The 55,272-nt window shown below is 60.5% G+C and carries 56 protein-coding genes and 5 tRNA genes (2 of these 61 only partly in view); 38 read left to right on the top strand and 23 right to left on the bottom strand.

Annotation, left to right across the window (positions count from 1 at the left end; all coding sequences use genetic code 11):
* Positions 1–5 carry the end of a GTPase gene (yjiA, locus tag K1X80_RS24780; RefSeq protein WP_169990509.1) on the top strand. The gene continues 955 nt to the left of window position 1, outside the view, so the window shows 5 of its 960 coding nt (coding positions 956–960); its start codon lies off the left edge, out of view; the stop codon is at positions 3–5.
* Positions 6–75: 70 nt separating this feature from the next.
* Here yjiA and glyA read toward each other — a convergent pair whose 3' ends face one another.
* From glyA to K1X80_RS24765, 3 genes are all read right to left on the bottom strand, one after another.
* Complete coding sequence (gene glyA, locus K1X80_RS24775) at positions 76–1,329, bottom strand: serine hydroxymethyltransferase (RefSeq protein WP_057441128.1); 1,254 nt, start codon at positions 1,327–1,329, stop codon at positions 76–78.
* A gap of 212 nt (positions 1,330–1,541) precedes the next feature.
* Positions 1,542–5,393, bottom strand: a complete 3,852-nt coding sequence (locus K1X80_RS24770) for a bifunctional diguanylate cyclase/phosphodiesterase (protein WP_057958381.1) — start codon at positions 5,391–5,393, stop codon at positions 1,542–1,544.
* Between the two features lie 115 nt (positions 5,394–5,508).
* Complete coding sequence (locus tag K1X80_RS24765) at positions 5,509–6,120, bottom strand: LysE family translocator (protein ID WP_057958382.1); 612 nt, start codon at positions 6,118–6,120, stop codon at positions 5,509–5,511.
* Positions 6,121–6,373: 253 nt separating this feature from the next.
* Between K1X80_RS24765 and ettA the strand changes: the two genes are divergently transcribed.
* Positions 6,374–8,038, top strand: a complete 1,665-nt coding sequence (gene ettA, locus K1X80_RS24760) for an energy-dependent translational throttle protein EttA (protein WP_029292090.1) — start codon at positions 6,374–6,376, stop codon at positions 8,036–8,038.
* 268 nt (positions 8,039–8,306) lie between these two features.
* Positions 8,307–9,644, top strand: a complete 1,338-nt coding sequence (gene gdhA, locus K1X80_RS24755; protein WP_057441126.1) for an NADP-specific glutamate dehydrogenase — start codon at positions 8,307–8,309, stop codon at positions 9,642–9,644.
* Positions 9,645–9,713: 69 nt separating this feature from the next.
* On the opposite strand, the gene K1X80_RS24750 is transcribed toward gdhA, so the two are convergent.
* The 4 genes from K1X80_RS24750 to K1X80_RS24735 form a co-directional block, all read right to left on the bottom strand.
* Positions 9,714–10,070 carry a hypothetical protein gene (locus K1X80_RS24750; protein ID WP_057441124.1) on the bottom strand — a complete coding sequence of 119 codons (357 nt, stop codon included), beginning with the start codon at positions 10,068–10,070 and terminating at the stop codon, positions 9,714–9,716.
* A gap of 114 nt (positions 10,071–10,184) precedes the next feature.
* Positions 10,185–10,487 (bottom strand): chorismate mutase, encoded by a 303-nt coding sequence (locus tag K1X80_RS24745; RefSeq protein WP_169990507.1) that lies wholly within the window; start codon positions 10,485–10,487, stop codon positions 10,185–10,187.
* 159 nt (positions 10,488–10,646) lie between these two features.
* Entirely contained in the window at positions 10,647–12,500 is a 1,854-nt protein-coding gene (locus K1X80_RS24740) for a DUF4105 domain-containing protein (RefSeq protein ID WP_220172540.1), read from the bottom strand.
* A gap of 94 nt (positions 12,501–12,594) precedes the next feature.
* The gene (locus tag K1X80_RS24735; RefSeq protein WP_057441118.1) at positions 12,595–13,083 is read right to left on the bottom strand and encodes a DUF3015 domain-containing protein; all 489 of its coding nucleotides are present in this window, start codon (positions 13,081–13,083) and stop codon (positions 12,595–12,597) included.
* Between the two features lie 265 nt (positions 13,084–13,348).
* On the opposite strand from K1X80_RS24735, the gene K1X80_RS24730 reads away from it, so the two are divergent.
* Together K1X80_RS24730 and K1X80_RS24725 are read left to right on the top strand one after the other, a co-directional pair.
* Positions 13,349–15,787, top strand: a complete 2,439-nt coding sequence (locus K1X80_RS24730; RefSeq protein ID WP_115129040.1) for a Lon protease family protein — start codon at positions 13,349–13,351, stop codon at positions 15,785–15,787.
* A gap of 215 nt (positions 15,788–16,002) precedes the next feature.
* Complete coding sequence (locus tag K1X80_RS24725) at positions 16,003–16,323, top strand: hypothetical protein (protein ID WP_057441113.1); 321 nt, start codon at positions 16,003–16,005, stop codon at positions 16,321–16,323.
* Between the two features lie 8 nt (positions 16,324–16,331).
* Here K1X80_RS24725 and K1X80_RS24720 read toward each other — a convergent pair whose 3' ends face one another.
* Positions 16,332–18,152 (bottom strand): hypothetical protein, encoded by a 1,821-nt coding sequence (locus tag K1X80_RS24720; RefSeq protein ID WP_120734173.1) that lies wholly within the window; start codon positions 18,150–18,152, stop codon positions 16,332–16,334.
* A gap of 164 nt (positions 18,153–18,316) precedes the next feature.
* Between K1X80_RS24720 and K1X80_RS24715 the strand changes: the two genes are divergently transcribed.
* Together K1X80_RS24715 and K1X80_RS24710 are read left to right on the top strand one after the other, a co-directional pair.
* On the top strand, positions 18,317–18,805 hold the full coding sequence (locus tag K1X80_RS24715; RefSeq protein ID WP_057441112.1) for a TIGR00645 family protein: 489 nt from the start codon (positions 18,317–18,319) through the stop codon (positions 18,803–18,805).
* Between the two features lie 147 nt (positions 18,806–18,952).
* Positions 18,953–19,570 (top strand): FKBP-type peptidyl-prolyl cis-trans isomerase, encoded by a 618-nt coding sequence (locus K1X80_RS24710; RefSeq protein ID WP_038443496.1) that lies wholly within the window; start codon positions 18,953–18,955, stop codon positions 19,568–19,570.
* A gap of 105 nt (positions 19,571–19,675) precedes the next feature.
* Here the strand turns inward: K1X80_RS24710 and K1X80_RS24705 are convergent, their stop codons facing one another.
* The 3 genes from K1X80_RS24705 to K1X80_RS24695 form a co-directional block, all read right to left on the bottom strand.
* Positions 19,676–19,933, bottom strand: coding sequence for a hypothetical protein (locus K1X80_RS24705; protein WP_038443494.1), 258 nt, complete (start codon positions 19,931–19,933; stop codon positions 19,676–19,678).
* A gap of 195 nt (positions 19,934–20,128) precedes the next feature.
* The gene (locus tag K1X80_RS24700; protein WP_115129038.1) at positions 20,129–20,470 is read right to left on the bottom strand and encodes a zinc ribbon domain-containing protein YjdM; all 342 of its coding nucleotides are present in this window, start codon (positions 20,468–20,470) and stop codon (positions 20,129–20,131) included.
* 173 nt (positions 20,471–20,643) lie between these two features.
* The gene (locus K1X80_RS24695; RefSeq protein ID WP_032861875.1) at positions 20,644–21,612 is read right to left on the bottom strand and encodes a polyprenyl synthetase family protein; all 969 of its coding nucleotides are present in this window, start codon (positions 21,610–21,612) and stop codon (positions 20,644–20,646) included.
* Between the two features lie 239 nt (positions 21,613–21,851).
* On the opposite strand from K1X80_RS24695, the gene rplU reads away from it, so the two are divergent.
* The 5 genes from rplU to K1X80_RS24670 all read left to right on the top strand — a co-directional run bounded on the left by rplU (position 21,852) and on the right by K1X80_RS24670 (position 25,596).
* Positions 21,852–22,166, top strand: coding sequence for a 50S ribosomal protein L21 (rplU, locus tag K1X80_RS24690; protein WP_003176051.1), 315 nt, complete (start codon positions 21,852–21,854; stop codon positions 22,164–22,166).
* Positions 22,167–22,200: 34 nt separating this feature from the next.
* The gene (gene rpmA, locus K1X80_RS24685) at positions 22,201–22,458 is read left to right on the top strand and encodes a 50S ribosomal protein L27 (protein WP_029292052.1); all 258 of its coding nucleotides are present in this window, start codon (positions 22,201–22,203) and stop codon (positions 22,456–22,458) included.
* Positions 22,459–22,652: 194 nt separating this feature from the next.
* Positions 22,653–23,876, top strand: coding sequence for an Obg family GTPase CgtA (cgtA, locus tag K1X80_RS24680; protein ID WP_057441108.1), 1,224 nt, complete (start codon positions 22,653–22,655; stop codon positions 23,874–23,876).
* A 123-nt stretch (positions 23,877–23,999) separates the two neighbouring features.
* Positions 24,000–25,118, top strand: coding sequence for a glutamate 5-kinase (proB, locus tag K1X80_RS24675; protein WP_057441105.1), 1,119 nt, complete (start codon positions 24,000–24,002; stop codon positions 25,116–25,118).
* Positions 25,119–25,131: 13 nt separating this feature from the next.
* Entirely contained in the window at positions 25,132–25,596 is a 465-nt protein-coding gene (locus K1X80_RS24670) for a CreA family protein (protein ID WP_057441103.1), read from the top strand.
* Positions 25,597–25,787: 191 nt separating this feature from the next.
* On the opposite strand, the gene rpsT is transcribed toward K1X80_RS24670, so the two are convergent.
* Positions 25,788–26,066 (bottom strand): 30S ribosomal protein S20, encoded by a 279-nt coding sequence (rpsT, locus tag K1X80_RS24665; RefSeq protein ID WP_003215870.1) that lies wholly within the window; start codon positions 26,064–26,066, stop codon positions 25,788–25,790.
* A gap of 253 nt (positions 26,067–26,319) precedes the next feature.
* On the opposite strand from rpsT, the gene murJ reads away from it, so the two are divergent.
* The 6 genes from murJ (at position 26,320) to ispH (ending at position 33,766) form a co-directional block, all read left to right on the top strand.
* Complete coding sequence (murJ, locus tag K1X80_RS24660) at positions 26,320–27,858, top strand: murein biosynthesis integral membrane protein MurJ (RefSeq protein ID WP_115129037.1); 1,539 nt, start codon at positions 26,320–26,322, stop codon at positions 27,856–27,858.
* 118 nt (positions 27,859–27,976) lie between these two features.
* Entirely contained in the window at positions 27,977–28,915 is a 939-nt protein-coding gene (ribF, locus tag K1X80_RS24655; RefSeq protein ID WP_220172539.1) for a bifunctional riboflavin kinase/FAD synthetase, read from the top strand.
* Positions 28,916–28,928: 13 nt separating this feature from the next.
* Positions 28,929–31,760 (top strand): isoleucine--tRNA ligase, encoded by a 2,832-nt coding sequence (gene ileS / locus K1X80_RS24650; RefSeq protein ID WP_057441098.1) that lies wholly within the window; start codon positions 28,929–28,931, stop codon positions 31,758–31,760.
* Positions 31,753–32,262: a signal peptidase II gene (gene lspA, locus K1X80_RS24645; RefSeq protein ID WP_057958393.1), complete on the top strand. Its 510-nt coding sequence runs from the start codon at positions 31,753–31,755 to the stop codon at positions 32,260–32,262. The genes ileS and lspA overlap by 8 nt, the downstream gene beginning before the upstream one ends.
* A 7-nt stretch (positions 32,263–32,269) precedes the next feature.
* A complete protein-coding gene (gene fkpB / locus K1X80_RS24640; protein WP_169959852.1) occupies positions 32,270–32,707 on the top strand; it encodes an FKBP-type peptidyl-prolyl cis-trans isomerase in 438 nt (145 codons plus the stop codon).
* A 111-nt stretch (positions 32,708–32,818) separates the two neighbouring features.
* A complete protein-coding gene (gene ispH, locus K1X80_RS24635; RefSeq protein ID WP_057441092.1) occupies positions 32,819–33,766 on the top strand; it encodes a 4-hydroxy-3-methylbut-2-enyl diphosphate reductase in 948 nt (315 codons plus the stop codon).
* On the opposite strand, the gene K1X80_RS24630 is transcribed toward ispH, so the two are convergent.
* A complete protein-coding gene (locus tag K1X80_RS24630) occupies positions 33,720–34,298 on the bottom strand; it encodes a GspH/FimT family pseudopilin (protein WP_057444403.1) in 579 nt (192 codons plus the stop codon). The genes ispH and K1X80_RS24630 overlap by 47 nt on opposite strands.
* Before the next feature lie 193 nt (positions 34,299–34,491).
* Between K1X80_RS24630 and pilV the strand changes: the two genes are divergently transcribed.
* The 5 genes from pilV to thiO are packed head-to-tail and all read left to right on the top strand — an operon-like array spanning position 34,492 to position 37,784.
* Positions 34,492–34,977 carry a type IV pilus modification protein PilV gene (gene pilV, locus K1X80_RS24625; RefSeq protein ID WP_350338785.1) on the top strand — a complete coding sequence of 162 codons (486 nt, stop codon included), beginning with the start codon at positions 34,492–34,494 and terminating at the stop codon, positions 34,975–34,977.
* Complete coding sequence (locus K1X80_RS24620; protein WP_198817577.1) at positions 34,974–35,681, top strand: PilW family protein; 708 nt, start codon at positions 34,974–34,976, stop codon at positions 35,679–35,681. Before pilV ends, K1X80_RS24620 begins: the two co-directional genes overlap by 4 nt.
* Before the next feature lie 34 nt (positions 35,682–35,715).
* Positions 35,716–36,213 (top strand): PilX N-terminal domain-containing pilus assembly protein, encoded by a 498-nt coding sequence (locus K1X80_RS24615; protein ID WP_169989543.1) that lies wholly within the window; start codon positions 35,716–35,718, stop codon positions 36,211–36,213.
* Positions 36,214–36,225: 12 nt separating this feature from the next.
* A complete protein-coding gene (locus tag K1X80_RS24610) occupies positions 36,226–36,624 on the top strand; it encodes a type IV pilin protein (RefSeq protein ID WP_169989534.1) in 399 nt (132 codons plus the stop codon).
* A 59-nt stretch (positions 36,625–36,683) separates the two neighbouring features.
* A complete protein-coding gene (gene thiO, locus K1X80_RS24605; protein ID WP_169989533.1) occupies positions 36,684–37,784 on the top strand; it encodes a glycine oxidase ThiO in 1,101 nt (366 codons plus the stop codon).
* A 27-nt stretch (positions 37,785–37,811) separates the two neighbouring features.
* Here the strand turns inward: thiO and K1X80_RS24600 are convergent, their stop codons facing one another.
* Both K1X80_RS24600 and K1X80_RS24595 read right to left on the bottom strand, forming a co-directional pair.
* The gene (locus tag K1X80_RS24600) at positions 37,812–38,045 is read right to left on the bottom strand and encodes a PP0621 family protein (RefSeq protein WP_057441079.1); all 234 of its coding nucleotides are present in this window, start codon (positions 38,043–38,045) and stop codon (positions 37,812–37,814) included.
* A gap of 127 nt (positions 38,046–38,172) precedes the next feature.
* Entirely contained in the window at positions 38,173–39,198 is a 1,026-nt protein-coding gene (locus tag K1X80_RS24595) for an outer membrane protein assembly factor BamD (protein ID WP_057441077.1), read from the bottom strand.
* A gap of 149 nt (positions 39,199–39,347) precedes the next feature.
* Here K1X80_RS24595 and rluD point away from each other — a divergent pair, with 149 nt between their 5' ends.
* The 7 genes from rluD to K1X80_RS24560 all read left to right on the top strand — a co-directional run bounded on the left by rluD (position 39,348) and on the right by K1X80_RS24560 (position 44,467).
* Positions 39,348–40,310: a 23S rRNA pseudouridine(1911/1915/1917) synthase RluD gene (rluD, locus tag K1X80_RS24590; RefSeq protein ID WP_029292014.1), complete on the top strand. Its 963-nt coding sequence runs from the start codon at positions 39,348–39,350 to the stop codon at positions 40,308–40,310.
* Complete coding sequence (pgeF, locus tag K1X80_RS24585; RefSeq protein ID WP_128592789.1) at positions 40,307–41,032, top strand: peptidoglycan editing factor PgeF; 726 nt, start codon at positions 40,307–40,309, stop codon at positions 41,030–41,032. Before rluD ends, pgeF begins: the two co-directional genes overlap by 4 nt.
* Positions 41,033–41,186: 154 nt before the next feature.
* The gene (gene clpB, locus K1X80_RS24580) at positions 41,187–43,751 is read left to right on the top strand and encodes an ATP-dependent chaperone ClpB (protein ID WP_057441075.1); all 2,565 of its coding nucleotides are present in this window, start codon (positions 41,187–41,189) and stop codon (positions 43,749–43,751) included.
* A gap of 300 nt (positions 43,752–44,051) precedes the next feature.
* Positions 44,052–44,127: transfer RNA gene (locus K1X80_RS24575), tRNA-Asn, on the top strand.
* A gap of 9 nt (positions 44,128–44,136) precedes the next feature.
* Positions 44,137–44,213 (top strand) — tRNA-Pro (locus tag K1X80_RS24570).
* A 5-nt stretch (positions 44,214–44,218) separates the two neighbouring features.
* A tRNA-Lys gene (locus K1X80_RS24565) sits at positions 44,219–44,294 on the top strand.
* A gap of 96 nt (positions 44,295–44,390) precedes the next feature.
* Positions 44,391–44,467 (top strand) — tRNA-Pro (locus K1X80_RS24560).
* Between the two features lie 241 nt (positions 44,468–44,708).
* Here K1X80_RS24560 and K1X80_RS24555 read toward each other — a convergent pair.
* From K1X80_RS24555 to K1X80_RS24545, 3 genes are read right to left on the bottom strand one after another with little or no spacing between them, the layout of a single operon-like run.
* On the bottom strand, positions 44,709–46,007 hold the full coding sequence (locus K1X80_RS24555; RefSeq protein ID WP_057441073.1) for an NAD(P)/FAD-dependent oxidoreductase: 1,299 nt from the start codon (positions 46,005–46,007) through the stop codon (positions 44,709–44,711).
* Between the two features lie 60 nt (positions 46,008–46,067).
* The gene (locus K1X80_RS24550; protein WP_057441071.1) at positions 46,068–46,241 is read right to left on the bottom strand and encodes a DUF3094 family protein; all 174 of its coding nucleotides are present in this window, start codon (positions 46,239–46,241) and stop codon (positions 46,068–46,070) included.
* A gap of 39 nt (positions 46,242–46,280) precedes the next feature.
* Complete coding sequence (locus K1X80_RS24545) at positions 46,281–46,910, bottom strand: DUF1780 domain-containing protein (RefSeq protein ID WP_057441069.1); 630 nt, start codon at positions 46,908–46,910, stop codon at positions 46,281–46,283.
* A gap of 102 nt (positions 46,911–47,012) precedes the next feature.
* Here K1X80_RS24545 and K1X80_RS24540 point away from each other — a divergent pair, with 102 nt between their 5' ends.
* The 3 genes from K1X80_RS24540 (at position 47,013) to K1X80_RS24530 (ending at position 48,445) form a co-directional block, all read left to right on the top strand.
* Positions 47,013–47,480, top strand: coding sequence for an FAD/FMN-containing dehydrogenase (locus K1X80_RS24540; protein ID WP_120734168.1), 468 nt, complete (start codon positions 47,013–47,015; stop codon positions 47,478–47,480).
* A complete protein-coding gene (locus tag K1X80_RS24535; RefSeq protein ID WP_057441064.1) occupies positions 47,477–48,166 on the top strand; it encodes an energy-coupling factor ABC transporter permease in 690 nt (229 codons plus the stop codon). The genes K1X80_RS24540 and K1X80_RS24535 overlap by 4 nt, the downstream gene beginning before the upstream one ends.
* A 63-nt stretch (positions 48,167–48,229) precedes the next feature.
* Positions 48,230–48,445, top strand: coding sequence for a hypothetical protein (locus K1X80_RS24530; RefSeq protein ID WP_057441062.1), 216 nt, complete (start codon positions 48,230–48,232; stop codon positions 48,443–48,445).
* Here K1X80_RS24530 and yacG read toward each other — a convergent pair.
* The 4 genes from yacG to K1X80_RS24510 are packed head-to-tail and all read right to left on the bottom strand — an operon-like array spanning position 48,442 to position 51,363.
* The gene (gene yacG / locus K1X80_RS24525) at positions 48,442–48,645 is read right to left on the bottom strand and encodes a DNA gyrase inhibitor YacG (RefSeq protein WP_032861907.1); all 204 of its coding nucleotides are present in this window, start codon (positions 48,643–48,645) and stop codon (positions 48,442–48,444) included. The genes K1X80_RS24530 and yacG overlap by 4 nt on opposite strands.
* Positions 48,642–49,265: a dephospho-CoA kinase gene (gene coaE / locus K1X80_RS24520; RefSeq protein ID WP_198830288.1), complete on the bottom strand. Its 624-nt coding sequence runs from the start codon at positions 49,263–49,265 to the stop codon at positions 48,642–48,644. Before coaE ends, yacG begins: the two co-directional genes overlap by 4 nt.
* On the bottom strand, positions 49,262–50,134 hold the full coding sequence (locus K1X80_RS24515; RefSeq protein ID WP_120734166.1) for an A24 family peptidase: 873 nt from the start codon (positions 50,132–50,134) through the stop codon (positions 49,262–49,264). Before K1X80_RS24515 ends, coaE begins: the two co-directional genes overlap by 4 nt.
* A 2-nt stretch (positions 50,135–50,136) precedes the next feature.
* On the bottom strand, positions 50,137–51,363 hold the full coding sequence (locus K1X80_RS24510) for a type II secretion system F family protein (RefSeq protein ID WP_198817571.1): 1,227 nt from the start codon (positions 51,361–51,363) through the stop codon (positions 50,137–50,139).
* A gap of 202 nt (positions 51,364–51,565) precedes the next feature.
* Here K1X80_RS24510 and K1X80_RS24505 point away from each other — a divergent pair, with 202 nt between their 5' ends.
* From K1X80_RS24505 to K1X80_RS24490, 4 genes are all read left to right on the top strand, one after another.
* Complete coding sequence (locus K1X80_RS24505) at positions 51,566–51,976, top strand: pilin (protein ID WP_057958404.1); 411 nt, start codon at positions 51,566–51,568, stop codon at positions 51,974–51,976.
* A gap of 78 nt (positions 51,977–52,054) precedes the next feature.
* Positions 52,055–53,461: an O-antigen ligase gene (locus K1X80_RS24500; RefSeq protein WP_198817570.1), complete on the top strand. Its 1,407-nt coding sequence runs from the start codon at positions 52,055–52,057 to the stop codon at positions 53,459–53,461.
* A 39-nt stretch (positions 53,462–53,500) separates the two neighbouring features.
* Positions 53,501–53,573, top strand: a tRNA-Thr gene (locus tag K1X80_RS24495).
* A gap of 138 nt (positions 53,574–53,711) precedes the next feature.
* Complete coding sequence (locus K1X80_RS24490) at positions 53,712–54,017, top strand: DUF6388 family protein (protein WP_057444407.1); 306 nt, start codon at positions 53,712–53,714, stop codon at positions 54,015–54,017.
* A gap of 66 nt (positions 54,018–54,083) precedes the next feature.
* Here the strand turns inward: K1X80_RS24490 and nadC are convergent, their stop codons facing one another.
* A complete protein-coding gene (nadC, locus tag K1X80_RS24485) occupies positions 54,084–54,932 on the bottom strand; it encodes a carboxylating nicotinate-nucleotide diphosphorylase (RefSeq protein WP_057958406.1) in 849 nt (282 codons plus the stop codon).
* A 268-nt stretch (positions 54,933–55,200) separates the two neighbouring features.
* Here nadC and K1X80_RS24480 point away from each other — a divergent pair, with 268 nt between their 5' ends.
* Positions 55,201–55,272, top strand: partial view of a DUF1631 domain-containing protein gene (locus K1X80_RS24480; protein WP_186625301.1) — the 5' end (the start) only. The gene runs 2,088 nt beyond the window's last position; the window shows 72 of its 2,160 coding nt (coding positions 1–72); it begins with the start codon at positions 55,201–55,203; the stop codon falls past the right edge of the window.

Genomic DNA, 55,272 nt, shown 5'->3' with positions numbered 1-55,272 from the left:
CCTGACTTGAAACGCGGTCAACAGGCATAAAAAAGCCCGGCTCAAGAGCCGGGCTTCTTATTCAAGCAACTGCAATCAAGCGCCGTATACCGGCAGCTTCTTGCAGATGGCCTTGACCTTCTCACGTACCGCGTCAATCACGGCTTCGTTGGAAAGGTCAGCCAGGATGTCGCAGATCCAGCCAGCCAGTTCCTTGCACTCTGCTTCCTTGAAGCCACGAGTGGTCACGGCCGGGGTGCCGAAGCGCAGGCCCGAGGTGACGAACGGCGAACGTGGGTCGTTCGGTACCGAGTTCTTGTTCACGGTGATGAAGGCTTTGCCCAGGGCAGCGTCAGCATCTTTACCGGAGATATCCTGCTTGATCAGCGACAGCAGGAACAGGTGGTTTTCAGTACCGCCGGACACCACGTCAAAACCGCGCTCGATGAACACAGTGGCCATGGCCTGGGCGTTTTTCACCACTTGTTGCTGGTAAGTCTTGAACTCAGGCTGCAAGGCTTCCTTGAAGCAGATCGCTTTAGCGGCGATCACGTGCTCCAGCGGGCCACCTTGGGCGCCTGGGAATACGGCGGAGTTCAGCTTTTTCTCGATATCGGCGTTGGCGCGCGCCAGGATCAGGCCGCCACGTGGACCGCGCAGGGTCTTGTGGGTCGTGGTGGTCACGACGTCAGCGTAAGGCACTGGGTTCGGGTAGACGCCAGCGGCGACCAGACCGGCCACGTGGGCCATGTCGACGAACAGGTAGGCGCCCACTTTGTCAGCGATTTCACGGAAGCGTGGGAAGTCGAGGATCTGCGAGTAGGCAGAGAAACCGGCCACGATCATTTTTGGCTTGTGCTCGACGGCCAGGCGCTCGACTTCGTCGTAGTCGATCAGACCGTTGCCGTCGATGCCGTACTGGACAGCGTTGTACAGCTTGCCGGAGGAGGAAACGCTGGCGCCGTGGGTCAGGTGACCGCCGTGGGCCAGGCTCATGCCCAGGATGGTGTCGCCGCCTTGCAGCAGGGCCAGGTACACGGCCGCGTTGGCTTGGGAGCCGGCGTGTGGCTGGACGTTGGCGTAATCGGCGCCGAACAGTTCCTTGGCGCGGTCGATAGCCAGTTGCTCGACGATATCGACGAATTCGCAACCGCCGTAGTAACGCTTGCCCGGATAACCTTCGGCGTACTTGTTGGTCAGAACCGAACCTTGAGCCTCCATCACGGCAGGGCTGGTGTAGTTTTCCGAAGCGATCAGCTCAATGTGCTCTTCCTGGCGCTGAGCTTCTTGCTCCATGGCGGCAAAGAGATCGGCGTCGTACTTGGCAATAGTCAAATCACGGCTGAACATGGCGGTCCTCAAGGATCGGGGGCAGAAAAGAGGGGCATTCTAACCCAATGGGTTTTAGATGGCATATGAAAGGACATCATGTCGCGGACAAGTGGCGTTCATCCAGAGATGGATGGCGTATTTGATGGCCCCTTCGCGAGCAAGCCCGCTCCCACATTCAACTGTGGGAGCGGGATTGCCCGCGATGAGGCCATCAGCCCCACCGCAAAACCTCAGTCAAACATGAAAAGGGCGTCGTTACTGAACTGCGCCTCAAACCGATTGGCCGGCATCGGCCGCCCGAACAGGTAGCCCTGCACCTCGTCGCAGCCATGCTCGCGCAGGAAGTCCAGTTGCTCATGGGTTTCCACGCCTTCGGCGATCACCGCCAGGTTCAGGCTGTGGGCCATGGCGATGATTGCCCGGGCGATCTGCGCATCCTGTTCGCCGGACGGCAGGCCGTCGACGAAGGTGCGGTCGATCTTCAGCACGTCGATGGGGAATTGCTTGAGGTAATTGAGCGATGAGTAGCCGGTGCCGAAGTCGTCCACAGCGATGCTCAGGCCGAGGTTTTTCAGGCTGGCAAGGATCTGCAGGGCCTCGTTGACCTCGCGCATCAGGATGCTTTCGGTCAATTCCAGCTCCAGGCACGCCGGCGGCAGGCCGGTTTCCTTGAGGATGGTGGCGATCCGCGTGCCCAACTGCCCGTCGGAGAACTGCCGCGCCGAAATGTTCACCGAGACCTTGGGCACTCGCACCTTGTTCTGGTGCCAGGTCTTGAGTTGGCGGCACGCCTCATCGATCACCCAGTCGCCCACGTCCACCACCAGGCCCAGCTCTTCCAGGACCGGGATGAAATCCCCCGGCGGCACCAGGCCACGGCGTGGGTGACGCCAGCGCAGCAGGGCTTCGGCGCCAGTCAAACGTTTGCCATCGCCACTGAACTGCGGCTGGTAATAGAGCACGAATTCGTTCTGGTCCAAGGCATGGCGCAGGTCGCTTTCCAGTTCCAGGCGCTCCAGGGCGCTGGCGTTCATGTCGGCCTGGTAGAACTGGAAGTTGTTCTTGCCACGTTCCTTGGCGTGGTACATCGCCGTGTCGGCGTTTTTCATCAACTGGCTCAGTTCGTTGCCGTCCTGAGGGCTCAGGGCGATACCGATACTGGCGGTGACAAAAAACTCGCGGCCTTCCAGCACAAACGGCTTCACCAGGCTGGCGAGGATCTGTTCGGCCACATGAATCGCCCGGTTCAGCGCCATTTCGCGGCTGACCCGGGGTTGCAGGAGCAAAGTGAACTCGTCACCGCCCATACGCGCCACCGTGTCGTCCTCGGCCACACAGCCAAGCAGGCGGGTCGCCATTTCCTTGAGCATGCGATCGCCGGCGGCGTGGCCCAGGGAGTCATTGATCGGTTTGAAGCGGTCGAGGTCGAGGAACATCAGCACCACCCACGACTTTTGTCGTTCGGCCGACTGCAACGCGGTGTGCAGGCGGTCCTGGAACAGCGTGCGGTTGGGCAGGTGGGTCAGGGCGTCGTAGTAGGCCAGGCGGTGGATGCGTTGTTCGCTGGCCTTGCGCTCGCTGATGTCGCTGAAGAAGCACACATAGCTGGCCAGGTCGCCCTCGTCATCGAGCACAGCGGTAATGCCGACCCAGGCCGGGTAGTGCTCGCCGCTGCGGCGCTTGAGCCACACTTCGCCTTCCCAGGTGCTGTGCTGGTGCAGTTGCTTGAGCACATAGCGCAGGTGGGCTTCCTGCTGTTCGTCGACGGTGAGCATGTTCGGCAGTTGGTCGAGCACATCGGCCACGGCATAACCGCTGACCCGGCTGAAGGCTTCGTTGGCCTGCACGATATAGCCGGCCGGGTCGGTGATCAGGATCGCCGAGGTGGAGTGCTCGAATACCGTGGCCGCCATGCGCAGGTCTTTCTCGGCGCGGCGTTGCTGGCTGATATCGCGGCCCACGCCGAGGATGCCTTCGAACGCACCGTGCTCGTCCCACACCAGTACCAGGCGCAGTTCGATCGGCACCTTGCGCCCGTCGGCCCGCAGGCAATCGAACAGGAACAACTGGGTCTGCACATCGTCGCGCAACAGGGCCAGGGCTTCGGGCTGGTCCAGGGCGCGGCTGACCCGCTCCACCAGGGTGTAGATGCCGGTCAGTTGCTGCGGGTTGGCGATGGTCGATTGCCAGCCGTTCTTGAAGATCCAGTCGACTTCATAGCCCAGCACCGCATTTACCGACGGGCTGACGTAGTTGAGGGCCAGCTTGCTGTCGGTGGAGAAAATCACGTCGCTGATGCTTTCGGCCAGCATGCGGTAGCGCTGCTCGCTGTCGCGCAGGGATTCGCTGGCCTCGATCTGGTCGGTAATGTCCTTGGCCACCCCGATAATCCGCGTGACCTGGTCGGTCTTGTCCCGTGCCAGGGCCTGTTCGCGGATCTCGAAGCGCCGCCATTGGTTGTTGCGGTGGCGAAAGCGCAACTGGCATTGCAACTGCGCCAGGTACCCGGCGGCGCGTTGTTGCTGGCGCAGGTCGTGATAGCTCTCGGCGTCTTCGGGGTGCAGCAGGATCTCCCAGAAGTACTCGCCCATTTGCTGCAGTTCGTGTTTGTTATAGCCCAGGGTGTGGCCCAGGTGGTGGTTGCTGAAAATCATGCGCTGGCTGATTACATCCTGCACATACAGGTGGTCCGGCACGGTGCGCACCACGTCCGACCAGAACGCTTCGCGCTCCACCAGCGACAGTTCCACCAGTTTGCGGCTGGTGATATCACTGATACTGAGGATCACCGCCTTATAGTCGTGCTGTTCTTCCGGCAGGCGCATGACCAGCCACAGGTACTGGTCGTTGCCCTCGATGTCGCTGAGTTGAATCTCCAGCTCCAGCTGTTTGTGCTGGGTCAGCACCGCTTCAAGCACTGCGTAGCCGATGGCGCTGGTGTTCAGCGGGCAACCGTCGATCAAGCGTTCCCAGGCCTGTTCGCAGGACGCCACGTTCAGCAGGCGCACGGCGACCTGGTTGACCTCGGTGATGCGCAGTTCCTTGAGCAGTTGCTGGCGTTGCTCGGGGCTGTTGTGCAGCCACTCCTGCAATTGCTCGCGGGTGTGCAACTGGGCCTTGTCGAAGAAACCGCGCAGGCCCGACAGGTCGAGCACGCACAAGGCCACACCGGTGCCGTCGAAAATATCCTGATAGCGGCGCCGGCCTTCATTGACCTGGCGCTGGCGCCGCCGCATGTTCAGCAGCACCAGCACCGGGATCAGCGAAAAGGCCAGGCCCAGCAGGCATTTGCCGATAAACGCCGGCAGCAGTTGCTCCAGCACAGCGGCGCGATCAAACAGCCCGCGCAGTTGCCAGTCGCTTTTGCTCAAAGGGGTGACCAGTACGGTTTTATTCAGCTCTTCGGGGGTCAGCCCGGCCGACCACTGGCTGGGCATGCCGCTGTCACGGCTGACAACCCGGTGGTTCACCTGGTTTTCAATGGCCCACATCGGGCGTGAGCCCTGGCCGTCCTGGCGCGTCAGGTTGGCCAGGTAATTGGGAGCCAGGCGCAACACCCAGTACATCTTGGCGCCGCCGCTGGGCTGGTGCAGCAGCAGGTAGATGATGGAGCCGTCGCCGTTATTGCTCAAATAATAGGACTGCGCATGGCTGCGCTTGACCAGTTCTTCGAGCCAGGCACTGTCCTGGCTGTTATCGGCGGAGTCACTGAGGATCGCGCCGCTGGGGGCGAGCAGGGCAACGCTGCGCAGTTCCGGCAACGAGCGTTGCAAGCTGCGCATCAGGGCCTGGTGTTGTTCTTCATTGCGTGGCGGTTCGACGATCGGCAGCAGGTTGAGGGCGATTTGCGCGCTCAGGGCCATGTTCAGGCTGATCTGTTCGGCCAGGTCGGCGCTGTAGTTGATGGTGTATTGCTGTTGGTCCTTCTGGTTCTGCTGCAATTGATCCAGCAGTTGCCAGAACAATAGTGCGAGCAGCAACAGGACCAGCGTCGCCAATGCGCCCTTGAGGGGGCCGTGCAGGGGGGCGCCCGGCGCAATATGGGCTGCGCGCAACGGGCTCGGCTTTGTTACGTTGGTCAAGCTGTGATCCTGCGGTTTGGCTGGATTGGCGCGCGACGTGCACTATAAGCCGGACGCCCGAAGGGCGGCTAGCATGCCTTGAGTTGTGGCAAAGTGCCAGCCCCGCCTGGCAGGACTACAGCGCCGGGCCAGTACTGATCAAGCCATCCGCCAGTTTGAATAGAATGGCCAGTGCAAAGCAACTAATAACCACAGAAGCGGTGCGGTTTATGTTCTGCGGCGTCAGCCAGGCATGCCCGCTGCGTTTGATGCGTGCGCCGAACAGCACCCAGGCGCAGCCCACTGGGATCACCACTGCGGTGAATTGCATGACGAACTGCCCATATAAGGCCAGATCGGCAAAGGTCTGCACCGGCACGATGAACGAAACCACCAGCAAACCCTTAGGGTTGATCAGCGTCAGTAAAAAGAAGTGCCACCTCGACACCCGCGCTCCGGGCAGCAGGGACAGGTCGACGGCGGGCTCGCGCCACAGGCCGTACGAGGTCTTGACCAGGTAACAAATAGAGACGAACTGCATCACCTTCAGGCACCAGGGCGCATTGACGCCAATATGGCTGAGGGCGTAGCCCCAAAAAGAGATCTGCAGCAGGTAGGCCAGGCACTCCAGCAGGCTCAGGGTCCAGGCCCGCCTGAAACCCGAGAGCACGCCCGAGCGCAATAGCAGGGTATTGGTCGGCCCCGGCATCAAGAGCAATAGCCCAAGTGCAGACATGACGTTAAGCATCGAAGCTGTCTCCCGGGCCAGTCAGGGGGTAAGGCGTGGTCCAGAATGCAGGTGGCATGTGTCTTCTTCATCAGGGGGATGTTGCCGGGTATTGTGTTCCATCTGGCCCACAGCAGGAAAAAGCGCGGCTCAAAAGCGCCTGTCAATCTGCCCGCCGTCGCTGACTTAGGTTAACCTTGATCATTCGATGTGCTACGTACAGCGCCATGACGCTACGCAGGCCCTGTTCTCATCTTTTTACGAGGTCCACATTTTGGCTCAATACGTTTTCACCATGCATCGGTTGGGCAAAGTTGTTCCACCGAAGCGGGAAATCCTGAAAAACATTTCGCTGTCCTTCTTCCCGGGCGCCAAGATCGGCGTACTCGGCCTTAACGGTTCGGGTAAGTCCACGCTGCTGAAAATCATGGCCGGCGTCGACACCGAGTTTGAAGGCGAAGCCCGCCCAATGCCCGAACTGAACATCGGTTACCTGCCGCAAGAGCCGATCCTGGACCCGTCCAAGACCGTGCGTGAAGTGGTCGAGGAAGCCGTCAGCGTGATCAAGGACGCCCAGGCCCGCCTGGACGAAGTCTACGCGGCCTACGCCGAGCCGGATGCCGACTTCGACAAACTGGCCGCCGAACAGGCCAAGCTCGAAGCCATCCTGCAGGCTGGCGACGGTCACAACCTGGAGCGCCAGCTGGAAGTCGCCGCCGATGCGTTGCGCCTGCCGGCCTGGGACGCCAAGGTCGAGCACCTGTCCGGTGGTGAAAAGCGCCGCGTGGCCCTGTGCCGCCTGCTGCTGTCGGCCCCCGACATGCTGCTGCTCGACGAACCGACCAACCACCTGGACGCTGACTCCGTGGCCTGGCTGGAACACTTCCTCCATGACTTCCCGGGCACCGTGGTCGCGATCACGCACGACCGGTACTTCCTGGACAACGTCGCGGGCTGGATCCTGGAACTCGACCGTGGCGCCGGTATCCCTTACGAGGGTAACTACTCTGGCTGGCTGGAAGCCAAGTCCGACCGTCTGGCGGCCGAATCCAAGCAGCAGTCGGCCCATGAAAAGGCCATGAAGGACGAACTGGAGTGGGTGCGCAAAGGTGCCAAGGCTCGTCAGTCGAAATCCAAGGCCCGTCTGCAACGCTTCGAGGAAATGCAGTCCCAGGAGTTCCAGAAGCGCAGCGAGACCAACGAAATCTACATCCCGGCCGGTCCGCGCCTGGGTGACAAGGTCATCGAGTTCAAGAACGTCTGCAAAGGCTATGGCGATCGCGTGCTGATCGACAACCTGTCGTTCTCCATGCCTAAAGGCGCCATCGTCGGCGTGATCGGGGGTAACGGTGCGGGTAAATCCACGCTGTTCCGCATGCTGATGGGCAAGGAACAACCGGATTCGGGCACCATTGAAGTCGGCGAAACCGTGCAGTTGGCCTGCGTGGACCAGAGCCGTGAAGACCTCGACGGCAGCAAAACGGTGTTCCAGCAGATTTCCGACGGTTCCGACCAGATCCGTATCGGCAACTATGAAATCCCGTCGCGCACCTACGTTGGCCGTTTCAACTTCAAGGGTGGCGACCAGCAGAAGTTCGTCAAGGACCTGTCCGGTGGTGAGCGCGGGCGCTTGCACCTGGCCCTGACCCTGAAGGAGGGCGGCAACGTCCTGCTGCTCGACGAACCGTCCAACGACCTCGACGTTGAAACCCTGCGTTCCCTGGAAGAAGCCCTGCTGGACTTCCCGGGCGCCGCGATTGTGATCTCTCACGATCGGTGGTTCCTGGACCGCGTGGCAACGCACATCCTGGCGTACGAAGACGACTCGCAAGCGGTGTTCTTCGAAGGCAACTACACCGAGTACGAAGCCGATCGCAAGAAGCGCCTGGGCGAAGCGGCTGCCCAGCCGCATCGTGTACGGCACAAAAAACTGGCCTGATTCGGGTTGGTTTGAACAAAACGGAGCCTTCGGGCTCCGTTTTTTTTGGCGCAATTGAGGTGGCCCGAGGTGCCTGCATTAGCGGTTTAACTATTGGTGCATAGCTCTTGTTGAAATCCCTGTTAAGGGGCAGAAAATCAGGGTTATTTATATCCATTGCACCATTTAAATTCACAAAGGCGACATTTTGCCCTGTCACGGTGCGGCGCGAATTGATAAAGTCCTGGGCAAATCGCCATTAATGACAATAAATCTGCCGAGACTTTTCATGATCGAATCCGTCGAATCCTTCCTTGCCCGCCTCAAAAAACGCGACCCGGACCAGCCGGAATTCCACCAGGCTGTGGAAGAAGTCCTACGCAGCCTGTGGCCGTTTCTTGAGGCCAATCCCCACTACCTGACTTCGGGCATTCTGGAGCGCATCTGCGAGCCGGAACGCGCGATTACCTTCCGGGTCTCGTGGGTTGATGATCAGGGCAAGGTCCAGGTCAATCGCGGCTTCCGTATCCAGATGAACAGCGCCATCGGCCCTTACAAAGGTGGCCTGCGCTTCCACCCCTCGGTCAACCTTGGGGTGCTGAAATTCCTCGCCTTCGAGCAGACCTTCAAGAACTCCCTGACCTCGCTGCCCATGGGCGGCGGCAAGGGCGGCTCGGACTTTGACCCCAAGGGCAAGAGCGACGCCGAAGTCATGCGGTTCTGCCAGTCGTTCATGAGTGAGCTGTACCGTCATATCGGTGCAGACGTGGACGTCCCGGCCGGCGATATCGGCGTGGGCGCTCGGGAAATCGGTTTTCTGTTTGGCCAGTACAAGCGCCTGAGCAACCAATTCACCTCGGTATTCACCGGCAAGGGCATGAGCTACGGCGGCAGCCTGATCCGCCCGGAAGCCACCGGCTTTGGTTGCGTGTACTTCGCCGAAGAGATGCTCAAGCGCCAGGGCCAGCGGGTTGAAGGCAAGCGCGTGGCAGTCTCTGGCTCCGGCAACGTGGCGCAATACGCGGCACGCAAAGTCATGGACCTGGGCGGCAAGGTGATCTCCCTGTCCGACTCCGAAGGCACCCTGTACTGCGAGACTGGTTTGACCGAGGAACAATGGTCGGCGCTGCTGGAGCTGAAAAACGTGCAGCGCGGGCGCATCAGCGAGTTGGCCTCGCGTTTTGGCCTGGAATTCCGCGCCGGCAAGACCCCATGGGAACTGGCATGCGACATCGCCCTGCCCTGTGCGACCCAGAACGAACTGGACGCCGAAGCCGCCAGCGCTCTGCTGCGTAACGGCTGCATCTGCGTGGCCGAAGGCGCCAATATGCCAACGACCCTGGAGGCTGTGGATATCTTTATCGACGCCGGTATCCTGTTCGCGCCGGGCAAGGCATCGAATGCCGGCGGCGTGGCAGTGAGTGGCCTGGAAATGTCCCAAAATGCCATGCGTCTGCTGTGGACCGCCGGTGAAGTGGACAGCAAGCTGCATAACATCATGCAGTCGATCCACCATGCCTGCGTGCACTACGGTGAAGAAAACGGCCGGATCAACTACGTGAAGGGCGCGAACATCGCCGGTTTTGTGAAAGTGGCGGATGCAATGCTGGCGCAGGGCATCGTCTAAACCGTGAGCTGAGCGCCACCGAGGATCAATTGTGGGGGCTTGCAGCTCCCACATTCGCTCTGGGTGGTGTCACTGGCTGCGATACGCCCGTGCGGCGTCGCGGTCCTTCTCCTGCTGCCAGGCGCGCTCGCGCTCGTCCCAATGGCGTTCCCTATACTCATCGCGGTCTTCGCTCTCACGCATGGCCTTGCACTGGCGAAAGCCATCTTCCCAACCTTCGGCGTAGGCGCGGTCTTTCAAATAGCGCGGGACGTCCTTGCGAAACGTCCCGGTGATCACCCCGGCCGCCTGGCGCCCACTGCTACAGCCATCGTCAAACCCGTCGGCGAAGGGCGGTGGATAACCCTTGGCCAGCAACTCATCGCGGGTGGACTGGCAGCCTGAAAGCGCCATCACCACCCCCAGCATTACGGCGAACCGCCACATCTCATACTCCCAGGCCGTTAAGCGGCTGATAAGGGAAGTCTAGAAGGGGATTCGTCGGGGAGATGTGAAAAGCGGGTGAGTAATGTGTTTGGGCGGCTTACTCGCCACAGGGGCTTATGTGGTGGGTTGCGAGAGAGCGGCGTGTTCGGCCAGTTCCTGCTGGATGAATGCGGCAATCATCGCGCGGTACACCTGCTCCGTGACGTCGGGGTTGGCGCCCAGGGTCTGCGCTAAATCGCGAACCTTGCTGATGACCTGTTCGACGCGCTGAGGGGCCTTGACCCCATCGCTGTCTTTTTTGAAACCGGCGGCCTGGGACACGAAGCTGCCGCGTTCGGCCAGCAGGGCGACGATCTGTCGATCAAGACGGTCGATGTTTTCCCGGACTTGTTCAAGGGTGGTGCAGGTAACGGCCATGTCGTAAAAACTCCTTAATGTGTGGGATAAACGCGGGCCCAATGTGGGAGCGGGCTTGCCCGCGATGGCGGTGGATCAGTCATATCCACAGCGACTGACACACCCCTATCGCGGGCAAGCCCGCTCCCACATTGGATCTTCAATAGGCGTTGGGGCCGGTCAGTAGTGATACCACTTCACTTCAAGCATCACTTCGTTCACCGGCGTTGCCAAGTGGCTGAACTCCCGTTGTGCACTCAGGCGCACACCCAGGTTGCGTGATACTTCCCACTGCTGATTCAGGCTGATACTACGCCTTACCTCGCCATTGGTGAAAAAGTCGCCCTTGGCCTCCAGGCTCAGGTTGCCCAGTGGGTTTTTCCACAGCAGGCCGGTATTAAAGCCGGCCGCAGGGGAGATGAATTCGCTGAAGTCGTTGTTATGTTCCACACGTACGGTGCCGAGGGCGAAGCCGAGCATGTCGTCGTGCAGTTGCCAGGTGCCGCCGGCGCCGCCGTTGACATGGCTGACCAGGGTTTCGTCGTCATGTTTGCCCGGTACCCGTTCCAGGCCGCCGGTGACCTGCCAGGACAACGGCTGCAGCAGCTCATTGCGCGGAGTCAGGGAGCGGATGGTCGCCAGGTCCAATTGCTGCAATTGCCAGTTGTTGCCTTCGTACTGGCGCAGTTTCATTTGCAGGATCTCGATCTGCGCGCCCAGGGGGAAGCCTTCGGCGTTGTCGTTGAGGTCGTGGTAGGCCATGCGCAGGCCGTACTCAGCAAAGGCCTTGTCGCCACGGGTGCCGATACCGGCCTGCCAGGTGCGCGACTCATGGCCGTTCTCCGGCAGGCCGGGGCGCTCGATCTGCAGGTCGGGCGCCGGGTTCTGGTTGATCGCCCGCAACAACTCGAAGCTGCGCTGGGAGCGTTCGCTGTCGCGCTCCAGGCCGTTGGCGCGGTAGCGGCCCAGGCGGTAGGCGGCGTCGATGATCAGGGCCTGGCGGTCTTTGCCGAGGGCTTTGAATGTCGGGGCTTGCAGCTGCTTCTGGTCATCGCTGATCTTTAGCACCCATTGCTGCTCGTCACTGTCCAGGGGCTTGGCGCGCTCCAGCAATTCGCGTTCGCGGGACGGACGGTAGTCGATCTTTTCCACCAGGCCCGCGTCCTTCACCGCTTTCACGGTGTCGGTGGGGATGGCGGTCAGCGGGAACTGTTCGGTCAGGCGCAGGCCGGGGCGGGCCACTTGCAGCAATTCCAGCAGGCGGTACGAGCAGTTTTCATCGAAGAAGAAGTAGTCGAACTGGATCTGTTTGAGTTCCCACACATGCTCGACCATGCGCTCGGTCTCGACCTGGGTCAGGTTCAGGCGGTATTCCCACAGGTCGCGGTTCTCCAGGCTACGGTATTCCGAGAGTTTTTCCTGGTAGGGCACCAGGGCGAACAGGCCGGGATAACCACCCATCAGGCCTTTCCAGGCGTAGAGGATGCTGTTGTCCGAACCTTCAATGTAGGCGCCGAAGTTGATCGCGTAGCTGAGCAATGCGGTCTTGTTGCTTTGCACGTCAGCCTGGTCGATACGCAGCAAGGTATGGCCGAACATCGACGACGGGCTGTTGAGGTAGGCCGCGGGGAAGATCATCACCGCGCTGTGGGGCGCGACATCCTTGAACCATTGCTTGAATTCGACGCAGTCCACGGCGGGCAGGTCGGTCAGGTGCAACTGGTCCTTGAGCCAGCGGGTGCGGGCCGGGTACACGCATTGAGCATGTTTTTCGCCGAGGCTGGCCGGTGCGTAGAGCGCGTCGACGGTGGCCTTGAGTTCGGCGTCCGGGTGGTGCGCGCCGTCTTTGGCGAGGAAGAATTTCGCGTCGCTGACATAGCTGCGCCAGCCTTTGAGCTTGCCGGCTTCGTAGTGCCCCAGCGAGAGCCAGAACGGATCATTGGCCAGGTGCTGCAAACGTTGATCATCAAGGTGCGGCGCCGCATATAGCGGGGCGCAGGCGAAGAGTGCCAGGCTGGCAAGGCGTTTGAGCATAGGGGCAACTTAAGTCGGAATAAATAAAGACCCAAGAAAGGGGCAGGTCCAAAAAATAAAACCCGCGCCGGGTAAGGGCGCGGGCAGGTCGAGCTTAAGCCTGGGTGGCGTATTTCGCCAGGCGGGCGTCGCCTTTGAGGATTGCCAGGGTGTTGGAATGCACGTCTTCTGCGGTCACGTCAGCCTTGCTGAAGATCTGCTGGAAGTGCTCGTGAGTCACAGCGGCGAAGTGATCACGATCTTCTGGAGCAACGCCCAGGACCACGGCATAGGTGGTCAGAGCTTCGCCATTGCCTTTGGCCATGTCTTCGGACAGCTCGTTCATCATGCCATTCATGGCAATCCACGATTTGCCGCCGTAAGTCAGGGCGCTGTTGGTGCTGCAACCGTTGGTGCCCGAGGTCATGCCGAAGGTGGCGTTACCGGAGGTGCCGTTGGTGGTGGAAGCGAGGAAGTGAGCCGGCGTGCCGCGCTGGCCTTCGAACAACATGTTGCCCCAACCACAGTTCGGGCCACCTGGCGCTTCGGCCATTGCATTGAGGGAGACAACGGTGAAGAGAGTACCGAGAAGGATCCGTTTCATAGCTTTGTTCTCTTAGTGTGCAAACCAATGGACAAGGGTTCAGGCGCCGCAAAGCACCCTAGGGGCCAGTTATTAGTCCAACCCGCGCAGTTTGGAGTTTAGGCATGTTCCAAGGGTTCCGTGGTTTTTTGTAAAACAATCAATGCAGACTGGTTTTTTTGCAGGCGGCATCCCGTGTCTATGCTTTACCTCAGTCGTGCCTTGCCAGCCGGCTACGCACGGCGCCAGAATGCCGCCATTGCCCCGCCTGATGTAAGGAAGCCCGATGCCTGATCCTGTTGCTGCCAGCTTGCGTCTAGCGCCCGAAGCGCTGACCCGTCCTTTCTCCGCTGAACAGTTCAGCTTCTCGACCACCAATGATTTGGAGCCCTTTCGCGGTGTGCTTGGCCAGGAACGCGCGGTTGAAGCCTTGCAGTTCGGTGTGGCCATGCCGCGCCCCGGTTACAACGTATTTGTCATGGGCGAGCCCGGTACCGGCCGTTTCTCGTTCGTCAAACGCTACCTCAAGGCCGAAGGCAAGCGCCTGCAGACCCCGGCAGACTGGGTCTACGTCAATAACTTCGACGAGCCCCGCGAGCCCCGCGCCCTGGAGTTGCCTGCGGGCGGTGCGGCGCCCTTTATCGCCGATATCAGTGGCCTGATCGACAACCTCGTCGCCACCTTTCCGGCAGTGTTCGAGCACCCAACGTATCAACAGCGCAAAAGTGCCATCGACCGTGCCTTCAACCAGCGCTACGACCGTGCCCTGGATGTGATCGAGCGCCTGGCCCTGGAAAAGGACGTGGCGCTGTACCGTGACAGCACCAACATCGCGTTTACCCCGATGCTTGATGGCAAGGCCCTGGACGAGGCCGAGTTCTCGCAGTTGCCGGAAGCCGACCGCGAGCGTTTCCACACGGATATTTCCGCGTTGGAAGAGCGCCTCAACGAAGAACTCGCCAGCTTGCCGCAGTGGAAGCGCGAGTCCAACAACCAGATGCGCCATTTCAACGAAGAGACCATCACCCTGGCCTTGCAGCCGTTGCTGGCGCCGTTGTCGGAAAAGTACGCCGAGAACGCCGGGGTGTGCGGCTACCTGCAAGCCATGCAGGTCTATCTGCTCAAGACCGTGGTCGAGCTGCTGGTGGATGACGCGAAAACCGACGCCCAGGCGCGCAAGTTGCTCGAAGAGCAGTACTGCCCGAGCCTGGTGGTAGGCCATCCGCTCAATGGTGGGGCGCCGGTGGTGTTCGAACCGCACCCGACCTACGACAACCTGTTTGGCCGTATCGAATACAGCACTGACCAGGGCGCGCTTTACACCACCTATCGCCAACTGCGCCCGGGGGCGTTGCACCGCGCCAACGGTGGTTTCCTGATCCTTGAAGCCGAGAAAATGCTCAGCGAGCCATTTGTCTGGGATGCGCTCAAGCGAGCCCTGCAATCGCGCAAGCTGAAGATGGAGTCGCCCCTGGGCGAGTTGGGCCGCCTGGCCACTGTGACCCTCAACCCGCAAGTGATCCCGTTGCAGGTCAAGGTCATCATCATCGGCGCCCGTTCGCTGTACTACACCCTGCAAGACCTGGATCCGGACTTCCAGGAGATGTTCCGGGTGCTGGTGGATTTCGATGAAGATATCCCGATGGTCGATGAGAGCCTGGAGCAATTCGCCCAGTTGCTCAAAACCCGCACCTCGGAAGAAGGCATGGCGCCGCTGACCTCGGATGCCGTGGCGCGGCTGGCGACCTACAGCGCTCGTCTGGCGGAGCACCAGGCGCGCTTGTCGGCGCGGATCGGCGACCTGTTCCAACTGGTCAGCGAGGCGGACTTCATCCGTCATCTGGCGGGCGACGAACGCACCGACGCCGGGCATATCGAGCGTGCACTGAAAGCCAAGGCCACGCGCACCGGGCGGGTCTCGGCGCGGATTCTCGATGACATGCTCGCCGGGGTCATTCTCATCGACACGGCGGGTGCCGCAGTGGGCAAATGCAACGGGCTGACCGTGCTGGAGGTCGGTGATTCGGCGTTCGGTGTGCCTGCGCGGATTTCCGCCACGGTGTACCCCGGCGGCAGTGGCATCGTCGATATCGAGCGCGAGGTCAACCTCGGCCAGCCGATCCACTCCAAGGGCGTGATGATCCTCACCGGTTACCTGGGCAGCCGTTATGCCCAGGAATTCCCCCTGGCGATCTCCGCAAGTATCGCCCTGGAGCAATCCTACGGTTATGTCGATGGCGACAGCGCCTCGTTGGGCGAGGCCTGCACGCTGATTTCGGCACTGTCGAAGACGCCGCTCAAGCAGTGCTTTGCCATCACCGGCTCGATCAACCAGTTCGGCGAAGTGCAGGCGGTGGGTGGGGTCAACGAGAAGATCGAAGGTTTCTTCCGCCTGTGCGAGGCCCGTGGTTTGACCGGGGAGCAGGGTGCGATCATTCCCCAGGCCAACGTCGCGACGTTGATGCTCGACGAGAAGGTCTTGCAGGCGGTAAGGCAAGGGCAGTTCCACGTGTATGCCGTGCGCCAGGCCGACGAAGCCTTGAGCCTGTTGGTGGGCGAGCCAGCCGGTGAGCCGGATGCCGAAGGGCAATTCCCCGAGGGCAGCGTCAATGCCCGCGTGGTTGAGCGTCTGCGGGCCATTGCCGAGATGATCAGCGAAGAAGACCTCAAGGAGGCGGAAAAGGAGCTGGCGCAGCAGGCGTTGGCCGCAGCCAAGCCAAGCTGAGGTTTCCACTGTAGGTGCGCGAGCTCGCTCGCCCCTACAGACAGCGTGTCATGATTTTGACTGGGTTTTTCGGGACCAACCGCCGTTGGTCCCTACGGCCTTGGTTTGTACCGGTTTTCTTCTATTCTCAGCTCTAGGGATAGCTACAGGGGTCATGGGATAGAGACAGCCTTGTGTCTGGAGGCTGAACACCGGATCTACCGAGGGTCGCCGCCATGCCGCGCAGCCTTTGCCTCACTCGCCAGTGCCTGGGCCTGGTCACCCGAATTGAATGTTCCATTCGCCCTCTTGCGGGGGATACCGGGATGTGGACGTTGCTGTTTGCCGCCGGAATGACCGGCGAGCAGCCCTCGACCATCAAGTCCCAGGGGCCCTTCCCTGGGCCGTTCGTCGCAGAAAATATGCTGGATTCCATCGTGCAAAGCCTGACCCTGCACGGCTATGAACTGGCCGACGATCCGCAGATATGGTGCCTGCACCTGCAGGCACACCTGCGCCAGCTCAATGGCGGGCGGGTTCATGCGGTTCACCTCTAGCCCACGGCTTATTTGGTCTCGGGCTTGTCCAGCTTGACCTCAAAGCCGTATTGCAGCGTGTTCAGCGCAGTGCGCTGGTAGGTTTCAAGCACGGTCGGCTGGCCATAAAAGTAATGCACGTCAAACAGTGCGGTGCCGTATTCCTCGGCGCGGTGGCTGACGCCTAGGATTTCCTTCAGGTAGTTGCCGCTGGCATCCTTGGCAAAGAACCGCCAGCTATCGGAAGGGAACAGCGCCTGGTCGACGATCAGGGCGTTATCTTTCAGCAACAGGCCCTTGGGCAAGTGCGTGGTGTCGAGGGTGTTTTTTTCGATCGTGGCCAGGAACAGCGGGATGGATCCCACCGCATAGGCCGGGGTTTCCGGGAATAAATTGAGATCGTAGGTGATGGCGCCGCGCCATGGGTCGACTTCAAAGGCTTCGGTGGGCAACTCGATGGGTTCCCCGCGGTTGCCTTCATCATCTGCGGTAAAGAACGTCAGCGGGGCGTCGCTGCTGGTGCGTGTCGAGCCGACCAGGTCGTCATTGAAGGTGAAAGGATGGTCGAAGGTGATGTGGGCGGCGCTGGCGTCCTCTACTGACTGGCTGATGGTGATGCTGCTTTTGAGCTGGTCTTCGGAGAGCGTGGCACTTTTGAGCCAGTCCGCAGCTTGGTCGTCATACACGGTGACCGGCATGGGCAGGCCCTGGACGGTCTTTTCCAGGCTGTTCTTGTCGAAGCGCCGTACAGGCAGCTCCAGATCCTTATGGGTGACTGTCGCGTCGGAGAAATCCAGCACGTTGACCTGCAGCGTATCGATCACCCCATTGAAATAGACCTTGGCGTAGTGGCTGGCCTGCTTTTGTTCAAAGGCTTTTTGCGCGTCCTCCAACTGTTTCTCAAAGGCCTCGGACCAGGTGTTCTGCTTGCGCATTTGTGCCAGTTGCTGCTCGTAGAAGGCGACCTGGGCGGCACTTTCGTTGATCGAACCGGAGCGGGAAAGAAACTGCCCCGTGGTGTCCCGGGCCTGGACCAGCAGCGGGTTGGGTGATTCATCTGCCACTTGTGGCGCCAGGGGGCTGGTGTTGCTCAGCTCGATCTCTGCGTAGTTGTTTTCCAGGGCCAGCAGGGTCAGCGTGATGTTTTCCTGAGTGCGTTTCTGGCCCACGTCCTGGCGGGTCAGGTCGAAGGCCAGGACTTTACTCGGGGCAATCACCTCGACCTGGCCTTTGAGCATGACAGGCTGCGGCTGGCTCTTGTTGTCCGTCTCGATACCTTCGATAAACGGATAGGTCACGGTCAGGTCGTCCGGGTTGGTCAGGTTGGAGCTGCTGGGGCTCAACTGAATGCCGGGGTCGGTTTCCGACCATTCCGGCTGGAACGGGATGATCTTGTTGTTGCTCAGGGTCACCGACTGCCATTCCAGGCCATGGGGAAAGGGGAATTGGTCCGGCATATTGAAACTGAACGGGAACACCGGTTGCAGATCGGTCAGGTAGTCCGAGTGCGAGTTCTTGCGCAGGACAAACAGCCCGTTGATGTAGGTATCTACCAGGGCTTGCGGGGTAGGGTAGTGGGCAAGCACGGCCAGGGCGTTTTCCCCGTACTCGGTCTCGACAGGCCTGGTGTCGAGCTTGATGCGCGCCCGCTCCAGTAGCAGCAGCGAGCCGCCCAGTTCGCCTACGGCCTCTTTGAGGCGGGGATCCTGGATGGTATCCAGGGACTGTTCGAACTGGGCGGTTTTTTCTTCGAGAGTGGCTTGCTTGTGCTCGTCGCTGGGGGAGCAGCCGCTGGCCGCCAGCAATGCCACACACAGGCCAAGACTGGCCAAGGGAGATCGCACATCCATTATTTGAGATTCCTGTCCGGCAGCATCGAGCCACGTTGATGGGGCCGACACTAGCAGAAAAATTGTCTTACAGAAGCGCTACAGGTCAGTTTCCGGGTGGTTATGGCGCGATGCGCGCGGCTGATATACTCGCCGCCATTTCTAGCCAAGCTGTGTGAGATTCCATGGAACGCTTTATCGAAAATGCAATGTACGCCTCCCGCTGGCTGCTGGCGCCGATCTATTTCGGCTTGTCCCTCGGGCTGCTGGCGTTGGCGCTGAAATTCTTCCAGGAAGTGATCCATCTGCTGCCCAATGTCTTTGCGATGGCCGAGTCGGAGCTGATCCTGGTGCTGCTGTCGTTGATCGACATGGCCCTGGTGGGTGGCTTGCTGGTGATGGTGATGATCTCCGGCTACGAGAATTTCGTCTCGCAACTGGATATCGACGACAACAAGGAAAAGCTCAACTGGCTGGGCACCATGGACTCTTCGTCGCTGAAGATGAAAGTGGCGGCCTCCATCGTGGCGATTTCCTCGATCCACCTGCTGCGTATCTTCATGGATGCCAAGAATGTCGATCCACAGCACCTGATGTGGTACGTGATCATTCACATGACCTTCGTGATCTCGGCGTTTGCCATGGGCTACCTGGATAAACTCACCAAGCATTGATCCGCGCCGGGCGCCTGTTTGCCTGGGATTTTGGGCTGATCAAGCGTAGGGCGAGTGTGCTAGTCTGCTCGCCCTTTTAGTTTGGATGACACGCAAGAAACTGCGCTTTTGCAGGATCTTGGGTTTGTCCTACAGCGGAGCCTTTCCATGTCCGAAGTCAATCTGTCCACCGACGAAACCCGCGTCAGCTACGGCATTGGCCGTCAGTTAGGTGACCAACTGCGCGACAACCCGCCACCGGGCGTCAGCCTGGACGCGATCCTGGCCGGTCTGACCGACGCGTTCGGCGGCAAGCCAAGCCGTGTTGACCAGGAACAAATGGCTGCCAGCTTCAAAGTGATCCGCGACATCATGCAAGCCGAAGCAGCCGCCAAGGCTGAAGCGGCCGCGGGTGCTGGCCTGGCTTTCCTGGCTGAAAACGCCAAGCGTGACGGCATCACCACCCTGGCTTCCGGCCTGCAATTTGAAGTGCTGACCGCTGGCGACGGCGCCAAGCCGACCCGTGAAGACCAGGTGCGTACCCACTACCATGGCACCCTGATCGACGGCACTGTGTTCGACAGCTCCTACGAGCGTGGCCAGCCGGCAGAATTCCCGGTCGGCGGCGTGATCGCTGGCTGGACCGAAGCCCTGCAACTGATGAATGCCGGCAGCAAATGGCGCCTGTACGTGCCGAGCGAACTGGCTTACGGCGCACAAGGCGTTGGCAGCATCCCGCCGCACAGCGTTCTGGTATTTGACGTCGAGCTGCTCGACGTTCTGTAAGACCCGCTGCAGGTTACGCCTGGCTCTCTATAGGGCCGGGCTTGTGTGGGGGCTGGCTTGCCTGCATCGCGAGCAAGCCAGTTCACACATAAAGCGGGTGGTGGCTCATGGGTGAAACTTGCCATTGAGCTCCGTCACCGGGCGCAACGCTCTGGCATAGCAGAACAGAAACAGATTCCTCACCACCTCCTTCAGCACTCCAGGCTCACTGGAACTCAGGCCGTTGACGTCCAGGTCGCCCTGGTCCTGCAGTTCATTCAGCGCTTCTTCTTCCAGCACCGCACACACTTCGCCGGTTTCCCGATGAAGGATCCGCAGGTAAGGGTGCGGACGGTCCAGCCAGGCATCAATCAAATAAGTCATGGGTCGCATCTCCTTGAAAGGTTTCAATGAGAATAATTCTTATTCGTAGAATAGCAAGTGCCTATTGGCAATTTCCTGGTTTTTCGGAGTGGGCATTGTGCAAGGTCAGCAGGGCTGGCCTTTTGCTACTGGGGAGGTCATGGGGGGAGGGTGAAACGCCATCCCGCGTCAGGCGCGGGATGGGGGGCAGGCCGGTCAGACCTTGCGGACGAACTCGGACTTGAGCTTCATCGGGCCGATACCGTCGATCTTGCAGTCGATATCGTGGTCGCCATCGCACAGGCGGATGTTCTTGACCTTGGTGCCGACCTTGACCACCAGCGAGGTGCCCTTGACCTTGAGGTCCTTGATCACGGTGATGGTGTCGCCGTCTTGCAGGACGTTACCAACAGAGTCTTTTTTTACGGTTTCATCGCTGGTTGTTTCGGCTTCACCACCGGCGGACCACTCATGGGCGCATTCCGGGCAGATCAGCTGGGCGCCGTCTTCGTAGGTGTATTCGGAATTGCATTTTGGGCAGGGTGGCAACGTGCTCACTAAAGCTCCTTGAAAGTCAGGATGGCTAAAAGTCGCACATTATATAGGGTTTTGTCGGGGGGAGGGGCGATGCGGTCTAAATGTGGAAGCTGGCTTGCCTGCGATGCAGGCACCTCGGTCTATCAGCTGTAGCGAGGTGATGCTATCGCAGGCAAGCCTGCTTCCACAGAGCGTTAGTGAGTACGGGCTACCGCAAACTCACTCAACTCCACCAGGGCATCCCGGTATTCGCTGGCTGGAAGGGCTTCCAGGCATTTGATGGCGCGGGCCACGTAGTCACGGGCCAGTTGTGCGGTGTAGTCGAGCGAGCCCGAGGCTTCCACGGCGGCGCGGATGCTTTCCAGGTCTTCGATGCCGCCTTTCTGGATCGCCTTGCGCACCAGTGCCGCTTGTTCCGGGGTGCCTTCGCGCATGGTGTAGATCAGCGGCAGGGTCGGCTTGCCTTCGGCCAGGTCGTCACCGACGTTCTTGCCCAGGGTTTCTGCGTCGCCGCGATAATCGAGCAGGTCATCCACCAACTGGAAGGCCACGCCCAGGTGATCGCCAAAGGTGCGCAGGGCTTCGGCCTGTTCGGCGGTCGCCTCGCACAGGGCAGCGGCGCTGTGGGTCGAAGCTTCGAAGAGCATCGCGGTCTTGCCGCGAATCACTTCCATGTAGGTTTCTTCGGTGGTGCTGGCGTCGCGTACCTTGGACAGTTGCAGCACTTCGCCTTCGGCGATGATGCGCGTGGCCTGGGACAGGATCTTCATCACCGGCATCGAGCCCAGTTCGACCATCATTTCGAACGAACGCGAATACAGGAAATCACCCACCAGCACGCTGGGCGCGTTGCCCCACATGGCATTGGCGGTCTCGCGACCCCGGCGCATGCCAGACATATCGACCACGTCGTCGTGCAGCAGAGTGGCGGTGTGCAGGAACTCGATAGTGGCGGCCAGCAGGCGCAGGTCATCGCCTTCGCGGCCCAGGGCCTTGCCACACAGCAGCACTAATAAAGGACGCAGGCGTTTACCGCCGGCCGAAGTAATGTAGTCGCCAATTTTGGAGACCAGCGGCACTTTAGAAGTCAGCTGCTTCTTGATGATGCCGTCGACGGCGCTAAAATCGTCCGCCACCGCGCGGTAGAAAGCTTGGGGTTGCATCAGCGACTGTCGCTCCAGAAGGGTTGCGCGGCATGCTAGGACCCGCGCCCCTGGGTGTCAAGGCGCGATAGACGGCTACTTGCAAGCCTTCCACAGCTTGCGTACAATCGCGCACCCTGAACTTCCTGGGCAGCACCTGCCTTACGCAATTGCATTCGGGACGTCCATCCCATGCAGCCATGCCAGCCAATACCTCTTCTTATAAAGCGCTGGGTGAGCAGGATTATCGGAGAAATACCATGTCGTACGCAGTAATTGTTACTGGTGGCAAGCAATACAAGGTCGCCCCAGGTGAATACCTGAAGATCGAAAAACTGGAAATCGCTACCGGCGAATCCGTTACTTTTGATCGCGTTCTGTTGGTCGCCAATGGCGATGACGTGAACATCGGCGCTCCAGTTGTTGCTGGCGCTACCGTTGTGGCTGAAGTGATCTCCCAAGGTCGTCACGATAAAGTCCGCATCATCAAGTTCCGTCGTCGTAAGCACCACATGAAGCGTATGGGCCACCGCCAGTGGTACACCGAGATCAAAATCACCGGTATTCAGGCTTAATTTCAGCCTAATTCCTCACTAGGAGAATTGACTCATGGCACACAAAAAAGCTGGTGGTAGTACCCGTAACGGTCGCGACTCAGAAGCCAAACGCCTTGGCGTTAAGATGTATGGCGGCCAGAAAATCATTCCGGGCAACATCATCGTGCGTCAGCGCGGCACCCAATTCCACGCCGGTTACGGTGTAGGCATGGGTAAAGATCACACCCTCTTCGCGAAAATCGAAGGCGTGATCAAGTTTGAAGTAAAAGGCGCGTTCAACCGCCGTTACGTGAGCGTTGTCTCGGCTTAATTGCGAGCTCGCTGGAAAAGCCCTGTCTTGCGACGGGGCTTTTTCGTTTGTGGGGTGAGTCTCTTGCAAAGCTGTTTGTGGTGGGCGAAGGCAGCGGGATTTGCGGTCGCTGATTGAGGTTGCTGCGCTCATTTTTGCAAGAGTCTTATGTCTTGGTTTCTTAAGCTCGTCCGTGCGGCGAGAGGCGTTTTGTTATGAAGTTCGTTGATGAAGTTTCGATCCGAGTAAAAGCTGGCGACGGCGGCAATGGTTGCATGAGTTTCCGTCGCGAAAAGTTCATCGAAAACGGTGGCCCGAACGGCGGCGACGGTGGTGATGGCGGTTCCATCTACATGATGGCCGACGAAAACCTCAATACCCTGGTGGACTACCGTTACACCCGGCACTTCGATGCCGAGCGCGGCTCCAACGGCGGCAGCACTGACTGCACCGGTAAAAAGGGTGAGGATCTGGTGCTGCGTGTGCCGGTCGGCACCACGATCATCGACTCTGCCACCCAGGAAGTGATTGGCGACCTGACCAAGGCCGGCCAGAAACTGATGGTTGTGCAGGGTGGCTGGCACGGTCTGGGTAACACCCGATTCAAGTCCAGTACCAACCGTGCGCCGCGCCAGACCACGCCGGGCAAGCCGGGCGAGCAGCGTGACCTGAAGCTGGAAATGAAAGTGCTGGCGGATGTGGGCCTGCTGGGTCTGCCAAACGCGGGCAAAAGTACCTTCATTCGCTCGGTGTCGGCCGCTAAGCCGAAAGTTGCGGACTACCCGTTCACCACTCTGGTGCCAAACCTGGGTGTGGTCAGCGTCGATCGCTGGAAGAGCTTCGTGATCGCGGATATTCCGGGCCTGATCGAAGGTGCTTCCGATGGTGCGGGTCTGGGGATTCGCTTCCTCAAGCACTTGTCCCGTACCCGTCTGTTGCTGCACCTCGTCGACATGGCGCCGCTGGATGAAACCAGTGCGCCGGACGCGGCTGAAGTGATCGTCAACGAATTGACCAAGTTCAGTCCGTCCCTGGCTGAGCGTGACCGTTGGCTGGTGCTGAACAAGTGCGACCAGATCCTCGAGGAAGAGCACGAAGAGCGGGTCAAGGAAATCGTTGACCGCCTACAGTGGGAAGGTCCGGTCTACGTGATCTCCGCCATTGCCAAAGAAGGCACTGAGCGTTTGACTCGCGACATCATGCGCTACCTGGAAGATCGTGCTGATCGCCTGGCTGCCGACCCAGCCTACAAGGCTGAATTGGCTGACCTCGACCAGCGTATCGAAGACGAGGCGCGTGCCCAGTTGCAGGCGCTGGATGATCAGCGTGCCCTGCGTCGCAGTGGCGTCAAGTCGGTCCATGACATCGGTGACGATGATTGGGACGAGGAAGATGTGGATGATGAAGATGGTCCAGAAATCATTTACGTGCGTGACTGATCTGTTGCGATAAACTTAAGCGCCGCTCAATAGAGCGGCGTTTTAGTATCTGGAAATCGGTAGTCACGAATAACGTTATGGGCGGCGCTGGGTCGCGTGGCCCTCAATCTAAGGTTGAAGATGATGCGGAGCAAAGTGACGGGTGCGCAACGCTGGGTCGTAAAGATCGGGAGTGCGCTGCTGACGGCGGATGGCAAGGGGCTGGATCGCGCAGCCATGAGCGTCTGGGTTGAACAGATGGTGGCCTTGCATGAGGCAGGTGTCGAGTTGGTGCTGGTGTCGTCCGGGGCGGTTGCTGCCGGGATGAGCCGCCTTGGCTGGACCGCGCGACCCAGCGCGATGCATGAGTTGCAGGCCGCTGCTGCGATTGGTCAGATGGGGTTGGTGCAGGCCTGGGAATCCAGTTTTGCCGAGCACGGCCGCCATACCGCGCAGATTCTGCTGACCCATGACGATCTGTCCGACCGCAAGCGCTACCTCAATGCCCGTAGCACCTTGCGTGCCCTGGTCGAGCTCAAGGTGATCCCGGTGATCAACGAGAACGACACCGTGGTGACCGACGAAATCCGCTTTGGCGATAACGACACCCTGGCGGCCCTGGTGGCCAACCTGGTGGAGGCTGACCTGCTGGTGATCCTCACGGATCGCGATGGCATGTTTGACGCCGATCCGCGCAACAATCCTGACGCTCAGCTGATTTACGAAGCGCGGGCCGATGATCCGGCGCTCGATGCGGTAGCGGGCAGTGTCGGTGGTGCGTTGGGGCGTGGTGGCATGCAGACCAAGCTGCGCGCGGCGCGCCTGGCGGCCCGTTCGGGTGCCCATACCATCATCGTCGGCGGGCGCCTGGAGCGCGTGCTGGATCGCCTCAAGGCAGGCGAGCGCATCGGCACATTGCTGTCGCCCGAGCGTGGCATGCTGGCGGCGCGTAAGCAGTGGCTGGCTGGCCATCTGCAGACCCGTGGCACCCTGGTGCTGGATGCGGGTGCGGTGTCGGCGCTGTCCCAGGGCAACAAGAGCTTGTTGCCGGTAGGCGTCAAGCTGGTCCAGGGTAGCTTCCGGCGCGGTGAAATGGTGGTGTGTGTCGCGCCGGACGGTCGTGAGATTGCCCGTGGGCTGGCCAACTACAGTGCCCTTGAGGCGCAGAAAATCATTGGGCAGTCGTCTGAGTCGATTGTCGGTCTGTTGGGTTACATGGCTGAGCCGGAACTGGTTCACCGCGATAACCTGATTCTGGTCTAAAGGGAAAATTGCGATGCGCGTAATGAAGGGGTTGCTGGGGCTGCTGATGGCGATGCCGCTGCTGGCTTCGGCCGAAGAGATTGGCCAGGTGTCGACCGTGTTCAAGTTTGTCGGCCCCAATGATCGGATCGTGGTCGAGGCTTTTGATGATCCCAAGGTAGAGGGCGTGACTTGCTACCTGTCTCGCGCCAAGACGGGTGGGGTGAAGGGTGGTCTGGGCTTGGCCGAGGATCGCGCCGAGGCATCCATTGCCTGTCGTCAGGTGGGGCCGATTCGCTTCAAGGGCGAGCTCAAGGATGGTGATGAGGTGTTCAAGGAGCGCACCTCGCTGGTGTTCAAGACCATGCAGGTGGTGCGTTTCCTCGACAAGAAGCGCAATACCCTGGTGTACCTGGTCTACAGCGACCGTCTGATCGAAGGCAGCCCGCAGAATGCGGTGACGGCGATTCCGATCCTGCCGTGGCCTGGCGCGCAATAAGCCTGGCAGCTCCGCTCTGCTTTATGTGGGGGCTGGCTTGCCTGCGATAGCGGTTTAACAGTCGACTTCAATGTTGGATGTTATGTACCTGTCGCAGGCAAGCCGGCTCCCACATTTGTTTTTGGGAGGCGGCATAAATCGTAGGCAATAAAAAACCGACCCTGGGGTCGGTTTTTTAACAAGCTTATCGCTTAGGCTGCAGCAGCAAGGTTCAGAGCCTTGATGTGGCCATTCAGACGACCTTTATGGCGAGCAGCTTTGTTCTTGTGGATGATGCCTTTATCGGCCATACGGTCGATAACTGGCACGGCCAGAACGTAAGCAGCTTGAGCTTTTTCAGCGTCTTTTGCGTCAATGGCCTTAACTACATTCTTGATGTAGGTACGAACCATGGAACGCAGGCTGGCGTTGTGGCTGCGACGCTTCTCAGCCTGTTTTGCACGTTTTTTGGCGGAAGGTGTGTTGGCCACCGTCGAGCTCCTCGAAAGACTTTTTAGGAAATAGCAAACAAAATAGGCCGCGAATCATGCCGATGAGTTGAAGTCTTGTCAAGGGCGGCTGATGCGAACTGCTGAGTGGTCGATCTGAAGAGGCGGGTGATTTATTTCCGGCGCTTGACCTGTAAACTCGCGAGCTTTGGCTCTGTGCTGTTGCAGGCGCGCAGTATCGCATAAGTAGGCGCTTTGTTCGCCTGCTCTTTATCTATAGGCAAAAACTCTTTCAATGAATCTGCTCAAGTCGTTGGCCGCCGTCAGCTCGATCACCATGATTTCCCGGGTTCTGGGGTTTGTGCGTGACACCCTCATCGCACGTATTTTTGGCGCGAGCATGGCCACGGATGCCTTCTTTATCGCGTTCAAACTGCCCAACCTGCTGCGGCGGATCTTCGCCGAGGGCGCGTTTTCCCAGGCGTTCGTGCCGATCCTGGCGGAATACAAGACCCAGCAGGGCGAGGAGGCCACCCGCACCTTTATCGCCTATGTCTCGGGCCTGCTGACCCTGGTGCTGATGCTGGTGACCGTCGCCGGGATGCTCGCTGCGCCCTGGATTATCTGGGCCACGGCGCCCGGGTTTGCCAACACTCCGGAAAAATTCGCCCTGACCAGTGATCTGTTGCGGGTGACCTTTCCTTATATATTGCTGATTTCCCTGTCTTCCCTGGCGGGCGCGATCCTCAATACCTGGAACCGGTTCTCGGTGCCGGCGTTTGTGCCGACCCTGCTTAATGTCAGCATGATCATCTTTGCCCTGTTCCTCACGCCGTACTTCGATCCGCCGGTGATGGCGCTCGGCTGGGCGGTGCTGGCCGGTGGCCTGGCGCAACTGTTGTATCAACTGCCTCACCTGAAAAAGATTGGCATGCTTGTGCTGCCGCGCCTGAACCTCAAGGACACGGGTGTGTGGCGGGTGATGAAAAACATGCTGCCGGCGATTCTCGGGGTGTCGGTCAGCCAGATTTCCCTGATTATCAACACCGCATTCGCTTCGCTGCTGGTCTCCGGTTCCGTGTCGTGGATGTATTACGCTGATCGCCTGATGGAATTGCCCTCCGGTGTGCTGGGCGTGGCGCTGGGTACCATTTTGCTGCCGACCCTGGCCCGCACCTATGCCAGCAAGGACCGCCACGAATACTCGCGTATTCTCGATTGGGGCCTGCGCCTGTGCTTTGTGCTGGTGCTGCCATGCTCCCTGGCCCTGGGGATCCTGGCCGAGCCGCTGACCGTTTCGCTGTTCCAGTACGGCCAGTTCAGCGCGTTCGACGCCTTGATGACCCAGCGTGCATTGGTCGCCTATTCGGTGGGGTTGCTGGGGATTATCGTGATCAAGGTCCTCGCGCCGGGCTTTTACGCCCAGCAAAACATCCGGACCCCGGTGAAAATTGCGATTTTCACCCTGGTGGTCACCCAACTGTTCAACCTGATCTTCATCGGGCCGCTGGCTCACGCGGGCCTGGCCCTGGCGATCAGTGCCGGGGCGTGCATCAATGCCGGCCTGTTGTTCTATCAATTGCGCAAACAAAAAATGTACCAGCCGCAGCCAGGCTGGGGCATGTTCGCCCTCAAATTGCTGGTAGCGGTGGCGGTGATGTCAGCGGTATTGCTGGGGTTGATGCACTGGATGCCGGCGTGGGGCGAGGGGCAGATGCTTGAGCGATTCCTGCGCCTGGGCCTGCTGGTGGTGGCCGGGGTGATCGCCTACTTTGGCATGTTGCTGCTGCTGGGCTTCCGCCTGCGGGATTTCAATCGCAAGGCGCTGAATTGATCGCAATCAACAATAAGCCGGCTGTTTTTTCGATTCGGATCATTTGGCCTGTGCTGTTGCCTGTCGTCCGGGGCCGGGTGTGGTTATAATCGACCACTTTATGAGCAAGAAGCGCGTTATGCAGCTGGTTCGAGGTCTCCACAACCTGCGCCCCGAGCATCGGGGCTGCGTCGCCACTATTGGCAACTTTGACGGTGTTCACCGTGGCCACCAGGCGATCCTGGCGCGGCTGCGCGAGCGCGCAGTCGAGTTGGGCGTGCCCAGCTGCGTGGTGATTTTCGAGCCGCAGCCCCGTGAGTTCTTCACTCCCGAGACGGCTCCAGCCCGTTTGGCCCGCTTGCGGGACAAACTGCAACTGCTGGCCGAAGAGGGCGTGGACCGGGTTCTGTGCCTGGCCTTCAACCAGCGTTTGCGCAGTCTCAGCGCCACCGAGTTCGTCGACCGTATCCTCGTCGATGGCTTGGGCGTGCAGCATCTGGAGGTCGGCGACGACTTCCGCTTCGGTTGCGACCGGGTAGGGGATTTCGATTTCCTGCAGCAGGCCGGCGTGACCCAGGGGTTTACCGTCGAAGCCGCGCAAACCGTCGAACTGGACGGCCTGCGCATGAGCAGCACCCAGGTGCGAAATGCCTTGGCCGCTGCCGACTTCGCCTTGGCCGAGCGTTTGCTCGGTCGCCCGTTCCGGATTGCCGGGCGGGTCCTGCACGGCCAGAAGCTGGCGCGCCAACTGGGCACGCCAACCGCCAACGTGCAACTCAAGCGCCGTCGCGTGCCACTGACCGGGGTGTACCTGGTGAGTGTCGATATTGACGGTAAACCCTGGCCCGGAGTCGCCAATATAGGCGTCAGGCCAACGGTTGCAGGTGATGGCAAGGCCCACCTGGAAGTTCACCTTTTGGATTTTGCCGGGGATTTGTATGACCGGCGTTTGACGGTGGTTTTCCACCAAAAGCTGCGTGAAGAGCAGCGATTCGCCTCCCTGGAGGCGCTGAAAACGGCGATCAATGCGGATGTCGCCGCCGCCCGTGCACTAGCCGCACCTAGCGCCCATCGCTAATGAAGAGCCTTAAATGACCGACTATAAAGCCACGCTAAACCTTCCGGACACCGCCTTCCCAATGAAGGCCGGCCTGCCACAGCGCGAACCGCAGATCCTGCAGCGCTGGGACAGTATTGGCCTGTACGGAAAGTTGCGCGAGATTGGCAAGGATCGTCCGAAATTCGTCCTGCACGACGGCCCTCCTTATGCCAACGGCACGATTCACATCGGTCATGCGCTGAACAAGATTCTCAAGGACATGATCATCCGCTCGAAAACCCTTTCGGGCTTCGACGCGCCTTATGTCCCGGGTTGGGACTGCCATGGCCTGCCGATTGAACACAAAGTCGAAGTGACCCACGGCAAGAACCTGGGCGCCGACAAGACCCGCGAGCTGTGCCGCGCCTACGCCACCGAGCAGATCGAAGGGCAGAAGTCCGAATTCATCCGCCTGGGTGTGCTGGGTGACTGGGACAACCCGTACAAGACCATGAACTTCAAGAACGAGGCCGGGGAAATCCGTGCCTTGGCCGAGATCGTCAAGGGCGGCTTCGTGTTCAAGGGCCTCAAGCCCGTGAACTGGTGCTTTGACTGCGGCTCGGCCCTGGCCGAAGCGGAAGTCGAGTACGAAGACAAGAAGTCCTCGACCATCGACGTCGCGTTCCCGATCGCCGACGACGCCAAGCTGGCCGAGGCCTTTGGCCTGGCAAGCCTGGCCAAGCCCGCCGCCATCGTGATCTGGACCACCACCCCGTGGACCATCCCGGCCAACCAGGCGCTGAACGTGCACCCGGAATTCACCTACGCCCTGGTGGACGTCGGTGACCGCCTGCTGGTGCTGGCCGAGGAAATGGTCGAGGCCTGCCTGACTCGCTACGAGTTGCAAGGCTCGGTGATCGCCACGACCACGGGCTCCGCGCTGGAGCTGATCAACTTCCGTCACCCGTTCTACGACCGTCTGTCGCCGGTGTACCTGGCTGACTACGTCGAACTGGGCTCGGGTACTGGGGTGGTTCACTCCGCGCCGGCCTACGGTGTGGACGACTTCGTGACCTGCAAAGCCTATGGCATGGTCAACGATGACATCCTCAACCCGGTGCAGAGCAATGGCGTATACGTGCCGTCGCTGGAGTTCTTCGGTGGCCAGTTCATCTTCAAGGCCAACCAGCCGATCATCGACAAACTGTCGGAAGTCGGTGCGCTGCTGCACACCGAAACCATCAAGCACAGTTACATGCACTGCTGGCGCCACAAGACCCCGCTGATCTACCGCGCCACCGCGCAGTGGTTCATCGGCATGGACAAAGAGCCTGTCGCCGGCGAAACCCTGCGCAAGCGTGCGATCAAAGCCATCGAAGACACCAAGTTCGTACCGGCCTGGGGCCAGGCACGCCTGCACTCGATGATTGCCAACCGTCCCGACTGGTGCATCTCCCGCCAGCGTAACTGGGGCGTGCCGATCCCGTTCTTCCTGAACAAGGAAAGCGGCGAACTGCACCCACGCACCGTCGAACTGATGGAAGTGGTGGCCCAGCGTGTGGAGCAGGAAGGTATCGAAGCCTGGTTCAAGCTGGACGCTGCCGAGCTGCTTGGTGACGAAGCGCCGCTGTACGACAAGATCAGCGACACCCTCGACGTGTGGTTCGACTCGGGTACCACCCACTGGCACGTGCTGCGCGGCTCGCACCTGATGGGTCACGAGACCGGCCCGCGCGCCGACCTGTATCTGGAAGGCTCGGACCAACACCGTGGCTGGTTCCACTCGTCCCTGCTGACCGGTTGCGCCATCGACGATCACGCCCCGTACCGCGAGCTGCTGACCCACGGGTTCACCGTCGACGAGAACGGTCGCAAGATGTCCAAGTCCCTGGGCAACGTGATTGCGCCGCAGAAGGTCAACGACACCCTGGGCGCCGACATCATGCGTCTGTGGGTGGCTTCCACCGACTATTCCGGTGAAATGGCCGTTTCGGAGCAGATCCTGCAACGCAGCGCCGATGCCTACCGCCGTATCCGCAATACCGCACGCTTCATGTTGTCGAACCTGACCGGCTTCAACCCGGCCACCGACATCCTGCCGGCCGAGGAAATGCTCGCCCTGGACCGTTGGGCTGTGGACCGTACCCTGTTGCTGCAACGTGAGTTGCAGGAGCACTACGGCGAATACCGCTTCTGGAACGTCTACTCGAAGATCCACAACTTCTGCGTGCAGGAGCTGGGTGGTTTCTACCTCGACATCATCAAGGACCGCCAGTACACCACCGGCGCCAACAGCAAGGCCCGCCGCTCGGCGCAGACCGCGCTGTACCACATCTCCGAAGCGCTGGTGCGCTGGATCGCGCCGATCCTGGCCTTCACTGCCGACGAGCTGTGGGAATACCTGCCGGGCGAGCGTAACGAGTCCGTAATGCTCAACACCTGGTACGAAGGCCTGACCGAATTGCCGGCCGACTTCGAACTGGGCCGCGAGTATTGGGAAGGTGTGATGGCCGTCAAGGTTGCGGTGAACAAGGAACTGGAAGTCCAGCGTGCGGCCAAGGCCGTCGGTGGCAACCTGCAGGCTGAAGTCACCCTGTTTGCCGAGGAAGGCCTGACCGCCGACCTGGGCAAATTGAGCAACGAACTGCGCTTCGTGCTGATTACCTCCACGGCTAGCCTGGCACCCTTCGCCCAGGCCCCGGCTGATGCGGTCGCGACCGAAGTCCCGGGCCTCAAGCTCAAGGTCGTCAAGTCCGCCTTCGCCAAGTGCGCCCGTTGCTGGCACTGCCGTGAAGACGTTGGCGTGAACCCGGAGCATCCGGAAATCTGCGGTCGTTGCGTCGACAACATCAGCGGTGCCGGTGAGGTTCGCCACTATGCCTAAATCCAGCCGTTTCGGACGTCTGGGTTGGCTCGTACTGAGCTTGCTGGTCCTGGTCATCGACCAGGTCAGCAAGGCTCACTTCGAGGGCACCCTGGAAATGTTCCAGCAGATCGTGGTGATTCCTGACTACTTCAGCTGGACCCTGGCCTATAACACCGGTGCCGCTTTCAGCTTCCTCGCTGACGGTGGTGGCTGGCAGCGTTGGCTGTTCGCCCTGATCGCTGTGGTGGTCAGTGCGGTGCTGGTGGTCTGGCTCAAGCGCCTTGGCCGCAATGACACCTGGCTGGCTATCGCCTTGGCACTGGTGCTGGGCGGTGCGCTGGGCAATCTGTACGACCGCATCGCCTTGGGCCATGTGATCGACTTCATTCTGGTGCATTGGCAGAACCGCCATTACTTCCCGGCGTTCAACTTTGCCGACAGCGCCATCTGCGTTGGCGCAATCATGCTGGCGCTGGATATGTTCAAGGGCAACAAGCCCGGAGAAGCCGTAAATGACTGAACAAGTATTGGCCGAACAACGCATTGGCCAGAACACGGAAGTCACCTTGCATTTCGCACTGCGCCTGGAGAATGGCGACACGGTCGACAGCACGTTCGATAAAGCCCCGGCGACCTTCAAGGTCGGCGATGGCAACCTGCTGCCGGGTTTTGAGACGGCGCTGTTCGGCTTCAAGGCCGGTGACAAGCGCAACCTGCAGATCCCGCCGGAAAACGCCTTTGGCCAGCCCAACCCGCAGAACGTACAAATCATCCCGCGTTCGCAGTTCCAGGACATGGAGCTGTCGGAAGGCTTGCTGGTGATCTTCAACGATGCGGCGAATACCGAACTGCCCGGAGTGGTCAAAACCTTCGATGACACTCAGGTGACCATCGACTTCAATCACCCGTTGGCCGGCAAGACCTTGACCTTTGATGTTGAAATCATCGACGTTAAAGCGCTCTAACTGACGAAACCGGTTCCTGTAGGCGCTGGCTGGCCTGCGATAGCAACGCCTCGGTGTACCAGTTGCACCGAGCGCAGGCAGACCAGCTCCCACAAAGACACGAGGCCCAGCATGCAAATCAAACTCGCCAACCCCCGTGGCTTCTGCGCCGGGGTGGACCGGGCGATCGAAATCGTCAATCGCGCCCTGGAAGTCTTCGGCCCGCCGATCTACGTGCGCCATGAAGTGGTCCATAACAAGTTCGTGGTCGAAGACCTGCGCGCCCGTGGCGCCATTTTTGTCGAAGAACTGGATCAGGTGCCGGACGACGTCATCGTTATCTTCAGCGCCCATGGCGTTTCCCAGGCAGTGCGCACCGAAGCCGCAGGCCGTGGCCTGAAAGTCTTCGATGCGACCTGCCCGCTGGTGACCAAGGTGCATATCGAAGTGGCGCGCTATAGCCGCGACGGCCGTGAGTGCATCCTGATCGGCCACGCCGGTCACCCCGAAGTCGAAGGCACCATGGGTCAGTACGACGCCCGCAATGGCGGCGCGATCTACCTGGTGGAAGACGAAAAAGACGTCGCCGAGTTGCAAGTGCATAACCCTGAGAAGTTGGCATTCGTGACCCAGACCACCTTGTCGATGGATGACACCAGCCGGGTCATCGACGCCCTGCGTACCCGTTTTCCTGCCATCGGTGGGCCGCGCAAGGACGACATCTGCTATGCCACGCAAAACCGCCAGGACGCCGTCAAGCAACTGGCCGACGAGTGTGACGTGGTGCTGGTCGTCGGTAGCCCTAACAGCTCCAACTCCAATCGTCTGCGTGAACTGGCCGAACGCATGGCTACCCCGGCGTACCTGATTGACGGTGCCGAAGACCTGCAGCGCAGTTGGTTCGACGGTGTCGAGCGCATTGGCATCACTGCGGGCGCCTCGGCGCCGGAAGTCCTGGTACGTGGCGTGATCCAGCAGTTGCAGGCGTGGGGCGCGACAGGTGCCGACGAGTTGTCAGGGCGCGAAGAGAACATCACTTTCTCCATGCCCAAGGAGCTGCGGGTTCGTTCGCTGCTCTGAGCCCCAGATCATCGTAGCCCCGGCACAATGCCTGCTCGGCCTTGTCGCTGCGCAGGCTGATGCGGCCGGTGGGCGCCAGCACCACTTGATGCAGGCTCAGCGGCTGGTCCGTTGAGCACACATGCACGGTGCCGGCGCGAAACCCACCCGCAGACAGCAGGGGTTCGCCCAAACCGCTGAAGCGAATCTGCGTGCGCACCGGGGTATTGCCCACAATGGGGATCCGCCCATTGTCCTGGCGTTCCAGCAGTACGGGGTTGTCGTCGTCCAGATGACCGCGGCCATTCATGTCCACCACCACCCTCCAGCCCCGACTCCAGTCATCATCCAGCGCGTGGATGATCACCGTTCGATTGCGCGCAATGGCCTGGGTGCGGGCGTAGCGCAAGCCAGACGCCAGTGTCTGCGCGGCGCTCAGTCGCGTTTGTGAGTCCAGCAGGCTCTTGAAGCCGGGTACCGCCAATTGCGCCAGGATGCCGCTGACGATCAAGCCGAGCAGCAATTCGATCAATGTGAAACCGCGTTGTTTCATACCTCGTCCCTCCGTGGACCGTGTGCCTGAACTAGTTATAGCGGCACTGCGTGGGGGGGCAGTGATGGCCTTCCTGTCCAAAGTATTTCCCTTTATTCCGAGGGGCAGCGCGACGGCAACAGCGGCGCTAGTCTTGGGCAACGCACGGCTATCTCGGCCGTCTGGATGACCCTCGACAAGGATGACGATGGCTATGCGAGCTTGCCTGGTAACGTCTTGTACACCCCCGACCGACACGCAACAGATCGGTATGAGCCTGATCGAAGTGCTGGTTTCGCTGTTGATTCTCGGCGTTGGCCTGCTGGGGGCCGGGCTGATCCAGCTGAATGCGCTCAAGTACACCGACAGTTCCAGGATGATCAGCCAGGCGAGCTTCGTTGCCTACGACATGCTCGACCGGATTCGCGCCAATGCCGCCGCCGACTATTCCTGGGGAGGCGAGGATATCTCGCTCGCCAACACCTTGGCCGCGAGTGTCCGGGACCTGGACTTGCACGACTTCGAGGCCAATATCCGCCACTTGGCCGGCGATACCGCCAAAGGTTCGATTGCGATCAGCCAGCGCGAAGTCACCATCAGCATCAGTTGGGACGACTCACGCGCAGCCCATGCCGGCGGCGCCCGGGAAACATTCACCCTGACCAGTCGCGTCGCGGTCGATCCGAGGCCTGCGCGATGAGGCGCTCCAGTACGGGTTTTGGCCTGGTCGAGGCATTGCTGGCGGCGACCCTGGGGTTGGTGGTGGTCCTGGCGGCCGTCCAGGTAACGCTGGCCGCCCGAAGCACCGCAGCCAGCCAGCATGCCTCGGCGTTGTTGCAGGATGATGGGCGATTTGTCCTGGGCAAGATGATTCAGGAGATTCGCCTGGCGGGGATGTTCGGTTGCCTGTCCCTTCCCGCGATTGTTCAGGCGCCGGCTGACTTTTCCACGCCGATCAGTGTGGCGGTCAGCGGTGCCTCAACCAGCCTGACCCTGGTCACTGGCGATGTCGGCGGTCAGGGCAGTCGGCCCGACTGGACCGTGCTCAGTAATTGTGTCGACAGCGCCCAGGCCTACTCGGGGGTACCGCCCAAGCCTGGTCCTGGGCAGATTGCTTTCCCGGTTCGCAAACTGACCTACACCTTTGAGTCAGGGCAGTTGAAGCTCAGCACACCGACAGCGCCGGCCAGGGCGGTGCTGGTGGATAACGTGGGGGCGTTTGAGTTGAGTTTCGGGGTGGCCAGCCGGCCAGGGTCCAGTGTCGTGAGCCGCTATGACAGCCATCCCGGCGACGAGTCGCTGATCCGCAGTGTGCGGGTGATGTTGACGCTGCGCGATCCGCTTGGTCGCGTGCGGGACCAGGTCTACAGCGTCGTCGCTGCCGTGCGTAATCGTCTTGAATAGCGAGTGCCGGGTACCGGCCCCTGGGCAGCGCGGCATGGTGCTGTTGATCAGCCTGGTATTGCTGCTGTTGTTGACGGTTGTCGGCCTGGCTTCGATGCAGGGCGCGACGTCGCAGGAACAGCTCGCCGGCAGCCTCAGGCATCGCAACCAATCGTTCCAGGCGGCCGAAAGCGGGCTCAGGCGCGGTGAGTCGGCTGTACAGGCGCGCGGGTTCGGTTTGCCGGCCTGTCAGTCGCTGGTGACCTGTGCCCCGCCGAACGAGGCGTATGCCATCAGCCAGCCAGGCGTCGACCCAGTCTCGGCTATCACCTGGGTCGGCATGAAAGCGGGTGTGTACGGTATTCAGAACCTCGGCCCCGCTAGCGGGTTGGCACATTTGCCGCCCGACACCCCAGCGACGTTGTATCGGGTTACGGCAGTGGGGATCAGTGGCCAATCGCGCACCGTTCTGGAAAGCGTCTATGCGCGGGTAGCCGCGGATGCTGATGCCAGTGAGCGATTCCGGCGAATTCTATGGCGACAACTCCAGTAGGTAATCATGACGATGAGCGGCAATTGCAAGGGGTTCACTTTGATCGAGTTATTGATCGCGCTGGCGATCATTGCCACCTTGGCGGCGGTGATCTATCCGGGGTACGCCGCCCACGTGAAAAAGGCTTACCGCACAGAAATCGTCGGGCTGCTCACGGAGCAAGCCCAGCATCTGGAGCGCTATTACGTGAGAAATGGCACTTTTATTGATGCCAGCGGCGTCAGCACCGGCAATGATCGCTATAGAATCACGGTGATGCTGAACCCCCAGGATTTCACCCTGACCGCGACGCCTTTTGCTGGCGCGATGCTGGGTGATCCTTGTGGTGAGTTCAGTTTGACCAGTACTGGCGCGCGGGCCAATCCCGGCGCCGCACCCGGCACCACGCGTCAGGAGTGCTGGGGGCGATGACGCTGGTGGGCGACGGGGTGCCTGGAGCACTCCTTTCTTTTTATGAGCTGGATCGAACAATGACCAAGCAACAGCAAGTCGTGGTTGTGGGTGGTGGTGTTATCGGGCTGTTGACGGCGTTCAACCTGGCAACCCAGGGGCTGGCGGTGGTGGTGCTTGACCGTTCGTCGGTTGGGCAGGAGTCTTCCTGGGCCGGTGGCGGGATTGTTTCGCCGTTATACCCCTGGCGCTACAGCCCGGCCGTCACGGCGCTGGCCCATTGGTCCCAGGATTTTTACCCGCAATTGGCCCAGCGCCTGTTTGCGGCCACCGGCGTGGATCCCGAGGTTCATACCACGGGCCTGTATTGGCTGGACCTCGATGACGAGGCCGACGCCCTGGCCTGGGCTGCGCGGGAAGGCCGGCCCTTGAGCAAGGTGGATGTGTCGTCCGCCCGTGACGCGGTGCCGGTATTGGGCGCGGGGTTCGCCGAGGCTATCTATATGGCGAACGTGGCCAATGTACGCAATCCACGCTTGATCAAGTCCCTGAAGGCGGCGTTGCTGGCATTGCCGGGTGTGACCCTGCATGAGCAGTGCGCGGTACAGGGCTTTATCCAGGAGGGCGGCAGCATTGTCGGGGTCAATACTGCGCAGGGCGAGGTGCGAGGCGACCAGGTAGTGCTCGCGGCCGGTGCCTGGAGTGGTGAGCTGCTCGCCAGCCTGGGGCTGACGCTGCCGGTGGAGCCGGTCAAGGGCCAGATGATTTTGTACAAGTGTGCTTCGGACTTTCTGTCCTGCATGGTCCTGGCGAAGGGGCGCTATGCGATTCCCCGCCGGGACGGACATATCCTGATTGGCAGCACGCTGGAGCATGAAGGTTTCGACAAGACACCGACCGAATCGGCTCTGGACAGCCTCAAAGCCTCGGCGGTGGAACTGATTCCGGCTCTGGCGGATGCCGAGGTGGTGGGGCATTGGGCCGGTTTGCGGCCTGGTTCGCCGGAGGGCATTCCCTATATCGGCAAGGTGCCAGGGTATGAAGGGCTGTGGCTCAACTGCGGGCATTACCGCAATGGCCTGGTATTGGCGCCTGCGTCTTGCCAGTTGTTTGCTGACTTGCTGCTGGGGCATGAGCCGGTGATCGACCCGGCCCCTTATGCGCCCACTGGTCGGATATAAACCGGGGGGCCTACCGTTCCAGAGGACTCAGCGCTCGATAGACTTCGGACCCTGCTCCAGATGCGCCTGGGTGCAATACCAGTCCTGGCGCTGGCTCAGTGCCCGGTCCTGCGGCAGATGCACGCCACAGTGTGCACAGCGAACCATCGGCGCGGCGCCTTGTTCGCCGGGCTGTTGCTGCGTCGAAGCGGGGCGCTTGAACTTGCGCCAGAACCATACCGCAGCAGCAATCAGGGCAATCCAGAACAGTAAACGAACCATGGCAGGCAGCTTCTCAACAGGGAATCCGGCAGTTTAGCCAAGGATGTTAGCGGCGCACAGGGTAATAAAGTCGCGCCATGAAAAAAGGAGCCCCGAGGGGCTCCTTCTTGCGCTGCCAAGACGGGTTTCAGTCAAAGACACCGAACGTCATGTAGCTGAACCACGAGCGATCCTGGTTGTTGCCCAGGGCTTCTGGTGCTTCTTCCTCGATCACGTCGCCGTTCTCGTCATGGGGCTTGAGCTCCGACGGAATGGCGTCCTTGGCATCCTGGTACTGCTTGAGGATGTCCTGGTTGGCGCGGGTTTCGCCCGGCGGCAGCGGTGGACGGGACTCGATCATGCCCAGGGTGTACTTGCTCAACCACGAGCGGTTGTCCGCTTCGGCAACCTGCGGCACAAACTGGCCGTCTTGCAGGCTAGGGTGGTCCGGGTAGTTGAGTTTCAGGGTCTCCAGGCTGGTGGCGGCCAGGGTATCGAGGTGCAGGCGCTGGTAAGCCTCGGTCATCACTGCCAGGCCGTCACCCACGGAAGGGGTTTCCTGGAAGTTCTCCACCACATAGCGACCACGGTTGGCGGCGGCGACATAGGCCTGGCGCGTCAAGTAGTAGTGGGCTACGTGGATTTCGTAGGAAGCCAGCAGGTTGCGCAGGTAGATCATGCGCTGCTTGGCGTCCGGCGCGTAGCGGCTGTTGGGGAAGCGGCTGGTCAGCTGGGCGAACTCGTTATAGGAGTCGCGCGCGGCACCTGGGTCACGCTTGGTCATGTCCAGCGGCAGGAAGCGCGCCAGCAGGCCAACGTCCTGGTCAAACGAGGTCAGGCCCTTGAGGTAGTAGGCGTAGTCCACGTTCGGATGCTGCGGGTGCAGGCGGATAAAACGCTCGGCAGCGGACTTGGCAGCTTCCGGCTCGGCGTTCTTGTAGTTCGCATAGATCAGTTCGAGCTGGGCCTGGTCGGCATAGCGGCCAAACGGATAACGCGACTCCAGGGCCTTGAGTTTGGCCGTGGCGCTTGTGTAGCTATTGTTGTCCAGGTCGGCCTGAGCCTGCTGGTACAGCTCGACTTCACTGAGGTTTTCGTCGACGACGTCCTTTGTTGACGAGCAAGCAGCAGTCATGGCGAGGATGGCGATCAGCAGCAGGTGTTTCACTTGCATGGCGGCTTGCGTCCCTATGACGGCCGCTGTCTTGGGCGGGGCCGTCCTGTTATGATGAGCGCCCCGATGAAAGCCTCGGGGCAAAAGACGCCGTATTTAACCACAAGCGCGCAGCCGAAACCAAAGGCTGTGCCACGCCTAGTCTGAGCATGTCCGATAAAATTGAACTTCGCGCAGAGGTGCCGTCCGAATTGGGCGGCCAACGCCTCGATCAAGTCGCCGCACAACTATTCGCTGAGCACTCGCGCTCGCGCCTTTCCGCCTGGATCAAAGACGGCCGCCTGACTGTGGATGGAGCGGTTATCCGCCCGCGAGACATAGTGCATGGCGGTTCGGTTCTTGAGCTGACTGCCGAGCAGGAAGCCCAGGGAGAATGGATCGCCCAGGACATCGAGCTGGATATCGTCTATGAAGACGACGACATCCTGGTGATCAACAAACCCGCAGGCCTGGTGGTTCACCCGGCGGCCGGGCACGCTGATGGCACCTTGCTCAATGCCTTGTTGCACCATGTGCCGGACATCATCAATGTCCCGCGCTGCGGCATCGTCCACCGCCTGGACAAGGACACCACTGGTCTGATGGTCGTGGCCAAGACCATTCAGGCGCAGACGCAGTTGGTCACACAATTGCAGAGCCGCAGTGTCAGCCGCATCTATGAGTGCATCGTGATTGGTGTGGTCGTGGCCGGTGGCAAGATCAACGCGCCTATCGGTCGTCACGGCCAGCAGCGCCAGCGCATGGCGGTGATGGAGGGCGGCAAGCAGGCCGTCAGCCACTACCGCGTGCTGGAGCGTTTCCGTTCCCACACCCATGTGCGGGTCAAGCTGGAAACCGGCCGTACCCACCAGATCCGGGTACATATGGCGCATATCAACTTCCCGTTGGTCGGCGATCCGGCCTACGGTGGTCGCTTCCGTATTCCGCCGGCCGCCAGTGTGACCATGGTCGAGTCGCTGAAGTCGTTCCCGCGCCAGGCGCTGCATGCACGCTTCCTGGAACTGGATCATCCGACGAGCGGTGAGCGGATGAGCTGGGAATCGCCTCTGCCCGACGATTTTGTCTGGTTGCTGTCGTTGCTCAAGCAGGACCGCGAGGCCTTTGTCGGATGAATGACTGGCTGATTCCTGACTGGCCTGCGCCGGCCGGGGTCAAAGCCTGCGTCACCACCCGTGCGGGCGGCGTCAGTCTGGCGCCGTTCGACAGCCTCAACTTAGGCGATCATGTCGAGGACAGCCCCGAAGCTGTGCTTGAGAATCGCCGTCGTCTCACCGCCGCATTTGCTATCCAGCCCGCCTGGTTGCGCCAGGTGCATGGTGTGGTCGTGGTCGAGGCCGATCCGGGACGGATTGCCGAGGCCGACGGCAGTTGGACCGGTACGCCCGGCATCGCCTGCACGGCGATGACCGCCGATTGCCTGCCGGCCTTGTTTTGCAATAAGTCCGGAACTCGTGTTGCTGCCGCCCATGCCGGTTGGCGTGGCCTGGCGGCGGGTGTGCTGGAAGCGGCCGCCGACAGCCTGGATGCTGCGCCTGCCGACGTACTGGTGTGGTTGGGCCCGGCGATTGGCCCAAAGGCCTTTGAAGTCGGCCCGGAAGTGCGTGAAGCCTTTATGCAGCAACACCCGCAAACCGCGCAGGCTTTCGTTCCCAGCCACAACCCTGGCAAGTTCCTGGCTGATATCTACCAGCTGGCGCGCCTGCGCCTGGCTGCGCGTGGTATCACCGCTGTCTACGGTGGCGGTTTGTGCACCGTGACTGACCCGCGCTTCTTTTCTTACCGGCGCAGCCCGCGTACCGGTCGATTTGCCTCCCTGATCTGGCTCGAACGCTAGACTCTCCTGATCCATATCAAGCATTGCCGGCTTGAATGTTCCAGAATCCCCCCCATCTATAGGGGTATCTGGCAGGTTTCTTCATTCAGGATGCGTTTCTCGCGAGCAAGCTCGCTCGCACATAGCTCCGGCCTGCTCAAAAGGAAGGTGACTAATGCGTATTGATCGTTTAACCAGCAAATTACAATTGGCGTTATCGGATTCCCAATCCCTGGCCGTTGGCCTCGACCATCCGGCCATCGAGCCCGCGCACTTGATGCAGGCACTCCTCGAACAGCAGGGTGGTTCTATCAAGCCCCTGTTGATGCAGGTGGGCTTCGATGTCAACAGCCTGCGCAAGGAGTTGAGCAAAGAGCTCGACCAACTGCCGAAAATCCAGAATCCGACGGGTGACGTGAATATGTCCCAGGATCTGGCGCGCCTGCTTAACCAGGCCGATCGCCTAGCCCAGCAGAAAGGCGACCAGTTCATCTCCAGCGAACTGGTGCTGCTCGCCGCCATGGATGAAAACAGCAAGCTCGGCAAGTTGTTGCTGGGCCAGGGCGTGAGCAAAAAGGCCCTGGAAAATGCCATCAACAACCTGCGCGGCGGCGACGCGGTGAATGACCCCAATCATGAGGAGTCGCGCCAGGCCCTGGACAAATACACCGTCGACCTGACCAAGCGCGCCGAAGACGGCAAGCTGGACCCGGTAATCGGGCGTGACGACGAGATTCGTCGCACCATCCAGGTCCTGCAGCGCCGCACCAAGAACAACCCGGTGCTGATCGGTGAGCCTGGGGTGGGTAAAACCGCCATCGCCGAGGGCCTGGCCCAGCGCATCATTAATGGTGAAGTGCCGGACGGCCTCAAGGGCAAGCGCTTGCTGTCCCTGGACATGGGGGCCTTGATTGCCGGTGCCAAGTTCCGTGGTGAGTTTGAGGAGCGTCTGAAATCCCTGCTTAACGAGCTGTCGAAGCAGGAAGGGCAGATCATTCTGTTTATCGACGAACTGCACACCATGGTCGGCGCCGGTAAAGGTGAAGGCTCGATGGACGCAGGCAACATGCTCAAGCCTGCACTGGCTCGGGGTGAGTTGCATTGCGTGGGGGCTACCACGCTCAACGAGTACCGCCAGTACATTGAAAAGGACGCGGCCCTTGAACGTCGTTTCCAGAAAGTCCTGGTGGAAGAACCGAGCGAAGAAGACACCATCGCGATCCTGCGTGGCCTGAAAGAGCGTTATGAGGTCCACCACCGCGTGGCAATCACTGATGGCGCGATCATTGCGGCGGCCAAATTGAGCCATCGCTATATCACTGATCGTCAGTTGCCGGACAAGGCCATCGACTTGATCGACGAAGCGGCCAGCCGGATTCGCATGGAGATCGACTCCAAGCCTGAAGTACTGGATCGCCTGGAGCGTCGCCTGATTCAACTGAAAGTCGAATCCCAGGCGCTGAAAAAAGAAGACGATGACGCGGCGAAGAAACGCCTGGAAAAACTCCAGGAGGAAATCGGCCGTCTGGAGCGTGAGTATTCGGACCTGGAAGAAATCTGGACCTCGGAAAAAGCCGAAGTGCAGGGTTCCGCACAGATCCAGCAGAAGATCGAGCAATCGCGCCAGGAACTGGAAGCTGCCCGCCGTAAAGGCGACCTGAACCGCATGGCCGAGTTGCAGTACGGGGTGATCCCGGATCTGGAACGCAGCCTGCAAATGGTCGACCAGCATGGCCACAGCGAAAACCAGTTGCTGCGCAGCAAGGTGACCGAGGAAGAAATTGCCGAGGTTGTGTCCAAGTGGACCGGCATTCCTGTGTCGAAAATGCTGGAAGGCGAGCGTGACAAACTGTTGCGTATGGAAAGCCTGTTGCACCAACGCGTGATTGGCCAGGAAGAGGCCGTGGTAGCAGTGTCCAACGCGGTGCGGCGTTCCCGCGCCGGTTTGTCCGACCCGAACCGTCCGAGCGGCTCGTTCATGTTCCTCGGCCCGACCGGTGTGGGTAAGACCGAGCTGTGCAAGGCCCTGGCCGAGTTCCTCTTTGATACAGAAGAGGCGATGGTGCGCATTGATATGTCCGAGTTCATGGAGAAACATTCCGTGGCGCGTTTGATCGGGGCGCCACCAGGCTATGTGGGCTACGAGGAAGGCGGCTACCTGACCGAAGCGGTACGGCGCAAGCCTTACTCGGTAATCCTCCTGGATGAGGTCGAGAAGGCCCACCCGGATGTGTTCAACGTGTTGCTGCAGGTGTTGGAAGATGGCCGGCTGACGGACAGTCACGGACGTACCGTGGACTTCCGTAATACGGTGATCGTGATGACCTCCAACCTGGGCTCGGTACAGATCCAGGAGATGGTCGGTGATCGTGAAGGCCAGCGTGCTGCGGTAATGGATGCGCTGACCAGCCACTTCCGCCCGGAATTTATCAACCGGGTTGATGAGGTAGTGATCTTCGAGCCTTTGGCGCGGGATCAGATCGCCGGTATCACCGAGATCCAACTGGGCCGCCTGCGCAGCCGTCTGGCAGAGCGCGAGCTGATGCTGGAACTGAGCAGCGAGGCTTTGGACAAGTTGATCGCCGTCGGTTACGACCCGGTGTATGGCGCGCGGCCGTTGAAGCGTGCGATCCAGCGCTGGATCGAGAACCCGTTGGCCCAACTGATCCTGTCGGGCAGCTTTATCCCGGGGACCAGCGTCAAGGCCACCGTGGAAAACGACGAAATTGTCTTCCACTAAGCCCGAATTGGGTGGTTATGAGCAGAGGCCCCGCATTGCGGGGCCTTTTTTTTCGATAGGGCGTTGAACTGTAAGGCAAAGGCTTGTAAAGTGCGCCCCGCAGCAACGTCAGCCCACGGGTTTCTTCTCCCCAAGGAGAAATCAGAAAGAAGCGCAAATCATTGTCTTAAAAGCAATTTAAAGGGTTGACAGGGGTTTTTAAGATTGTAGAATAGCGCGCCTCAGAGACACGAACGTAGCGATACGGACAAGTCGAAGAGAAGGTAACAAGCAGCACCGTAGTACTTTGAAATATGTAGTTCCGTGATAGCTCAGTCGGTAGAGCAAATGACTGTTAATCATTGGGTCCCAGGTTCGAGTCCTGGTCACGGAGCCAATTTCAAACCGGGGTATAGCGCAGTCCGGTAGCGCGCCTGCTTTGGGAGCAGGATGTCAGGAGTTCGAATCCCCTTACCCCGACCATATTTGGGTCGTTAGCTCAGTTGGTAGAGCAGTTGGCTTTTAACCAATTGGTCGTAGGTTCGAATCCCACACGACCCACCATTTTTGAGACCAGTTAACGCTGGAATCGAATCTTAAGATCAGAGGCCAAAAGCCCTGATCGAAGAAGGCGACTTGAAAAGGTCGCCTTTTTTTTACCGGGGTATAGCGCAGTCCGGTAGCGCGCCTGCTTTGGGAGCAGGATGTCAGGAGTTCGAATCCCCTTACCCCGACCATATTAAAAATCCTCGTATCGAAAGATACGGGGATTTTTTTTGCCTGCGCAAAACCTGAAGGTGCATGGTGATCAAAGGTGGGAGCTGTCTCGCCCTGCGAGGCTGCGATGGCGGCGTCACTGCCATGTCGCCTGGCACACCGCTATCGCAGCCTCGCAGGGCGAGACAGCTCCCACAGGGGAGGGCAGGGCGCGCATGCTTATAAAATCGCCTCGCTTGCGCCCCGTCCGGAACCGTATTGTCAGTGAAGTTTGAGCCGCGGCTCGGTGCCCCGTCCGATTTTGCTGCCCAGCATCAACATCATCGTGCGGAAGAACCCGTACAACGCCATCTGGTGCATGCGGTACAGCGACACATAGAACATCCGCGCCAGCCAGCCTTCGAGCATCACACTGCCGGTCAGGTTGCCCATCAAGTTACCCACAGCCGAAAAACGCGACAGCGAGATCAGGGAGCCGTAATCGGTGTACTTGTAGCTGGGCAGCGCCTTGCCGTCGATGCGCAACTTCAGCGATTTAGCCAGCAGCGACGCCTGCTGGTGCGCTGCTTGCGCCCGTGGCGGAACGTTGCGGTCGGTGCCCGGTTGCGGGCAGGCCGCGCAGTCACCGAAGGCGAAGATATTCTCGTCACGGGTAGTCTGCAGGGTTGGCAGCACCTGCAGCTGGTTGATGCGATTGGTCTCCAGGCCGTCGATGTCCTTGAGGAAACCTGGCGCGCGAATCCCCGCCGCCCAGACCTTGAGGCTGGCAGGGATCACCTGGCCACTGCTGGTAATCAGGCTGTCGGCGGTGACTTCACTCACAGCCGAGTTAGTCATCACCGTCACCCCGAGCTTTTCCAGGGTTTTATGCACAGGCCCGCTGATTCGCTCTGGCAGGGCCGGCAATACCCGGGGCCCGGCTTCGATCAGGGTGATGTACATGTTTTCCGGCTTGATCCGGTCCAGGCCATAGGCCGCCAGTTCGTGGGCCGCATTGTGCAGCTCGGCGGCCAGTTCGACGCCGGTGGCGCCAGCGCCAACGATTGCCACGCTGATCTGTTCCACCACATCGGTTTGCCCGGCATGGGCGCGCAGGTAGTGGTTGAGCAATTGCTGGTGGAAACGTTCGGCCTGCTTGCGGGTATCGAGGAACAGGCAGTGCTGCGCCGCGCCTTCGGTACCGAAGTCATTGGTGGTGCTGCCGACGGCAATCACCAGGGTGTCGTAACCCAGCACGCGCGCAGGCACCAGTTCCCGGCCTTCTTCATCGAGGGTCGCGGCCAGCTGGATTTTCTTCTGTTCACGATCGAGCCCGCTCATGCGCCCCAGCTGGAACTCGAAGTGGTTCCATTTTGCCTGGGCAACATAATTGAGTTCGTCTTCAGAGGAGTTCAGCGAGCCGGCGGCCACCTCGTGCAGCAGGGGCTTCCAGATATGGGTCAGGTTGGTATCCACCAGCGTGACACTGGCGGTACCGCGCTTGCCCAGAGTCTTACCCAGGCGGGTAGCCAACTCCAGGCCGCCGGCGCCGCCGCCGACGATAATAATACGATGGGTCATGGGGGTATCTCGCAAGGCTAAAAGAAATCGGTGCAGTTACCCGAGCGAGCGCCAGGCAGCTCATAGCGTCAGGTAACTCAAAAGGCGGCTCAGGACGCCCAGGCCAATCACCACAACCAGTACCACCCCAAGGAGCAGCCACGGCCGGAAAGGCTTGCGCTCAACCTGGTGCTGGGACAGTTGCAGGTACTCTTCGACATGTTGTTGGTCGTCAGGGTTCAGGCGGCTGGTCATAAAGGCCTCGTCAGGGAGACGTTGCAAAAGGGCATCACGTTACAGGCTGATACCCACATCGAACACTATGCTGCGCCCCAGGTTGTTGCGCAAGAAATCCGGTGCGTCGGGATGGGCGAACAGCACCCGCGCAAAGGTCGGGCCGACCAACGACAGCGAGCGCCAGCCCTGGCGCAGGTATTCGGTGGGCGGCGGGAAATGGCTGTTGAGGTCCAGCACTTCGCGCTTGAGGCTGGCGAAGGCGATGATATCCAGCTCTCCCAGGTCCATGCCGCGTTCTTTGTAGTTATGGGCTTTCTTGCGCAGGGTCGGGGCCAGGCGCAGCAGGAATTCATGAGCGGGAATGCGCCTGGGCTTGGCCTCGCGCCGCACCAGTTGGCTCAGGGAAAAAGCGCTGCGCCGACGCACCAGTTCGTCGCGCCACTCGTCATTCAGGCGCCGGCCTTCATCGAGGACAAAAAACACTTCGAAGCTGGCATCGCGAAACAGTACGTCCGGCGGCTCCTGACCGGCGGCATGAAACTCTTCGGCGCGGTACGGCACATTCAGGCCTTGCAGCAGGCGCTGGCAGACCCAACGCTCACGCTCCCATTTGCGGGCATTGGACAGGAACGCGTTGGCTTGTTCGGCCGCTATGGTGAGCAGGCGCAAATAATCTGAGTCATCCATGCTTGCAGCTTAGCGTTCAAATGATGACTGCAGGAAGTCCTGTGTGAAAAGGCTCGGTGTAGACTGGCGGTTCTGTCGACGGTTTTGCACAAGGAGTTCGCGGTGAAGTTTTTGCTTACGGTGTTGCTCAGCCTTTTGCCCCTGTGGGCCCAGGCGGTTGAACTGGGGGAGCGGCTGGCGCCGTGGACCCTGCTCGATCAATTCGACCAGGCCTATACCCTGGATAACCAGGCGCAGGTCTTGCTGGTGGCGCGCAGCATGGATGCCGCCAAGTTGGTGGATGCGGCCTTGCAGGGCCAGCCCAAGGGGTATCTGGAGGCGCGCCATGTGGTGTTTGTCGCTGATATCCAGCGTATGCCGAGGCTGATCGCCAAGCTCTTTGCCGTCCCGGCGATGCAAGCCTACAACTACCGGGTGATGCTTGACCGTGATGCGCGGATCGCTCCGCGTTATCCGGCGCCTGTGGATAAAGTGCTGTGGTTGCAACTCGAAGACGGCAAGCTGGTTGCGCGCCATGAATACGCGACTGCCGCCGAGCTGCACCAGGTCCTGGAGCAGGTGCAGCCGTGATCAGTGCCGCCGTGCTGGCGCCGCAAACCCTGTGGCTGGGCTGGCTGCTGTATGCGCCGGTAATTGTCTGGGCGATCCTGCGCTCGTCCTGGGTCGAACTGTTTGCCGACCGGCGCCGCCAGCACCTGTTGTTTGGCACGGTGTTCGCGCTGTTCATGCTGTGGCTGGTGCGTCGGGACTTCGATACCGGGGTGTCCTACCACTTTATCGGCATGACCGCCGTGACCCTGCTGCTCGACTGGCCCTTGGCGATTGTCGGTGGGCTGGCGGCACAATTGGGCCTGGTGCTGCTCGGGCGCCAGGACTTGGCGGCGGTCGGGGTCAATGGTGCGCTGCTGGTCCTGCTGCCGGTGTTGGTGACAGAGACGTGCGCGCTGCTGGTGGAGCGGGCGCAGCCGCGCAATCCTTTTGTGTATATCTTTTGTTCGGGTTTTTTTGCCGCTGCTCTGTCGGCGTTGTTGTGCCTATTGGCGGGCCTGGGCCTGCTGTGGCTGGACGGCCGCTTCGCCATGCCGGAGTGGATCGAGGATTTTATCGGTTACCTGTGGCTGATCATCTTTCCCGAAGCCTTTATCAACGGCACCGTGATCAGTGCGCTGGTGGTGTTTTGCCCGGAGTGGCTTGAGACGTTCAACCGCACGCGCTACCTCTCGGCGCCCTGGAAAGACGACAATTCGCGCCCTTGATCCAAATCAAGGGTGCCACGCAAAAGTGGTCGCATGCTCTGCGAAACTTCCAGGAGCACGATCATGAGTGTGTACGAGTGGGCACGGCAGGAGTTGCGCAGAAGCCAGGACGCAGCACAGGAAATCGGTTTTGACCCGGGTCTGAGCCTGCGCGCCTTGCTCAGCGCGGTGGTGCAGCAGAGCAAAGGCGTGCGCAGTGCCGAAGACCTGGCCGACGAGTTGCAATTTCTCGCGGAAAACCTCGACGACCAGCAGGATTACGGCTTTATGCGGCCTTAGTGGGCGCGCGGTGGCAGGTCTTCGGAGAACAATTCGTCTTCGGCGTCCGGGCTGACCGGAATCTTGTGTTCTTCCGCAGCCCAGGCGCCCAGGTCGATCAGTTTGCAGCGATCCGAGCAGAATGGCCGGTTGAGGTTGGTCGCTTTCCATTCCACGGGGGCGCCGCAGGTTGGGCATTCGACGGTCAAGGGTTGGCTCATGTTCGGCCTCCACGCAAAGTAAGGTAAAAGTGGTGCAGTCGCTCGACCTCGGCCTTTAGCCAGGTCAGGTCCTGATCATTGACCAGTACATCGTCGGCTTGGCGCAAACGGTCTTCCCGTGAGGCCTGGACCTTGAGAATCGCCTGCACCTGTTCTTCGCTGATGCCATCGCGCAGCAGGGTACGCTGAATCTGCGTTGCTTGCGGCACATCGATCACCAGGATGCGCTGGGTCATGGTGTGCTGGCCCGACTCGATCAACAACGGCGACACCAGGATCGCATAGGGTGAGCGGGCGCGGGCCAGATGGCTACGGATCTCGTCGGCAATCAACGGATGCAGCAGGGCCTCAAGCCACAGGCGTTCTTGCGGCGCCTCGAAAATGCGCTTGCGCAAGGCTGCGCGATCCAGTTGGCCATCGGGCAGCAGGATCTCGCCGCCGAAGTGCTCGGCAATCTTCGCCAGCGCCGGGCGGCCGGGTTCCACCACCCAGCGCGAGGCATGGTCGGCGTCGATAAGGTCCACGCCAAGGTCGATAAAGTGCTGGGCCGCAGCGCTTTTACCGCTGCCGATGCCGCCCGTCAGGCCAAGAATCCAGGGTGTTGCGACAGAAGTGGTCATCTGAAACCGACAGACTGCAAATAGAAGTCGGTTATTTGACCACCCCAGAGCAATGCAATCCAGCCGGCAATCGCCAGATAGGGACCAAAAGGCAAGGGCACTGACGTCTGCGCGTTGCGTATGCGCAAGACAATCACCCCTGCGATCGCCCCCACCAGCGATGCCAGCAACAGCGTCAGCGGCAGGATCTGCCAACCGCCCCAGGCACCGAGCAGGGCCAGCAGCTTGAAGTCGCCATAGCCCATGCCGTCCTTGCCGGTGCACAACTTGAACAGCCAGAACACCGACCACAGGCTCAGGTAACCGGCAACCGCGCCCAGCAGGGCATCGGGCAGGGTCGTGTACAACTCGAAATAATTGAGGATCAACCCCAGCCACAGCAGTGGCAGCACCAGCACATCCGGCAGCAGTTGGTGATCGGCGTCGATCAGGCTCATGGCTAGCAAGCCCCAGCTCAAGAACAGCACGCCAGCGGCTGGCCAGCCGAAGCCGTAATGCCAGGCAATAAATGCCGAAAGCAGCCCGCACGCCAGTTCGGTCAGCGGGTAGCGTGGGCTGATGGAACCGTGGCACTGCGCGCAGCGCCCCCTCAGCAGCAAGTAGCTGAGCACCGGGATGTTTTGCCACGGGCGAATCGGCTGTGAGCAGTGCGGGCAGCAGGAGTTGGGGTGCAACAGGTTATAGGTCGGGCCGCCGGGTTCCGGGGGCAGGCCGAGTATTTCATGGGCCTGGGCGCGCCAGTCGCGCTCGAGCATTTTTGGCAGGCGCCAGACCAGCACGTTGAGGAAGCTGCCGACGATCAGCCCCAGCACCAATGAAGCCCAGACGAACAGCCAGGGATGGAGGGTCAGGAGGAGGTCCAGGGTCATGTTTAAAACGCCGTGCCGAGCTGGAAGATCGGCAGGTACATGGCGATCACCAGCGCCCCGACAATGCTGCCGAGCACCACCATGATCAGCGGTTCCATCAGGCTGGTCAGGTTGTCCACCAGGTTGTCGACGTCCGTTTCATAATGGTCGGCGACCTTCTCCAGCATGCTGTCCAGTGCGCCCGATTCTTCGCCGATGGCTGTCATCTGGATCGCCATGCCAGGGAACAGGCCGCTGGCGGTCATGGTTCGATTCAATTGCATTCCTATTGCTACGTCCTGGCGCATACGCGTGACTGCTTGTTTGAAGCGTTCGTTGCCGGCGGCTCCCGCCACTGAATCCAACGCCTGTGCCAGCGGTACGCCGGCGGCAAAGGTGGTGGCGAGGGTGCGAGCGTAGCGGGCGACAGCGGTTTTTTTCAGCAGTGTGCCTGCCAATGGCACTTTCAACAAACCAGCGTCCAGCCACAGACGAAAACCACTGTGTCGACGATAGCTGCGACGTATGCCCCAAGTAGTCGCCGCCACGGCCAGCAACAGCATCCACCACGCGCTTTGCATGAATTCGGACAGCACAATAACCAGCAGGGTAAAGCGCGGCAGCGGCGTGTCGATGCCGGCGAACAGGCTTTCGAACTGGGGCACGACGTGGATCAGCAAGATACTGCTGACCAGGGTGGCCACGAGCAGGACCACCAGTGGATAGGTCATGGCTTTCTTGATCCGGGCCTTGAGGCGTTGGCTTTTTTCCAGGTGTGTGGCGACCCGCTCCAGCAGGGTTTCCAGGGTGCCGGCCTGTTCGCCGGCCGCGATCAGGCTGCAATACAGGGCGTTGAAGCACTGCGGTTGTTTCAATAACGCGCCGGTCAGGCTGTTGCCGGCGGCAATCTCCTGCTTCAATCCCTGGACCATTGTGCGCATGGCCCGGTTTTCAAAGCCTTCGCCGATCATGTCGAAGGCTTGCAGCAGGGGGATTCCCGCCTTCAGCAGGGTCGCCAGTTGGCGGGTGAACAGCGCAACATCGGCTGGGGTGATGGGGTTGCGCAGGCCAGACAGGAGGCTGGAGCGTATCTGGACCCGAACCGGATTGATCCCTTGCCGGCGCAATTGGGCCTTGATCACGGCCGGGCTATGCCCGCGGGTTTCGCCGGACACCTTGCGGCCATTGCCCAGGGTGCCTTCCCAGGCGTAGGTGGCGGTGGGGGCCGGGTTTACGGTGACATCATTCATGGGGTGCTACGGCTCATCGACAGGTGACGATTTACAGCTTAGTCAGGGCTGTGTGTCCGTCAGGCGATTGGGCAAGGGAAAAATGTCAGATTGTGCGTCTTGTGAGGGCCTGGCCCGGCGCGGATGAGTACACTGGCGCGGTTGTTGAGGGCAGGGCGCAGGAGGTGCCCTGCGATGGGTTTTATTCTGGAGAGTGAATGTGATGCGTCAGAACGGCTTTACTTTGATCGAGTTGTTGATCGTCGTGGCGATCATCGGCATCTTGGCCACGATTGGCCTGCCCATGTATACCAAGCACCAGGCCAAGGCCAAGTTCACTGCGGGGTTGGCGGAAGTCTCGGCGTTGAAGGCGGGCTTCGAAGACACCTTCAACCAGGGCACGGCACCCACGCTGACGCTGATCGGCGGCACCAGCCCGACCGCCAATTGCGTGATCAGCGTGGCGGGCGATGTGGCTGCGGGGACGGGTTCGATTGCCTGTGAGATCCTCGATGCGCCTGCGCCTGTCCAGGGCAAGCTCATTACCCTGGCGCGCAGTGCCAGTGACGGTTGGAAGTGCACCACCAACGCTGACGAGCAGTACGTTGCAAAGGGTTGCACGGCTGGCAACTGAGCCCGGGCCACCTAAATCAGTGATGGGGGCCTGGCGTGACGGGCTCCCAGGCACTTCACAGGGAAGTAAGGGGTGCCCATGACGTTATCCGTGCAACAGCGAGGAAGCGTGTTTTTAGTGATGGCGCTGAGCCTTTTGCTGCTGGGCATCACCCTGTCCTTCAGTGGTCATGACTGGCAGCGTGTGCTGCAGGTCGGCGTGGCTGTGTGTGCGTTGCTCTATGGCCTGGCGACTCCCGCCGGGCGCCTGGTCGACAGACCCACCGCTATCGGCCTGGGGCTGGTGTTCGGCCTGGGCCTGATCTCCTCGTTGTTGGCCCACCAGCCTCTCTGGGCGCTGACCGAGTGGGCGCTGATGATCACCTGCGGGGTGATTGCCGCAGCTTTTGCCCGCTTGCGACGCAATGGCGATCAAACCCTGGATCAGGTGCTGATCCTGTTTGTGTTGCTGCTGTGCCTGATCAAGAGCCTGCAATATGGGTACGCGGGTGTCCTGGCGTTTACCAGTGGCGAACCGACACTGGACACCGACCTGCTGCTTTCCGGGTTCTCCAACAAGCGTTTCTACGGCCAGTTCCAGACGTTTACCTTGCCCTTGCTGGCGTTGCCGCTGCTGCTCACGGGCACCTCGCGGTTGGCGCTGGGGCTGGTGTTCGCCCTGTTGTGTGCATGGTGGTTGATTGCAATCAGTGGCGGCACCCGTGGCACCTGGCTGGGCTTCGGCGTTGCGGCACTGGTCCTGGCTTTTCTGGGGGCGGCGGGGCGCCGCTGGTTGACCTGGCAGCTGGCTGCGCTGTGTGGCGGGCTGGTTTTATACGGATTGTTGTTCACGGTGTTGGCGCCTTACCTGGGGCTGGAAATGGCCAGTCTTTCCAATGACCGGCTCACCACCAGCCTTTCGGGTCGTGAAGTGATCTGGTGGCAAGCCTGGGACATGATCCGCGAACGGCCGTGGCTCGGTTTCGGGCCGATGCACTTTGCCGATATCCCCAACCCGATTGCCGCCCATCCGCACCAGGCAATCCTGCAGTGGGCCAGTGAGTGGGGTGTGCCCTCGGCCCTGTGTGTGGCGTTGCTGGCGCTGCGCGGCGGCTGGGCCACACTGAGGGTCATTCATCGGCAAGGGCCGTCAGGGGCACCGCAAGACCTGCTGCGCCTGTGTCTATTCGCCGCGCTGCTGGGCGCGACGGTGCAGGCGATGGTCGACGGGATTATCGTGATGCCCTATTCGCAACTGTGGTTGGCGCTGGTGGTGGGTTGGTTGATGGCATTGCATCCGTGGCGCACGCCGGTTGTCGAGCCGATGCCGCTGTTGCGCGGGGCCTGGCAGGTGTCGGCTGTGCTGTCGGTGGCGTTGCTAGTATTTGTCGTGTACCGCGACCTGCCAGGCGCCACCGAGCGCAGCCAGCACTATATCGACATTGCCAAAAGCCATCTGCAGCCGCGCTTCTGGGTCCAGGGAGTCATTGCGCCGCACATTCGGTAAGTTGCCGGGCGCCCATTGCAGTGCTAGCTTTAGCCCACCGCCCGTGTAGCTCAGTTGGTAGAGCAGCGCACTCGTAACGCGAAGGTCGCAGGTTCGATTCCTGTCTCGGGCAAATAAGGCACCACAGTTTTCAGATGATCCCAGAATGGTTCTGAAGGCCAGACGAACCGGTATTCGTGCCCGTTCTTTTGTATCTGCGCAACCTTGATGACCCAGATGCATCCCCATTCCTTCGATCTAAGAGAACGACATGACCACGACAGAAATGACCCAGGAAGTGCGGCACGCAGAAGCCCTCAAGAAATACCTCGAGGAGTCGGCGCAGCTTAAGGAAGAGATTAAGGACCTGAGCGCTGATGATCAGCGTGACCAGATCCAGTGGGCATTCGAGGACGAGGCCGAGAGCCAGGGCTTCCAGCCTTGGGAACTGACCCTCAAGTACACCTGCACAGCGGAAGAATTCGAAGCTGCGCGCCTGGCCCTGCACAAAGAGGCGGCCGAGGTGCTGGGTGTCGAGTGGGAAGAGTATTGCGAGATGAACAATCTGGTGGTTTAGAAGCCACGGCAGGTTTCAAGCTGCAAGTGTCGCCACGCGCCCTTGCAGCTTGAAGTTTGCAGCGACTCAGATACTGAGCCGCATCGACAGATCCACCGCCTTCACATCCTTGGTCATCGCGCCGATAGAGATGTAGTCCACGCCGGTCTCGGCAATGGGCAGCAAAGTGCTTTCGTTGATCCCGCCACTGGCTTCCAGCTTGGCCTTGCCGCCGTTCAGGCGCACGGCTTCGCGCATGTCGTCCAGGCTCAACTCATCCAGCATGATGATGTCGGCACCTGCCGCCAGGGCCTCGCGTAACTCTTCCAGGCTTTCCACTTCGACTTCCACCGGCTTGCCCGGGGCGATCTTGTGGGCGGCAGTAATGGCCTGTGCAATCCCCCCGCAGGCGGCGATATGGTTTTCCTTGATCAGGAACGCGTCATACAGACCGATGCGGTGATTGTGGCAACCGCCGCAGGTCACCGCGTACTTTTGCGCCAGGCGCAGCCCCGGCAGGGTCTTGCGGGTGTCCAGCAGCTTGACCTGGGTGGTGGCGACAAAGTCTGCCAGGTACTGCGCGCGGGTGGCCACGCCTGACAACAGTTGCAGGAAATTCAGTGCACTGCGTTCGCCGGTCAGCAATGAGCGGGCAGGCCCTTCGAGGTGGAACAGCGCCTGGTTGGGGCTGACGCGTTCACCGTCGCGTACCTGCCAATGCACGGCAACCCGTGGGTCCAACTGGCGGAACACGGCATCGACCCAGGCGGTGCCACTGATAACCGCAGCATCACGGGTGATGATCGTGGCCTTGGCCAGGCGTTCGGCCGGGATCAGTTGCGCGGTGATATCGCCGCTGCCGATATCTTCCAGCAGTGCGCGGCGCACGTTGGCTTCGATTTCGGCGGTGAGGTCGGCGAGGCGTAGATTCGGCATAGCGGGCTCCACATACAAAGTGCCTCGATTATAGGGGCATGGCAGCGCCGAACCCAAGGTATGCCGGCATAACCTGGCTGATTACAAAGCCCGTACAGAGTTTGCTGGCGCTACAGGGTCTATTTGCAAGATAATCTCGCGCCTTGCAATTGGCGTCATAGCTTTGACGTCTCGGTGATCTACAAATAATCGTGGTAGCCACCGGTATTCCATCGGTGGTTGTGGCGATCGTTCACAAAACCGAACCCCGTCGCTCCAGGAGGCCAGCATGCACAATGACGCAAAGGTGGTGCCGATCAACAGGATCGCCGCACAAGCGATGCCGTCGCCGCTCGCCCGC

Origin of the sequence: Pseudomonas sp. So3.2b (assembly GCF_019464415.1) — a bacterium.
In the GTDB taxonomy this organism is placed as follows: Bacteria; Pseudomonadota; Gammaproteobacteria; order Pseudomonadales; family Pseudomonadaceae; genus Aquipseudomonas; species Aquipseudomonas shahriarae.
Note: the sequence above shows the minus strand (reverse complement) of the source record. Positions and strands in the feature narration are given on the sequence as shown.

Bases quoted from the DNA above. Each gene is read 5' to 3' on its own strand.
- K1X80_RS24545 (WP_057441069.1), bottom strand. From the start codon at position 46,910: ATGGATGACTCAGATTATTTGCGCCTGCTCACCATAGCGGCCGAACAA.
- pgeF (WP_128592789.1), top strand. From the start codon at position 40,307: ATGAATGACTGGCTGATTCCTGACTGGCCTGCGCCGGCCGGGGTCAAA.
- cgtA (WP_057441108.1), top strand. From the start codon at position 22,653: ATGAAGTTCGTTGATGAAGTTTCGATCCGAGTAAAAGCTGGCGACGGC.
- K1X80_RS24705 (WP_038443494.1), bottom strand. From the start codon at position 19,933: ATGACTTATTTGATTGATGCCTGGCTGGACCGTCCGCACCCTTACCTG.
- K1X80_RS24550 (WP_057441071.1), bottom strand. From the start codon at position 46,241: ATGACCAGCCGCCTGAACCCTGACGACCAACAACATGTCGAAGAGTAC.
- K1X80_RS24490 (WP_057444407.1), top strand. From the start codon at position 53,712: ATGACCACGACAGAAATGACCCAGGAAGTGCGGCACGCAGAAGCCCTC.
- K1X80_RS24515 (WP_120734166.1), bottom strand. From the start codon at position 50,134: ATGACCCTGGACCTCCTCCTGACCCTCCATCCCTGGCTGTTCGTCTGG.
- lspA (WP_057958393.1), top strand. From the start codon at position 31,753: ATGCCTAAATCCAGCCGTTTCGGACGTCTGGGTTGGCTCGTACTGAGC.
- K1X80_RS24765 (WP_057958382.1), bottom strand. From the start codon at position 6,120: ATGCTTAACGTCATGTCTGCACTTGGGCTATTGCTCTTGATGCCGGGG.
- K1X80_RS24500 (WP_198817570.1), top strand. From the start codon at position 52,055: ATGACGTTATCCGTGCAACAGCGAGGAAGCGTGTTTTTAGTGATGGCG.
- rluD (WP_029292014.1), top strand. From the start codon at position 39,348: ATGTCCGATAAAATTGAACTTCGCGCAGAGGTGCCGTCCGAATTGGGC.
- rpmA (WP_029292052.1), top strand. From the start codon at position 22,201: ATGGCACACAAAAAAGCTGGTGGTAGTACCCGTAACGGTCGCGACTCA.
- K1X80_RS24740 (WP_220172540.1), bottom strand. From the start codon at position 12,500: ATGCTCAAACGCCTTGCCAGCCTGGCACTCTTCGCCTGCGCCCCGCTA.
- K1X80_RS24750 (WP_057441124.1), bottom strand. From the start codon at position 10,070: ATGTGGCGGTTCGCCGTAATGCTGGGGGTGGTGATGGCGCTTTCAGGC.
- K1X80_RS24615 (WP_169989543.1), top strand. From the start codon at position 35,716: ATGGTGCTGTTGATCAGCCTGGTATTGCTGCTGTTGTTGACGGTTGTC.
- K1X80_RS24720 (WP_120734173.1), bottom strand. From the start codon at position 18,152: ATGGATGTGCGATCTCCCTTGGCCAGTCTTGGCCTGTGTGTGGCATTG.
- K1X80_RS24510 (WP_198817571.1), bottom strand. From the start codon at position 51,363: ATGAATGATGTCACCGTAAACCCGGCCCCCACCGCCACCTACGCCTGG.
- K1X80_RS24610 (WP_169989534.1), top strand. From the start codon at position 36,226: ATGAGCGGCAATTGCAAGGGGTTCACTTTGATCGAGTTATTGATCGCG.
- K1X80_RS24730 (WP_115129040.1), top strand. From the start codon at position 13,349: ATGCCTGATCCTGTTGCTGCCAGCTTGCGTCTAGCGCCCGAAGCGCTG.
- clpB (WP_057441075.1), top strand. From the start codon at position 41,187: ATGCGTATTGATCGTTTAACCAGCAAATTACAATTGGCGTTATCGGAT.
- nadC (WP_057958406.1), bottom strand. From the start codon at position 54,932: ATGCCGAATCTACGCCTCGCCGACCTCACCGCCGAAATCGAAGCCAAC.
- glyA (WP_057441128.1), bottom strand. From the start codon at position 1,329: ATGTTCAGCCGTGATTTGACTATTGCCAAGTACGACGCCGATCTCTTT.
- K1X80_RS24600 (WP_057441079.1), bottom strand. From the start codon at position 38,045: ATGGTTCGTTTACTGTTCTGGATTGCCCTGATTGCTGCTGCGGTATGG.
- K1X80_RS24725 (WP_057441113.1), top strand. From the start codon at position 16,003: ATGCCGCGCAGCCTTTGCCTCACTCGCCAGTGCCTGGGCCTGGTCACC.
- K1X80_RS24715 (WP_057441112.1), top strand. From the start codon at position 18,317: ATGGAACGCTTTATCGAAAATGCAATGTACGCCTCCCGCTGGCTGCTG.
- yacG (WP_032861907.1), bottom strand. From the start codon at position 48,645: ATGAGCCAACCCTTGACCGTCGAATGCCCAACCTGCGGCGCCCCCGTG.
- rplU (WP_003176051.1), top strand. From the start codon at position 21,852: ATGTCGTACGCAGTAATTGTTACTGGTGGCAAGCAATACAAGGTCGCC.
- K1X80_RS24670 (WP_057441103.1), top strand. From the start codon at position 25,132: ATGCGCGTAATGAAGGGGTTGCTGGGGCTGCTGATGGCGATGCCGCTG.
- ispH (WP_057441092.1), top strand. From the start codon at position 32,819: ATGCAAATCAAACTCGCCAACCCCCGTGGCTTCTGCGCCGGGGTGGAC.
- K1X80_RS24735 (WP_057441118.1), bottom strand. From the start codon at position 13,083: ATGAAACGGATCCTTCTCGGTACTCTCTTCACCGTTGTCTCCCTCAAT.
- K1X80_RS24595 (WP_057441077.1), bottom strand. From the start codon at position 39,198: ATGCAAGTGAAACACCTGCTGCTGATCGCCATCCTCGCCATGACTGCT.
- K1X80_RS24505 (WP_057958404.1), top strand. From the start codon at position 51,566: ATGCGTCAGAACGGCTTTACTTTGATCGAGTTGTTGATCGTCGTGGCG.
- gdhA (WP_057441126.1), top strand. From the start codon at position 8,307: ATGATCGAATCCGTCGAATCCTTCCTTGCCCGCCTCAAAAAACGCGAC.
- K1X80_RS24710 (WP_038443496.1), top strand. From the start codon at position 18,953: ATGTCCGAAGTCAATCTGTCCACCGACGAAACCCGCGTCAGCTACGGC.
- K1X80_RS24620 (WP_198817577.1), top strand. From the start codon at position 34,974: ATGAGGCGCTCCAGTACGGGTTTTGGCCTGGTCGAGGCATTGCTGGCG.
- ribF (WP_220172539.1), top strand. From the start codon at position 27,977: ATGCAGCTGGTTCGAGGTCTCCACAACCTGCGCCCCGAGCATCGGGGC.
- K1X80_RS24530 (WP_057441062.1), top strand. From the start codon at position 48,230: ATGAGTGTGTACGAGTGGGCACGGCAGGAGTTGCGCAGAAGCCAGGAC.
- K1X80_RS24555 (WP_057441073.1), bottom strand. From the start codon at position 46,007: ATGACCCATCGTATTATTATCGTCGGCGGCGGCGCCGGCGGCCTGGAG.
- coaE (WP_198830288.1), bottom strand. From the start codon at position 49,265: ATGACCACTTCTGTCGCAACACCCTGGATTCTTGGCCTGACGGGCGGC.
- K1X80_RS24745 (WP_169990507.1), bottom strand. From the start codon at position 10,487: ATGGCCGTTACCTGCACCACCCTTGAACAAGTCCGGGAAAACATCGAC.
- ileS (WP_057441098.1), top strand. From the start codon at position 28,929: ATGACCGACTATAAAGCCACGCTAAACCTTCCGGACACCGCCTTCCCA.
- K1X80_RS24630 (WP_057444403.1), bottom strand. From the start codon at position 34,298: ATGAAACAACGCGGTTTCACATTGATCGAATTGCTGCTCGGCTTGATC.
- proB (WP_057441105.1), top strand. From the start codon at position 24,000: ATGCGGAGCAAAGTGACGGGTGCGCAACGCTGGGTCGTAAAGATCGGG.
- K1X80_RS24695 (WP_032861875.1), bottom strand. From the start codon at position 21,612: ATGCAACCCCAAGCTTTCTACCGCGCGGTGGCGGACGATTTTAGCGCC.
- thiO (WP_169989533.1), top strand. From the start codon at position 36,684: ATGACCAAGCAACAGCAAGTCGTGGTTGTGGGTGGTGGTGTTATCGGG.
- pilV (WP_350338785.1), top strand. From the start codon at position 34,492: ATGCGAGCTTGCCTGGTAACGTCTTGTACACCCCCGACCGACACGCAA.
- murJ (WP_115129037.1), top strand. From the start codon at position 26,320: ATGAATCTGCTCAAGTCGTTGGCCGCCGTCAGCTCGATCACCATGATT.